We start from the raw sequence: 57,017 nt of genomic DNA on the forward strand, positions 1-57,017 counted from the left end.
GGAGTGACGCGCAGTATTGTTCATATTGAGTCGTTTTTCGACCCGGATGAATTGGTCTCGTACGCCAGGGAAATCGATATGTTGCTCGGTTTTGCTGTTAGCCCAGAAACTGACCTGGAGTATCTCAGACCCTTTTTAGAACTGAGTAACTACGTTCAAGTAATGGGTATTGAACCAGGCAAGACGGGGCAGACCATGTTGCCTCAGACGCCAACGGCCGTAAGTTACCTTCATCGATTACCCAACCGCCGACTGGTGATAAGTGTCGATGGCGGTGTACACGAGAACACTATCCTACAGCTACGTAAAAATGGGGCGAGTTATTTTGTCGCCTCTTCGGCAATTTTCGATAGCACCGATTGGCAAGCTAGCTACTCGCGACTTTTAGAACTAGCGGAGATGTCATGAACAGCAAGCAGCTTGCACTTAAAGCCAACGAAATTCGTCAAGAAATAATCGCTATGTTACTTGAGGCTGGTTCAGGTCATTCGGCGGGGCCGCTTGGTATGGCCGACGTCTTCACGGCGCTATATTTTGAAATTCTTAAAATTAAAAACGAAGATCCCGATTGGTCAGAGCGCGACCGTTTAGTTCTGTCTTGTGGCCACATTTGTCCAGTGCTTTACGCGACGCTGGCGTTGCGCGGCTTTTTCCCACGAGCCGAGTTAAAGACGTTGCGACAAATTGGTAGTCGCCTGCAAGGACACCCGCATAATCTATCACTCCCAGGCGTAGAGACGTCCTCAGGACCGCTAGGCCAGGGCGTTAGCCAAGCTATTGGCATGGCCTTAGCGGCTAAATTAAAGGACGAGGATTGGCGGACCTACCTTGTGATGAGTGACGGCGAGCACAACGAAGGGCAGAGTTGGGAAGGAATTATGTATGCGGGTGCAAGGCGCCTTCATAATCTAACGGCAATTGTTGACCGCAATAATATCCAGATCGACGGCCATACCGAAGACGTTTTGCCGCTAGAGCCACTACTCGAAAAATACCAAGCTTTTAACTGGCACGTGATCGAGGCTGACGGCCACAATTTTGACGACATTATTAGCTCTTTCCGTCACGCCCGAGCAGTTTTTGAAAAGCCGACCGCGATAATTTTTCATACTATCCCCGGTAAGGGCGTTGACTTCATGGAACAAGATTATAAATGGCACGGTACGCCACCCGATAAAGAGCAAGCTCACCAGGCATTAAATGAGCTCCGGACACTGCGCGGAAAAATTCAGGGAGAACACGAGTGATGCAACTCTTGAACGGCGTTGGCGTAGGTGAGTTGGAACAAGCGGCGATTCGTGACGGCTTTGGTGAAGCGCTTCTTCAGCTTGGTAAGCACAACGAGAGTATTGTCGCCCTAACGGCCGACTTGACAGAGAGCACTAGGGTTCAGCAATTTGCCAAGAGTTTTCCGGAGCGGTTTTTTGAAATTGGCGTCGCGGAACAAAATTTAATTGGTATCGCTGCCGGACTTTCTCATGAAGGCTTTATTCCGTTCGCCGCGTCTTACGCCGTCTTCTCGCCAGGACGAACTTGGGATCAAATCAGAGTCTCAGTTTGCTATTCCAAAAATAACGTCAAAATCATTGGCTCGCATGCTGGTTTGAGTGTTGGAGCTGATGGCGCGACCCATCAGGCGCTTGAGGATGTGGCGATAATGCGCGTGTTACCAAATATGGTCGTGGTCGTGCCGTGCGATGCGACTGAAGCACATAAAGCCACCCTCGCAATCGCTAAACATAAAGGCCCGTGTTATTTACGACTCGGTCGAGAGAAAGTCCCCACCATCACGAGCGAGGAAACGCCGTTTGAACTTGGTAAAGCGATAACTATAACTAAAGGTAGCGATGTGACGATTGTCGCCAATGGCCCATTAGTATTCAACGCTCTACAGGCAGCTCACCAGCTTGAAGGCACGTACTCCGTCAGGGTCGTTAACCTTCATACCGTTAAACCGTTAGATCATAAGACAATTTTAGACGCGGCAGAGGAGACCGGCGCCATTGTTACTGCCGAGGATCATCAAATTGACGGCGGAATGGGCTCGGCTGTTGCTGAGCTGGTTAGCCAATTTAATCCGGTACCAGTTGTACGTGTCGGGGTTAAGGACAGTTTTGGTGAATCTGGATCGGTTAAGGAGTTAATGGACCACTTCGGGCTAAACGTCGAGGCTATCTGCGACGCGGTCAAAAAAGCCATCACCCTGAAGGGAAAAAATGCTCGTTAACCTAACGAAAATACTCGCCTTGGCGGACGAGGGCCACTACGCGATTGGCGGCTTCAATATGACCACACTCGAATCGGCCATGGCGGTTGTGGAGGCCGGAGAACAAGAAGATTCACCAGTCATCTTACAAATTAGTGAGAAAACGATTGATTATATGGGCCTCGACTTGGCGTTTGCCATCGCCAAAACATTGGCCGATCGGGCAAAAGTGCCAGTTTGCGTCCATTTCGATCACGGACGAAATTTTGAGCTCGTCGAACAATCCCTTCGAACTGGATTCTCCTCGGTCATGCTCGATGTCTCGCAAATGGAAAAGAACAAACGTATCCCGTTCGTCAAAGACTTTACGCTTAAAGCTCACAGGCTTGGGGCAACGGTCGAAGCGGAGGAGGATCAGATCGGAGGTCGAGAAGATTACGTCGAGGGTGACAATAGCCATTTCACCGACCCAAAACGAGCCATGACTTTCGTTAAAGAGACCGGCGTTGATGCTTTTGCGGTTTCAATTGGTTCAACTCACGGCAAGCCACTGCCACACGAGAGGCTCGACGTTGAGCTGCTCGCTGAAATTAATAAAGTTGTGAACGTGCCATTAGTCCTGCATGGCGCCTCATCTACCGACGAGAAACTAGTGCGTGAAGTGATTTCAGCGGGGGTTTGCAAAATTAATATCGATACCGATTTGCGTCTAGCTTTCACACGCGAGTTGCGTCGTACTTTAAAGGATCCGGACATTTACGATCCGCGAGAAGAGCTTAAACCATCTCGTGACGAGATTATCGAAGAAGTTCGCCGACATATTAAGTTGTTTGGCAGTAGTGGGAAAGCCCGCTAAGATGTCCAAGGAGGAAAATGCTTAAAATTGCAATCAACGGTTTCGGCAGAATCGGGCGCACAGCAGCGCGAATCTTGCTTACTCACCATGCGGAACAGGCCGAACTCGTCGCGGTTAATGATTTAACAGACCCCAAAACGCTGGCCCACCTTTTTACGTACGACTCAAATTACCGGACCTTCTCGCCCGCAGCCAAAAGCGATAGCGATCTAATTATTGTTGGTGAAAAACAGATAAAAGTTTTTGCCGAGCAAGACCCAGCGAAATTACCTTGGGACGAGTTAAATGTTGACGTGGTACTTGAATGCACTGGTCATTTCACGGACGGTAAAACCGCCGCAGCTCATCTTAAAGCCGGAGCTCGTCGGGTTGTGATTTCAGCACCTGCTGACAACGCCCCGACGCATGTTCTTGGCGTTAATGACGAAACGGCTCACGAATCTGAAGTTATCAACAATGCCTCATGCACGACTAACTGTATTAGCCCGGTCGCCGCGGTGATGCATGCCAAGTTTGGTGTGGCAAAGGCAATGATGACAACAATTCACTCGTACACTCAGGATCAGAATTTGCAGGACGGACCACACAAGGATTTGCGTCGCGCTCGCGCCGCCGCTCAAAATATTGTCCCAACGACAACCGGCGCCGCTAAAGCAACAACGGAAGTTATTCCCGAGCTTAAAGGCTTATTTGATGGTCTAGCCATCAGGGTTCCAACACCGGTCGGTTCGCTAGCCGATTTCACTTTCTTACTAAAAAGTAAGACGACTGTGGACGAAATTAAGCAGGTACTAATCGATGCCGCAAAAAGCCCGAGGTATCGGGGGATTCTTGAGGTAACAGACGAGCCGCTTGTTTCATCAGATGTTATTGGTAACCCTGCCTCAGCTATTGTCGACTTGTCGCTTACCCAAGTGATCGATGGCGATATGGCAAAAGTAATTGCCTGGTACGACAACGAATACGGCTATTCTTGCCGGCTTGTCGAGATGGCTCTAAAAGTTGGGGCAAAGTAATGCGCAGCGGTACCTACGACGGGGCGACGATTTCAGCGTTGGGCCATGACGGCTTTATTGTCGAATATCCCGAGCAAAAGTTTACTTTTGCCTTTGATCCGTATGACGTCAAAGACGAGTTCGTTACTCCAGTGGACTTTGTTTTTGTGTCTCACCCACATTTCGACCACTGTGACGTTAACTCAATCAGAAAGCTTCTGAAGCCGAGCGGTAAAATATTTGCCCCGCCGGCCGCCGCAAAGGAGCTGGAGTCATTCGGCGCCCAATTAGAAATTTTTGATGGCAAAGATAAGCGCGCCACGAAATTTTTTAAATATTGGACGGTTCCTGCTTACAATATCGATAAATTTCGAACACCAAACGAAGTATTTCACCCTAAGGAAGCAGGTTTTGTTGGCTGGATCATTGAAGTTGGTGCGACGCGCTACTACCACGCTGGTGACAGTGACTTCACCCCTGAAATGGCGGAGTTAAAGAAGATTGACGTTGCCTTTCTACCGATCTCTGGGACGTTTGTAATGACACTCGAGGAGGCGATCAAGGCGGTTGAAGTTTTGGAGCCAGATGTGGTTGTGCCGATGCATTTCGGTAAGTTACTTGGCTCGGTATCTGACGCCCATCGTTTTGCTAATTTACTGAAGGAAAAGTCCAAGATTCTTGTTCTATCAACCGAGAGCTATCCGTGACTTTGGACGGTTTTTAAGGTAGAATTTGGCTCGTCAAATGGTAAGAATTTATGCCGATTACGCTGCGGCCACACCGACCGATAAGAAAGTTGCACTAGCAATGCAGCCTTTTTTTACGAACAATTTCGGTAATCCGTCGAGCAATCATAACTTCGGACGTTTCGCGGCTGACGCGGTAGAGTCCTCACGAGCCGAGATTGCGAAATTTATCAACGCCAAACCCAAAGAAGTATATTTTACTGGTACCGGCACTGAGAGTAATAATTTAGCTATTTTGGGGGCCGCAAGGGCAAATAAAAAAACCGGCAACCACATTGTTACCACTCAAATTGAGCACCCCAGTGTTCTAACCACCTGCCAAGCACTAGAGCGTGATGGATTACAAGTTGCATATGTCGCCCCACATGAGAATGGAACGGTATCACCGAAGCAAATTGCGTCCGCCGTCACGGCCAAGACGTCCCTTATCAGTGTCCATCTGGCAAACTCTGAAATCGGCGTAATCCAGGACGTCGCCGCTATTGTACAAGCGGTGAAGTCGAAAAACCCTCAAACCCTTGTACATGTTGATGCTTGCCAAGCAACGAGTTTTATCGAGTTCGATGTTCAGAAACTTGGGGTGGATCTGTTGGCGTTTAATGGTAGCAAGGCATATGGCCCGAAAGGTATCGCGGTGCTTTACGTACGAGATAAGGTTAGCATTTTCCCGTTAATTTACGGTGGGGGACAGGAACAGAGTTTGCGTAGCGGTACTGAGAATGTGCCGGGGATCGTCGGACTAGCGGAAGCGGTTCGAATTATTAAGAACAACCGCCAAAAAGACTTCATTAAGATAAGTGATTTGCGAGATTTTCTTCAAGCAGAGCTTAAAAGTCTCGGTAATATTTTAGTTAACTGTGAAGACGCCCCACGCTTACCTAACCATCTTTCGGTGACACTCGCGAAGACTAAGTCCACCGATCTCGTCCGCGATTTAGATGCGGCAGGAATCGCTGTGTCGGCAGGAAGCGCCTGCAGCTCAAAGAGTCTAGCCGAGTCACATGTTTTAGCCGCCATCGGGCTCAATTCTCAGCTGGCGAATAAAACGATCCGTATAACGCTTGGGCGGGAAACAACAAGCAGCGATTGTCGAACGATTATCGACACAATTAAAACGTTAGTCTAATGGTCCCGCGCGATTGCTTGGGACCATTGAGAGCCGTCATTGGCTAGACTTGCCACCTGTCGTTACCCTGCTCACGTTCTGCCCGTTCGGCGATGTACCGCTCAATCGGACCGCGCGTGTCATTCTGGGACGACGGCTGGGGTCGTAGCTCGTCAGTTGTTGCTTCACCACGTAGTCGGGCGAAGCAGCAGCTGTTGAGATCAGGGTTAAATAAGGAACACCAATCTGGGTCACTACACATGCTGTCCTCCCGCTCTGTAGAATGAGCAGTTGCCTTTCGGTATGAATATCTTAGTATTAACTTCAACGATAATAAACATTGATAAGGAGGCCGAGATGTACGAAGCCAAAAAATTTAGTTCGATTCGCGAGCTTGATGGTATTAGCGAACGGACTATGACCGAGCACTATAAGCTCTACGAGGGTTATGTTAAGAAGTGGAACGAGATTATCGGCGAATTACGGGAAGTTGACCTGGCTTCGGCGAACCAAATTTCCTCAAAATTTCGTGCCCTGTCGGTCGAGATGACTTTCGCGTTGTCGGGCATAAAAAATCATGAGGTATATTTCGGGCTCCTAGGTGGTAGTGGTGAGCAACCGTCGGGCAAATTGTTAGAACGACTTACCAAAGACTTTGGCTCGTATGAATCATGGAAAGACATTTTCACCGCTGCTGGTATGGCAGCTCGCGGTTGGGCACACCTAGTTTGGGATCGTGACTTAGAGCGCTTGCTGGTGATCGTTGGCGATTCTCAAAATACTTATTTGAACTGGAATTCTGTTCCGCTGGTTGCACTGGACGTCTACGAGCATGCTTATTTTATCGACTACGGCGTAAAACGCGCTGACTACGTTACAGCGTTCTTTAAGAACATCGACTGGTCGGTCGTCGAAAAACAATTCGCAGCGGTAAGTGTCAGATGATTATCGGTGCTCACGTACCGACTGCGGGTGGCTTGGAGACCGCTCTTAAAAAGGGTCGCGAGATCGGCGCGGAAGCGCTACAAATCTTCCCCTCAGCTCCCTTGCAGTGGAAAATTCGTGGTTGGAGCGACGAGGCATGTGCGGCTTTTCTAGAGGCATGGCCGAAACAATTTAAACAAGTTATCTTTCATGGCATATATCTAACTAACCTTGCAGGCGCTTCAGCGGATAACGTCGTCAAAACAATTACTGCCTTAACCGAGACGCTAAAATTAGCCCCGAAAGTTGGCGTCGTGGGAACGGTTTTCCACCCAGGCACTTATAACGGCGGAATCGAAAGCAACGCCAAACAAATTAAGCAAATTATTAAGACGGTACTCGACGCAACACCACCCGAGGCTAAATTAATTTATGAGAACTCAGCTGGCTCAACAATCGGCGGTAAACTCGAAGATTTGGCTTGGTTGTTAGAAAATTCAAGCGACCGAAAACGTGCCGGTGTTTGTTTGGATACTTGCCACGCTTTCGCGGCTGGGTACGACATCTCCAATGCCGAAGGTTACGAAAAGTATGTTAACGAAGTCTCTCGGCTTATTGGCCTGGAGAACGTGTTCTGCTGGCATCTCAATGACTCAAAATTTGATCTTGGTGCCAAACGCGACCGGCACGAGAATATCGGCGAAGGGAAGATGGGATCACTGCCGTTTGAGCTCATCGTCAATGACGAACGTTGGGCAAACTTGGCCGGATATCTTGAAGTACCGGGCTACGACAACCTCGGGCCAGACGCGAGAAACGTTGCCACACTCACGAAATTGCGTCCATAGTACCAACTCGCCAATTTTCCATACCCGCCGGGATCGAAGAACCCTAGGGAAAGCAGTTGGCATACAATTTCTTCCTGCCAACTTCTATTGTAACTGGCTCGGGCCTTTGTTTAACTGTACAAGAAGTAAGAATTAGGAGGAAAAAATGAAAACGTTAATATGGGTAGTAGTAATTTTGGTTCTGATCATCGCGGCTTGGTTCTTGTTTGGTAATAAGAATAACGACAGCAGTAGTAATGACGATGTGTCCAACCAGCAATCCGGCACCGCTAGCCAAGACGATGGTAGCGTCGCTGTTGAGCGAACAATCGCTTATACCGACAACGGTTTTTCGCCTGATTCTGCAACTGTCAAAGCTGGCACCAAAGTAATCTTTCGCAACGATAGCAGCAATCCACTTTGGGTTGCATCTGATCCTCACCCAACGCATACAGGAATGCCGGGACTTGATGCTGGCAAGAACTTAGCCAAAGGCGAGAGCTTTTCCTTCACTTTCAACGAGGTCGGCGCCTGGGGTTATCACAACCATTCCGACACGTCTGACACCGGCAAGATAACCGTCGAGAAATAGCGCTATTTCTTAGTCAATAAATCGTTCGTATAACCTGGGAAGAAATCCTGGCGGATGTTCGATCTTGGCACGCCCATCTCGCCTAAAAGTTGCGACAAAGCTTCGACCATCGGCTCTGGTCCAGAGACATAGAACAGTTGGCTAAGCAGGTCAGGTACTTCCTCCTTTATCACAGCAGGGCTTATCTGACCTTTATAGCCGCTCCAGTTTTCTGGTGGGTTGCTGACAACGGTTACTATCTTCAGGCCAAATGCCTCGCTGGCTTCGTGGAAAAGATCCATGAAAACCAAATCCTCGGCGGTTTTAGTAGCATAAATGAGAATAATATCGCGTCGTTCGCCGCTATCGACGAGATATTTAATCATGCTGCGGAACGGGGTGATGCCGATGCCACCGGCAATAAAAACCAATGGCTTGGTTTTATCGCTTGGCATGACGAAGTCGCCTTCAAGGCCGCGTGCAAAGACTTGTTGATGCGGTTTTAAGGCTCGCAAGGCTGTCTTAAAACTGCTCGACTTATCAGCAAAACGGGTGGTTAGAAGCAGGAGTTTTTCGGTAGGCGATGAGGAGATAGTAAACCAGCGCCTTACCCCACGACTATCTGGACTAGAGTGTGGTAACGTCCATTCCAAAAACTGTCCGGGCACAAAATTAACTTTCGGCTGCGGCTCAAAAGTGAAAAGTTCAATTGTCGGCGCTAATTTATCTTGTTTAACGAGCGTCATAGTAAAGTAGTCAATCTTCTCCACAACTCGGGCGAGAATGTTTCCGAGTAAGAGTGATAATTCGAGCGAGTAGGGGATACTTGGTAAAAAGCGCTGAATAGCCACGCCGCCAAAAGCAATTAACACCGCGTAGGCGTAACCAAGACGGTGATTAGCTGGGGAGGTTGCCGGCTCTGGCAGCATCACTAACGCAAAGAAAAATAGCGGCGAGTTTAGTAACAAGCCTTCGATGAGCTTGGCGTTGTCCGATAGCGGCAGCCCAGTTCCGTTCAGAGTAAAGAATAGGAGAAGAAAGGCCACTATATATACCACGGCCATTTTTAACCGGCGAATCTTGTATCCGATTAGAATAGCGCCAGCCACCACTAAAACGGTTAGTGGCATAACTCCTATCCACCAGCTCGCCCCCGTTCCGGTAGTTAAATACATCGTAACGACACCAACTGCTGCTGGGTTGAAGATATGGCGGGATTTAAACCGCAGAAGGTATTTCGATGCCATTGCTGCTGCAGCGGCAATTAGCAGCGGCAGCCACGAGGCGCTTAACGAGGCTGGACCAACAATAAGGGCGAGGATAAGCGAAGAGATCAGCCACGATTCTGGATTAGGTCTGACTTTGAAAAATCGTGCCAGTAACAAATTGAAGACGTAGCAGCTAACGACAGAAACAAGCGTGGTTGTGGCTATCGCACTCGCTTCAAACGGTACTTTATCCGCCAGTGCCAAAACGAAAGCAATCGCCAGCATCCCAGCGAGAAACCGCACCATTAGCGCATACATCGTCATTGATCCCAAAAACTTTGTTAATGCGGGCCTCATCTCTTAATTGTTAGCATACGAAGGGCGCAAAATCTTGTACTTCAGGTCAGACGTTACGTATAGTGAGGACAACATAGGAAGGAGGTGAAAATGAATTACGATATCTCTGTAAATTATTGGGCAGTGTTTGTGGCAGCAATCGCATATATGGTGGTTGGTTATATATGGTACAGTTTGCCAGTGTTTGGTCGGATGTGGATTGCTGCTATAGGTAAAACCGAACAGGAGATTAAGGAAGGTTATAAACCGGTCACGATGTTGTGGACCTATATTTTGGCCGCAATCGGGGCTTATGTTTTGGCTCACTTTATTCGGCTTGTGGGCACCACAACGATGACTGAGGCTCTCCAGACTGCTGCTTGGGCTTGGGTCGGCTTCATTGCTGTGACAATGGCTACGAATGCTTTTTATGAAGGTCGGAGCGCTAGACTCTTCTGGATTAACGCGCTTTACCAACTAGTTTCAATCCTAATTGCCGCGGCAATTTTATTTGCCTGGCAGTAGTCTTCGAAGCAAAAACAGCCTAATCTTAAGGCTGTTTTTGCTTGTCTTCTAAAAGTTCCTTGATAGCGCCGAGGTAAAAGCTCTTCCAGCCGTCTATAAGGTCTTTCGTCTCTTCTTCGGGGTGGCCAGTCTGTGTTAACTCGACACGAGTCACGTCGCCCTCTTCAAACAATTCAAAAACAACTGTCGAGGGGCTTGGCCAGTCACCGTACTCCCAGTCTTGAACTAACTTCTTCTTCGGCACTACGATTGTATTTGTGCCGTGAATCTCTCCTCCCCAAAACTCGAATCTACTACCGACTTTTTCGTCCATTATCGCTGGACCGCCTTCCCATTTGTCGATTTCTGCTGGGTCAGTCAGAGCTTTCCAAACGGCTGTTATCGGGGCGTTGATTGTTACTGTCAGGTGAATTTCGTCCATGATTCATTTAATATACCTTTTATGCGTTATGAAAAAAGCCGCTATACCTACGATCCAAAATCTAAAGGTCCGTTCAAACTGTCACGCACCAAGATTGATAACTTCCTAAAGTGTCCACGTTGCTTTTACCTTGATCGGCGTTACGGCGTCGGCCAACCGCCAGGATTTCCGTTCACCCTCAATTCGGCGGTGGACTTTTTGCTCAAAAAAGAGTTCGACGCCCATCGCGCGGTAGGTACTAAGCACCCTTTAATGGAAAATTACGGAGTCGACGCAACACCGTTCGATCACACGAAATTGAGCCAGTGGCGAGAAAACTTTGAGGGCATCCGTTACCATCATCAACCGACAAATTTTATAGTCTTCGGCGCTATAGACGATGTTTGGATTAATTCACAAAAAGAACTACATATAGTTGATTACAAAGCGACCTCAAAAGAAGGGGCAATAAGTTTGGACGCCGAGTGGCAAATTGGCTATAAGCGACAAGCTGAAGTTTATCAATGGTTATTTCGTCGCAACGATTTCAAGGTGTCTGACACTGCCTACTTTGTTTACGTCAACGGGCGTAAGGATCGCGAAGCGTTCGACGCTAGATTAGAGTTTGATGTCCATTTACTCCCGTATAGTGGTGATGATTCGTGGGTAGAGCCGACACTTGTTGATATCAAAAAAACTCTCGATAATGCAGCTATTCCTGAGGCCAATCCAGACTGTGAATACTGCCAATACTCGCGCGAACGAAACACGGTAGAAACGTCCTCGTAAGAACTGCCATAAAAGTCTCCTTAAGGCCGAGCTATAATTGGCGGGTCATGGTTGACGACGCGAAAAAAGAAGATCCAGTCGAAGAAACTATTCACCGAGGTTGTGGGCTGCCGGTGTTATTTTTGTCGATGTTTCTATTAGGTTGGCTGATTATCACTCTTACAACCTAATTTTTTGGGGTAAGCGAAAGCCCTGTTACATGAACAGGGCTTCGGGTGACCCACTCGGGGTCAAGTTGGCCTTGCGGCCGCCTCGACTCAGTCGTCGAGGTTGAGAAGCTTCTTCAGGCCCTCAAGGTCGTTTGCAGCGAGCAACTGCTTGGCTGCAGCGGCTGCCTCTGGATTGGCTCGGAAAGCCTCACCGACGACCTTAGTTTGCATGAGCTTCTGCTTTTTGCGCACGAGCGCCGCCATTGCCTCGTCTTGCGCCGCCATTTCCGCTTCGAGCTCGGCCAACGAATCGTCGATGGTCTTCTCGATCCTAGGAGTGGACGGCTGAACGTTCGGTATGGCCCCGACCGGTTTTTTAGCCGGAGTTTGCTTTCTCACTGCGGAGGCAGCCGGCGCCGTAGTGGTGCCATTTGTCGCTTTGAGATCTGCAATCACCTTGCTAGCCGAATCGACCTTCTGAAGGTCAAGTTCGCGCTGTCGTGTCGTGCTTGCGTCAAACTCGGCTTCGCGTTCCTTCCAGATCGGTTGCCAAGCTTCAACGAGAGAGACTAGCTTCTCGTTGATCGTGTAGCCTACACCGTACGGGTTGCGTCGCTCCCCGGTGATGTAGCGAGCGTTTGATAACGCTCGGTGGGAGGCCTCAATGACTTTCTCGTTTGTCGTCCAGACATCCAGGGCTTTGCGAAGCGCCGCCCAGTATGAGTCCGCTATGAGGAAGTTTGTGCCCTCAGAAGCCGCGATCAGCGTCTCGCCGACCGTGGCAATGCCCTCGTCTGAAGCGACGCGCTCCAGCAAGTTGTTCAGTCGAGTCTCCGTTAGCTGGTCGCCTTGGGGGCGACTTTTCTTGGCGAGTTCAATTGCTTCTCGCTGCTTGACCACGACGTAGCCTTTGTGTTCGTACGGCTCTCCGCACTGCTCGAGCACCTTGCGACGCACGAGCTGGCTTAGGCCGCCACCGATCCGACGATCGGCGATTTCATTTGAGTCGATGCCGATTCTTTGTAAGTACCGACAGAAGACGGCAAGCGTAGCCACGTAGGATAGAGATCCTGACAATGGGTCGGCCTCTGCCATCAGCTCCGCTTCCAGAGCGGCTAGCTTCTGTTCGTTCTGAAAGAGGTCGCCAAAGGTGCCCTTCTGTTCAGTCTGAGGAGTCGGCGACGCGGCAGGATCCGCTGCGTCATGAGTGTCGAGTTTTCCCGGTGCGGCCGGTTTCGTGTCTCCCTCGTTGGTAACGGGGGGAGTATCAGCGGGCGGCTGTGGAACGACGACCGTAGTGACGGCCTGCTGGGCAGGCGGTTCAGGCGTCGTTTGCTGGGTAAAACCAGCTGCAGCTGTTACAACAGCGGCAATAGAGGCGTCTTTCGTCAGCGTGAAGTGGCTAATCGTCTTGCCGTTCTGAGCGAACGGGAAGAGGTGACTGCCACGCACGAGGCGAAGAAACGCGTCTTGAACGAGCTCTTCACTCGGGTTCTTAACGCCACTGCTGTCTTCGATAACGCAGACAACTGCAGTTGCAACCTCTGTGATCGGGATCAAGCCGCGATCCGTCTTCGGGTCGACAACAAGTTGAACGACCAGATTCAGGTGGCTTTCGTTCCAGAACACGTCGGGGTTGATGCTTGCCTGTCGCTCGCTTATGTTGACGACGACGCTCGACGGCGCCGACTTCTCCTCAGCAGCGCTGACCTTAGCGTGAACCACGCTGGGGTCGAGTGGGCTGTGAACCTGGGCCCGGAAATGATAACAAGTGTCGTTATCACCCGGTTGGCAAACGCCTTCGATCAAGCGGCCATTACGGCGGCTGATCTTGACGCCCTTCCGGTGATGCGTACCCTTGATCTTCTCTCCGATCCAGAGCTCGATTTTGCCTGCGCATTGCAGGCGGTCGCTGAAACGTCGTTCGATTGACTCGAAGAAGTCCTTGGGGGCTTCTTTCCGCCGATCGTGACGCTCGAATGTTAACGAACGAGTTTTCGTTTCTATCACGTCATACCTCCATTGGTGCTGCGACGATGGACCTGGAAACGATTTCCAGATCCGGTTACTGACGGGCAGTAACCGTAGTGACGAAATTCTACTCTACACTGAGCAAAAATCAAGGCTTTTGCAAGTCATTTTGAGCTGCTGATATGGAAACGCCTCCCGGTTAGGGGAGGCGTCTTCGGGTTGCGTCCAAGTGTTACTTCCACAAGGACGCGATTTGGGTCTCGTCGAGATGCTGCAAGAGTGAGTTGCTTGACGGGTCAACGTCAGCAGCTTTCGCTGCCTCGATTTTGCCGGCAAGCTCCGCTTGCTGCTGCTGGCAGGTCTGCACTTCCTGCTCGGATCGCACCACGTTCCTGCGTGCCTGTTCGAGTCGTGACTGCGCTCGGGTGAGCTCAGTTTCGAGTTGTTCCTCCTCCTTCTTCAAGGACAAGAGCGTTTTTCGCGTTTCGATCAAGGTGCGCAGTGCCTCGACTTTCTCGCGAGCCCCAGGCGCCATGCCCTGAACGCTACCCGACAGAAGCTGCCGAATGGCGCTGAGGGCGAGCTTCTTACCACGCCGGTCCAGGAGGTAGTTGTTTTGCTCGTCTTGCATGACGACGTTCGTCTCCAAGAGAACCCTCTTGGCAACGTAACGGCAACCTTGGCGCATCTTGCCCTCGCCGGTAGCTAGCTCGTGAGTCAACTCGATCACAACATCGAACTCTTCTTCGGTGCACGAAGCGTTGTCGAGGCACCAGATGTAGTTCAACACTACGTCGTTCTGCAGGAAGTCGCGACGCCAGGCCTGCTCGCAATCGGCGCAGATCTGGGCCAAGGGTATTCCTGAGTCGGCCTCGGCATCGTTCCATCGCTTCGGCTCCCGGATCCCGAGCCGCTGACAGACCACGTCTACACCGATATTGAGTGGGTTAATCAGCGTGTAGAAAGCTTGGAGCGAGTCGCCGTGCTGTACCAAGACCTTGATAGAGTCTCGGTTCGGCACGCATTCGATCGGTTCGAAGGCAAAGGTGACTTCTTTTCTGCCTGCCGCCGCCGAAATCACCTCGATCTCGACGTCGCCAGTGATGCCACGCTTCTGAAGCTCGCTGATGACGTAGTCGATAAACTCTTGAGGCCTATCGACATTCTTGAGAATTGAAGCGGCTTTGACGGACTTATCGGCCGCCGCACGCGCTTCTTGCTCGGTGAGGCCTAGGGCAGTGCCCACGACCGCACTGAGGTGCCGCAGATTTTTAATTTTCAATTCCGATAATCCTCCACGAAATGCCCAGGCATTGTAAAGCAAATAAACGGATAAATCTAGCCTAGAGGCAGACGTTTTATTGAGTGCTTAAAGATTTCTTCGACTGTCTTTTACGCTGAAAACCGATAGCGAAGCGGTGGACTTCGTCGCGGATTCGACTTAGCAGTAGCAGCCCTTTGTGGCCACGAGTAACGGCTATTGGCAATTTGCGGCCGGGCAAAAAGACTCGATCAGGTTTTTTTGCTAGCGCTATTATTGTCTTAGGTTGAATAGGGGCGTCTTTTATCCCTTCAAGGGCGGATTTCAGTTGCTCAACGCCACCGTCGATCACCATTATGTCCGGCGCAGTCCGGGTTGTATCACTGAAGCGGCGATGCATTACCTCCCGGATCATCGCAAAGTCATTCTGGCCCTCAACGGTTTTTATTTTATAGCGACGGTACTCGTTTTTATCTGGTTTGCCGTTAACGTAACAGACAGTTGCCCCAACCGGTTCCGAACTACCCAGATTAGAAATATCAACAGCTTCAATACGAGTTGGTAGAGCCGGGAGCTTAAGTAGTTCCTGAACAGCGACAACGCTTTTAAATGATTGGTCGGTCCTGAGGAGTCTCGTTTCGAGTTTGGCAGCGGCGTTCCTTGCGGCTAGTTCAACCATTTGCCGTTTCTCGCCGCGCTCGGCAGTCCGCAGTTCGACCTTTTTGCCGGCGACGGTACCGAGAAACTTGGCAATTACATCCTGGTCGCTGATTTCTTCGCTTAACGCTACAAGACCAGGAATTTCAGAAAAATTTTGGTAAGCACTAATTATAAAACTCCTCACTACTTCATTCTGATTCTCACTGCCGGTTAATTGAAAATAAAAGGTTTTCTGTCCAGTTACTCGACCTTCTCTTACCATCAGGACGCTGACAGCAGCACTCATTTGGGTTTGAGCGGCGGCAATCACGTCGTAATCATCCTGAATTGTAGAGATAACCTTTTGCCGGCTGAGTATTTGCTCAACTGATTGCAGTCGGTCGCGTAACTTGGCTGCTAATTCGTACTGCTCATTCTTCGCAGCCAGTCGCATCCGATCATCAAGGTCATCAACGAGATGCTTCCTTTTGCCTTGCAAAAATTCAATGGCGCGATCAACTCGCTCCTGATAGGACTCCTCGTCAACCTCGCCGCTCAGTGGGCAGGTGAACTCGCCGAGCTGACAACTCAAACACGCTCGGTCACGGTTGGGTCGAAGAGGTGTGCTACTGATGTGGATCCCGTAGATTTTACGAAGAAACTCCAAAGTGTTTATGGCGTCTCGGCCAGAAAGATATGGTCCAAAGTATATGGCCTTGTCTTTGTTTCGCTTTCGAGTAACTGTAAAACGCGGGATCGCCTCGTTTAAGACGACTTTAAGAAACGGGTAAGCCTTGTCGTCGGTAAGCTTAATATTGAAACGGGGCAAGTGTTGCTTGATTAGTGTCGCTTCGAGCATTAACGCCTCAACCTCGTTGGTTACAACGATAGTTTCCACGTTATGGACAAAACCCATCATCACTTGAATCCAGGGGCGGTCGTTATTTTTACCAGAGAAATAACTCCCGACCCGGCTTTTAAGGTTTAAAGCCTTACCGACATAAAGAATCTGTCCTGAGACGTCCTTAAATAGGTAAACACCTGGTTTATCTGGGAGTCCCTGCCACAAATTCTTCTGGGCACTAATCATGATCGGGGAAATGGTATCACAGATAAGACTTCAAGTCAGGGGACGAATATGGTTCAAAAAATTCGCGCCAGGCCGTTGGCGCTTCCTTGCGCTACCCCAATGGCGATCATCGCTACTATATATACCTGTAATAGTATATTCTTCGTAGGGGCAAGGGGCTTCATTGCGAAGTCAGCCCCTTACCCCTACAACCCCATCCCCAACACGCTCCCTACGGGGTTAAGGTGAAAACTTTCGGTTCGTTCCGGAAGGATCGCGGTAACAGCCCCTCAGTTTCGACTATTAACTAATCGAAAAACAAGCAAATCTAACCCTCAAGCAGGTTATTTACTTGTTTTTCTCCAGACGCCTGTTCGAATGTGCCGGGGGTTGGTCGTTAGGATAGGGGGCGGGCTTCTAAACTCTGAGCCCCCTGTCCTAACATGTAGCCTCGCTTCGTGCGACGAAAAACAATAAACAATTAGCATATGCTTCGTAACATAAAAAACATCCTAAACTCATTGACAAATAGATGAGTTTAGAGTATCATCTTGCACAACAAGTTAGGAAAGAATATTTTCTACTTGAGCACGTCCAACTAAATAAAGATCGAATGCGTCGGTAGCGCCTTCATCAGTGATTATTGATGACTTTGCGCGCGAATCGGCAAGGTCTTTTTTGTTGCCCGTGAGGCGGTAGGCCCGTCCTCGGCTTGAGCGATTATGCCTAACGAGGTAGTTGCAACAATAGCCACTCTTTAACAACTTGTTTCCTCATTGCCCACGAGCCTAAGTTCGTGAGTAGCGAGGAGCGGTTGAAGCAATTCGACCGCTGGTAATCCAGTCATGATAAAAAACCACAAAGATCCGCGGGCCGAGAAGGCTCGCTCTCGTCGAAGTCCGGACTATTCACGCGACCCTGCTGGCTGTTTTGCCAGACATGCCCACAAGGCAGATCGCCGACTTCGCCATATGGGTGTGAAGGGAAAGCGTCCGAAAATCTACTGGGTGACGACGCTCGGTTGGCGAGCAAGCATTTAGCAGTACAGCGATACGGGCGAGACCAGATCTTCGAATTTGGTCTCGCCCTCTCATGACACGTTCGATGACTCGAACGTGGCTAGGAGGATAGTAAAAACCATGATTGAATTCGGTCGACTACCGTTTAGCGGAGCCGAGGATTTAAAGAGACATCGGGAACGCCTACTTCAGTACATGACTGGACAACACGCCGAGGCCTGCCTGGACAGACTACTTGATGCTGACGCAAAGATCGTCGCTATCAGCTACACACACGGTCGGGAGTTCGGTAAGGGCGAGGCAATTTACTTCGTCATGTCGGCAGACGAGTCGTCGGTGATGGTCATGAACACAGACGAGAACAAGCTGACGGGAACCCGACGCGGGAGCTTGCGGGGTGCAGGTGAGAATCTTCTCACGAGATACTTGCTCGACGACAACCTCAGTTCACTTCGCGTGGCTGCACAGTGAATACGACACGGTGAGGCGGCAACTTCGGTTGCTCGCCTCACCCTCAATTAAGTTCACAACCACATGTTGCGAACTTTGAGAGAACAAAATGAAGACTTTACTCGGCCTTTTCTTCGTCACCGTTTGCTGTTTCTTTCTCGGTTCTGGCGGCTTTGTGGCCGTCGAACTCGTCAAGATGATCCAAGCAAACCAGATTACATCAACGCAAAGTGCGATCATAACGCTCGTGGTCGTTACCTCACTCGCGTTCGCGGTCGGCTCGTACCGGGCGAGCAAGTACGCGTTCAAAGGTCAGTTCCGACGGTTCTGGAAGCTGATCAACGGCGGCTGGCTTCCGGTCTGACAACACTTCGAAAACAAGGGCGAAACGGAGCTTCAGCTCCGTATCGCCCGACCCGCAAAGCTCGTAATAGCGTATGAGTTGTGCGGGTTCTTGGAGGGCCCTCAGTCAATGAAGAAACTCGTCACTCGAGCCTTTACGCTCGTTGAGATTATGATCATAGTTGTGATCGCAATCGTCCTCTTGCTCGCGATTGCGCTTCCCACCTTTCGCCACGCCAGCGAGACCAGCCGTAAGACCAGATGCATCGGTGGGCTCGGGCTGATCAGCGCGGCCAAAGAGCAGTGGGTGAAGGACCACAAGAATGGCGGTGGTACGGTTGTGCTTCTGGCTGACCTGTCGCCGCTATACATCAGGGATTTCCCTTCATGTCCCTCGGGTGGCGAGATCACGATCGGCAAGATTGGGGAGGCCCCGACCTGCTCGATTCCTGGTCATGCCTTGCCGTAACCAACCCACCCAGTTCGCTCCGGAAGGCGAGACGTAGCTTTGGCTCCGTCTCGCCTCTTCCTTTCAGCCCACACTTTGTTAATTTGAACCTTTCAGTGGGCTGAAAGGAGGAAACTCCCCGTGATCCCGCGGTTAAGGGTGGAGGAACAAAATGCTAACTTTGCGTAATCAGAACAATGCTCGTACCCTTACCGAATTGCTAGGATCCCTCACTGGATCGAAGGCGCAGGCGGTGTGCGAGAAGATTCGTCATATGAACGGCATCGTTGAAGCGATCAACGACGCGCCGCGTGGTAATGCGGGTGTCGAAATCGTTTACTTCGCCGAGCCAGTTCACAACGCACCTGGTGGTGGGCTGTCCCACTATGCCGTCTACTCGGTTTCCACCAACGATATCTGTGTCTCGCACTGCTATCGAGGCTTGTACAGCTTCTCGTTACAGCGCGAGGAACTCCTGCAAAGGGTCCTCCTCGAAGACGACCGAGAGGCATGGGAAGCCCTGGCTGGCAAGTGCTAGCTCGTTATCAACTTTGTCGCGAGTCCGACCCTTCGGGGTTCGGGCTCGCGGCTCCGACCTTTACTTCGTGATATTCCCATCCGTCTTTGACTTCCCAGTCGAGACGGGTGGTGAACAGCATGAAAGTCGTTATATTAGTAATCGTCGCTTGCTTTGTGCTTGGCTGCCAAACTGTGCCGAAAGAAGATGTTGCCAAAGCTAAAGCTGACTTTTTGCAGCGAACAAGAGGTGTAGTCAACGAAGAGTCCGTTTCTTGTCACGCCTGGGACAAGCTGAACCCCTACGTGAGATGTAGTGGTGTAACTGCCCAAGGCAAGGTGATAAGTGCGGTATACCAATGGAATCAAGAGTGGTGCGTGACATTCTACTCCGACTAAATGGGGTGGATAAGTCATGAGGCTACCCGATACATCAACCTTTGGCGTCCCGAGGGGACGCTCACTCGTAAGCGACAAGAAAACGTCGCCGACAACCGTTCCTACCGGAGGTGGGATGAAGCAAGTACTGTCTGCCGTATGGTCGTGGCTCCTAGCCTTGGGCGCTTGGTGCTTCGAAAACCCTCGCCGTGGTCTAATCACGATCGCTGCGATTCTGATCCTCGTCTACCCGCCGATTCTCGGTAAGGTAGTTGGTCGGATATTTGAGGCGCTCGCTCCGTTCATTGGCTTATTGCTGATGTTCGGGATGATCTACCTCATTATCAAGCCACTCCTGCCGAAGCGGCCCAAACCCCAGCAGCGGAGGTCGGACCGATGACCGCCTGCTGCGACTCTCGGGCGAAACGGATCTCGTATCCGTCTTCGCCCTTCAATGAAGCTGCTGAACGCGTGACGTTCGACAGTTTCTAGAAATCTCACGGAGGAAACACACACTTGGGACAATCACCTACCATAGGACAGAGTCTGGAATTTCCGGACTTCTTCTACTTCTTGCGGTTCGGTCAAGAAAGCTCGCATTTTGCCGTCACGACCCACCTGGGCGAGTCGGCGATGTTGTGTTTTCGCTCGATCCGCGACATGGACGTTTACGCTAAGCCCTTCGAGGACACTCCGGGCATGTCGCGTTACGATTCCGACGCTCAGTCGATTGACTCGGCGCGGGATTTTCTTCGGGAACACTTCCCGAGCTTCCGTGCACTTGTCCTATTCGAGCCGGGCTATGTGCCCGGGCGAGATGAGGCGCGGCTGTCGGTGCATATCCCGCCGCCGCAACCCGTGATCGGGTGACCACTTACGCCTAACTTGGCGAGGTGGTCGCCCACCTTTCCGTCACCAGGAATTCGCTATGGCGATATTCGTGGTGGGGGATAAGCGTATGAAACAGTATTCTTCTGAGTCCGATCAGCGCCGCCAGGAACGTTATGAGTTTTGGCGACTGCTTGGACTTGGGGCTTTGTGCCTCGTCATCACTACCGCCGTTGTGGTTATCGCAACCCAATGGTGGAACAACCCGATCACCGTCAGGTGAAGGAGCGCAATGCGCAATGGAAGAGCTTTTGGCTAGTTTTGACTTTCCGGAAGAGTTCTACATCGTCAGGCTTCTAGATTCCGAGGGCTACGGCCGTACCAATTACTGGGGACTACCAGCCATTCTTTGTTTTCAGTTGAAAGATGATGCAGAGAACTTCGCCCGAAGGATGAACCGGGGCAACGAGATCTTGGTGGTCTCGCTCGATTTTGCCAGGGATCTGGCACTGTCAAGTCACGTGTACCGCTACCTCGTTCTCTACCAGCCTGAGACGCCGGAAGAAGAGTATCCGGCGATCTATGTTCCCGTTTCCAAAACAGGGTGACCAATGGCAAACCAGCCAAACGTCACCCACCTTTCCTCCAGCATGAAGCAATTCGTGCTTGGGGATGAGGGAAACCTCGAGACCTGTAAGTCCTGACCGCAAGGCAGGCTGGGTAAGGAAAGAAATGGCAGACGAATGGGATGACATCCGCGGCGACATTCGCCAAGGACACGGTATCTTCTTTCGGTACTTCTGGCTGTGGCTGATCATCTTGATCGGCTTGAGCTGGGGCGGGACCCTCGCCTACAAGGCTTGGATTCGTCCGACCGAAATCAACTTGGAGACGAAGGCGATTCGCCAGTCGATCCAGTATCAGGACACGGGCATCACCGCGATGCTCGAGAACGTCAAGGGTTACAAACGGCTCGAAACGGATATCCTGAAGTACGAAAGCGACCCGGCCAACGCCAAGCTCGTCGAGGGCATGCGCTCACAGCAGCGCTCGCTCTTGGACGACATCGAGACCACTGCCGATCGTATCGGCCGCGACCGCGTGCCGGATTCGGTGCGCAGCTTCCTGGCAGCTCACGAGGGAGGGTAACGAGACAATGAAAAACCTTTGCACGATCCTTTTGGTCACGGGCATTTTCTTCGTCTCGGGCTGTGGCTCGGATAACAAGGCAACCGCTGACACCCGTGAGCAGGTGGCTGTGAATAGGCAGCAGGAGATCTACGTGAAGAACCAGCCGATCCCGGTCTTCGATTGGAGCCGGACGCGTGATCTTCTGATCCAATTCTACGTTGCCCAAAACGGGGCAGCGGCGACCTGGAGCTACATAACGCCCCAAATGGGCGCGACTGTGCTGTTCGAAACACCGAGCCAGGGCTACCCGATCCCGATGGATACTCAGCTCACCAACCCGCTCCAAGCGGTTTGGGAAAGCAATAGCTATGGGTTGGGTGGACTTACACTCGCACAAGCGGAGCCTAACGGGGTCTTCACCTCGCCGAATACCGACGCGACAATCGTCATGGCGGTAAACGGCGACGGCACGCTCTCGCCGATCTACACCGAGCTCAAGGTGACCACGTTCCCATTCCCTGTCCGCTGGGATAAGGAGAAGGGGCAGTGGGTTCGGATCGAGGGCAAGGAGCCTTCTATCAAACTCATCCCCAAAGCGGGGAAGGGTGGATAGCGGTTCTTGCCTCTCACCCCTTCGGGTCAGTCCGGCGCAAGCCGGGTCTGGCCCACCTTTCCCCGTTCACAATCAATTGTGGGCGGAGAGGAGGTTTGATGTGTACTTCTTACTGTTCGCCGGGCTTTTCGTTGCCTTCTTCTCAGGCTTAGCACTGCTGGTCACCCTTATCGTGTACAACTGGGGCATGTTTGGTGCGCGCAAGCGGTTTGGCCGGGAAGAGTTTTGGTCGACACTCGCCAGCGGAAACGATGATTTCGACGATGTACGCGAAAATGCGATATGCATACCCGCAATCGCCGTTATCGCTGTCCTAGACCTCATACCCTGGCTCACGAGCAAGCTATTTCGCCGTCCCAACCAAAAGACGGCGTGAGCTTCTCATTCGGCTGAAGCGTGTGCATACGCAAACGTTTCAGCCCCCAACTGGATTCTTGACCAGCAGGTCGAGGGTTCTGAGGGAAACCTTAAGGAGAGAAGAAATGGAAACCCTAAGCAACCTGCTAGGAGTTTTGTTGTTTTGGACTGTCATATCCTTCGGCTTTGCGTCCTTCGCCCGAGCATCCATGCCGGAGCGTGGGGACAACATGTTCGAGTGGTTTCGACGTATGTGCTTCGGACTTGAGCCAAATGACGGACCGATTTGGCTGGTAGTTGTCGCTCTGACGCTGCCAACCACTATACTGATCGGGATTTGGGAGTGGGTAGTTTATCCACCTGTTTCCCGAGCAAGTCGCAAGTTTCTTGAACGCATCCAAGCCACAGGCAATGCGTCGTGACCCGGCTGACGGTACTCGTACCGTCAGCCATCGCTCCTTGACCGTCAGGTAACTGATGATCGGGGATACGAACATGTATAACAACATCGACTCACTAACTTGGTGGTGGACTGTAATACTGCCTAGTTGGGTAGTGGCGAATCTGGTGGTGTGGTTCCTCTTCTGTTTGCTCCACGCCACAGCTGGTGGACCGGCTGACGGACTCATCCTGTTCTTGAAAAAGCCCTTTGAGAGCCTAGACGAGAACACAGACCGACTTCCTGAACGACTACTCATCGTAGGATTCGTTCTATTTTTCCTACCGCTCTTCGTTGCCGTTCAGCTTTGTGTTCTGATTGCACGGCTTGCACGCTTTCTTTGGATTGTCGCTACCATAAAACGTGCATAAACGCTCGCTTTGACTGACGGACACTCTCCGTCAGTCCCCGACTGAATTCTTGACCAGATGGTCGAGGGTTCTGAGGGAGGAACTAATTGAAAGTGTTTGAATCGTTCATTTCTTGGCTTCTTCAAGCTTGGCTGACCGCCGCGTTTGAGCTCCACACCTTCAAGTGCGAGCAGTGTTTGAACGTTGAAATGGGGTTAACCGCTCCCGACAGCTTATGCCAGCGAGGCAAAGAGCTCAAAGCCGCGATCGGCGCGGAAGAAACCAACTGTGGGCAACCAAACTAGGATTGCCCACCCAACTGAGTTTTCAAATCTTTGAAGACTTTGAGGGTTTGTCTGGCCGGATCCGCTCCGGACGCAACGGTATCAGATGAAGTAATTCATTTTGAAATTTGCCGTTGCACTACCGCCGGAGCGGTTTTGGCTGGACAACGGTTCAGCAGGAGTGAACGTATGTTACAAGTCTGGGTGAATGCTCAACTTGTCCGCCGAGGCGCTGTAGAAAGCGATTCGGAGGGCATCGCCTACTGCCGTTTCCGCTCTAAAGACGGAGACGTGGTGGCCACTTTCAACGAACGCAAGATTCAGGAAGAGGGCGGCAACGTCCTCATACCAGGAGCTTGCGACGACCTGATCGGCGAAAATGGCTTCATCGCCGTTAAGCCTGACTACGAGCCGTTTCTTTGGGGGGTTCACGGCCGCCCGAGAGAAACCGTATTGGTTCCGACAGCTGAGGTGATCTCAAGGTGAAAAGCCTGACGATCGCCGTATCGCTTATCGTTGCTGCAACGGGTTTGATCTTGGCGCTTATGCCGCTGATCTACCCAGGGCAACTTTACCTGATCGAAATCGGCGGCAGCATGGCCGTTGTCGCCGCAGCGTTGCTAATTTGGGCAACACTTGTTCTGCGGGAGACTTGCTACTACGAGCTGAGGCTTGTTCGCGAGTCTGGCGGTGACATAGAGGGTTGCCTGGATGTCATGAGCCACGACGGGCGAACATTCGTCAGTATCGGGGACATCTACCACCTGATCGATCAGTTCAACGACTCAGCGAACGGCAGCACTCACCTTAAGGTTGAGCGCCGGCAGATCTCAGCAGACAAGGCTAGTTCGCTTTGCGAACTGTCCTTTGAGGAAGTCTGGGGGATTGAGCCGCTCGAAGCCGAGCTGCTCCTCTTTGCCACGACGCAAAGCCAAGGCGCTACGCTTCGTTACGAGGAGATGCCTGAGTTCAAGCTGGCTCTGGTTCACTACCGCTCGGAAATCCTGGCGATGGAAACCACGGAGTTCGACGGACTTCTGGCTGTCGTCAAGGGTTTGGCCGACAACCACAAGTTCATACGGCTACAAACTAGCCTGCGAACAACGGCGGCCAGTTATGAGGTGTTCGATGGAATACGCTCATAATCACGACCACAACCTGGAGGCGCACGAATGAGAGTAATCTCACCCGTGCGCCCACCAACTGCCCGACAAGCTACCGCTTGAAAGGCTGAGGTTAAACGTGAATAGACCCACATTAGTGCCACTCGTACTCGGGTTTATTTTCGGGTACCTACTTTTCAACACTGGTTTCTTCGGAGGTCCGTGTGTATTGCCACTGCTCTTGTTGATCGCACTCTACTCGCGAGGTATAGCCAGGATGCGTGAAGCTCATCGCTGGGCTGACATGCAGGCTATTCCCGCGGGCGACTGGTTGGTGCAGCTAAACATCTTCACCAACATTGGTTGCCAGAAGCATGAGCATCAAGTCCGTGGTGAGTTCAGGAGGCTCATACCCTTCATCGGCATTCGTTCGCCCGAAGAGGTAGAGCGGATTCGTCAGATGGTGGCGGATGCTTCGGAGGGTGGCTACGACTGGGTCACACTCTACAACCCTCCGGGATTACCAAAACAGTTCGAACATCAGGCAACCTCGACGATTACTATCAGGTATTCGCCGTTGGAGGCCCCATCATAAGGCGCACGGAACATCTTGTGCGCCCACTTCCCCACCGCCTGCGTACAATGCGGACGGTGAGGAGAGTGAAGAATGTATCGCAACATAAGGGGATCATCAGAATTCAAAGTTGGGTGCGTAGTACTGTTCGCCATGATCGTGCTCGCGATAATGATGATTCCCATAAAGAAACAACGTGACTGGCTAATGCTGTCCTGGATGGTAGCCGCTTGGGCGACCCTCTTTTTTATTCCCTGGCTCAGATATATTCGCCGGGAAAGAGAGCTTGAAGCACAGAAAAGGTTGAAAGAAAATCAAGCGCCTTGACCTTTCGCAAAAGCGCCGAGTGAAACATCTCGGCGCACCCCCTCTCGTTTCGAACTTCGGTTCAAACGTGGAGGTAGGTGAATATGAACCGGCTCACAGTAATACTTCATGCCGGTTTAGTTCGGCTACTGAAGATCGTCGTTTGGCCAGTACTTCGGTACTTTGGCCCCGTCACGTGTGTTAAAGGGGCTACGCTTCCAAAAAAGGGAGGAGTCCTGATTGTTGCCAACCACGAAAGCGTCGCCGATCCAGTCGTCGTGCAGTACACCTGCGCGCGACCGATCTGCTTCATGGCAAAAGCGGAGCTTTTCAAGCGCCCAGTGCTAAGTTTCGTGATTCGGCTGTTTCGCACGTTCATCGTCGAACCCAACACCTCAGATATCAGAGCAATTAGGCAAGCCATCGACTTACTGAAAGCTGGTGAGGTGGTGTTGGTCTTTCCGGAAGGTAAGATTAACGGCGAAAGTGGGGCTTTGCTTGGATTTCGCAAGGGCGTCGGGCTCATCGCCCGAAAGTCTGGGGCGACGGTGATTCCATGTGCCATTAGGCACTCCCGCCGCGTCTGGGCAAAGCCATCTTGGATACCAACTGGCCGTCACCAGATGACGGTCATCTGGGGCAAGGCGTATCGGTTCCGAGTCAGTGATGACAACGAAACAATTGCCACCGAACTTCGACAAGAAGTTTCTGCCCTCCTTGGGCGATAGGCCTCGAGCCTCTCGCCCCGCTTCCTCTCGTCTTTGCGACCACTACGGTCGTAGGCGGGGAGGAGAGTGAATGTTTATCGGTGATCGAATCGACAAGATCTGCCAACTTGTCGCCCTTCTAGGGGTTCTTTTCTGCGTCGGCTCTATGTGGGTCTTCGCTCGTCTGGATAAACCGGTTACTTGGGCTTATTACTCAATGTTAGGCCTTGTTGTAACATTGGTTGCCCTCACGGTTATTCTCTTTCGGGGAAAACGCTATCAGAAGATGTGGCAGAAAGCCCGATGCATGTTCCTGAAGGAGTGGCCCGATGACTAACATGTCCGTTATCCGGCGCAGCGACTTGCACCCGCTGCGCCCGCTTCCTGACCGCCCGTGAAGAACACGGACGGCGAGGTAGGTGATTAATGTCGACAAGTGGAAAATGCCTCATGCTGGGATCGATTGTCCTTGGTTCGATTGCCGGCACCCAGCTACACAGTTTCTGGGTAGGTTTGGGCGTCTGGTTCGGGCTGGCGATATACGGCTCGGCATTCTTGGTCGCTCAGAACAAAGGGGAAACAAGTTGAGAATCCGCGAAGCGCCGGGCTTAAAAACCCCGGCGCTTTTTGCGTTTTAAAAAGGTGTAAAATACTTTCATCTGAAACGAGCAGGAGGTGAAAGATGAGCTCGGGCAGTGTTCCTCAAAGCGGCCAGTCCAAAAGTAACCGGCCGAATGACTATCAAAGTCTTGGTGGGGCAGGGAACTTCTTCCTTGAGCCCGACGAGGTTTATGGAACTGCACCGGACTATGCCAGTTATCTCAAGGTCATTGGTCTGATCTTGGGCGAATCGGGCATCGTTTACGGTCTCTACCGGTTCGGCAGTCCGTTGGCGTTAGTGGTTCTCGTCGCCATAATCTTTTTGGCGATCTTAGCCTACGGCGTTAATAGGGTGCTGTTTGAATAGCGGCTGGACGATTTCCAAAGATGTCGGGTCAAACTCGGCAAAGGAGGTGGGTCTAATGGTGATCCAAGAGAAACCTCGAAACGACGAGTGGCGTGAGCGTTACGCTCACCCGCATCAGACGCGCTTGAGCCGTGTGGCTGAGGAAATACGGTTAATACCCGTGGTTCTCGGTCTGGCGATTGGTGGACTGGTGCTTGTTGGTCTGTCGGTTGGCTTCTCCGCGCCAATATATGCCGGAATTATTCTGTTCTCATTCGGAATACTGGCGGAATGGCTGCTGGGCAGACACTATGACTACACGTCTTGAAACTAGGACGTGGCTCGGGGCGGCTTCGGCCGCCCCAATTCTATATAAAAATGTTGCGCTGACTTGACGCATAGGCATACACTATTACTGAGTTGATCTCGGCAACCGTCGAGGTGGCTTGCATCGGAGGGAAAACATGAAGAAACTCTATCGTTTCCGGTCGCACGCGACGCACAAGCAGCACAGACGTCTACTGCATATGCTCGCCGCGAGCTTCATCGGCCGGGTGGCCTGGGGGTAGGCCGACGCAATCCTTCGACATCAAGTACGGCCCGGGTTTCTAACCCGGGCCGCTTGCTTAATATAAATATCGAAAATGGTGCGAATCTAACCCAAAGCAGGTTATTCGCCCATTTTCATCCGTAACCCCGTAGGGAGCGTGTCGGGGATGGGGTTGTAGGGGTAAGGGGGTGACTTCGCAATGAACCCCTTTACCCCTACTCACTTTTTTCTACAGACGGAGAATGTTTTGCTTTCTTGCCAAAAATAACGGGCTCTAAAACTTTCCCGGTTAACGAGGCTTTGGTTAACGCCACCTCTTCTGGCGTTCCTTTGGCAACAATCGTGCCGCCTGCTTCGCCACCTCCGGGTCCTAAATCAATCAGCCAGTCAGCACTTTTGATAACGTCTAGGTTGTGTTCGATAACAACGATTGTGTTACCACGGTCAACCAGCTTCTGAAGAACGAGCAGTAGGCGTTCGACGTCGGAAAAATGAAGGCCGGTCGTCGGTTCATCTAAAACATAGAGAGTTTTGCCGGTATCGCGCCGTGAGAGCTCGGAAGCGAGCTTGATTCGTTGCGCTTCACCGCCGGACAACGTTGTTGCCGGTTGTCCGAGGCGAATATAGCCCAAGCCAACTTGCTGCAAAGTGCGCAGTTTGTCAGCGAGAACGCCGATATTTTCAAAAAATTCCAACGCTTCATCGACGGTCATATTGAGAACCTGGGAGATATTCTTCCCTTTCCAGGTAACTTCAAGCGTCTCGCGGCTATAGCGTGTGCCCTTACAAACGTCGCAGGTGATATAAACATCGGGCAGGAAGTTCATTTCGATCTTAATTACCCCGTCGCCCTGACAGTTTTCGCAACGTCCACCGACAACGTTAAAAGAAAACCGACCTGGTTTATAACCGCGACTTCGGGCGGAAGGCGTAGCGGCGAAAAGCTGGCGAATCGGGTCAAAAGCCTTGGTGTAGGTGGCCGGGTTGCTGCGCGGAGTACGGCCGATAGGGGACTGATCGATTTCGATTATCTTGTCGATATGTTCGGTCCCGGTGATCGACTCGTGACTGCCCGGCACGTCGCTTTTTAAGCCGAGTTTCATACTAATTCCTTTACTAAGAATCTCAGTGACTAGGGTTGATTTACCCGATCCAGAAACTCCCGTCACGGCGACAAAACGCTTTAGCGGAATGTTGGCGGTGATGTTCTTGAGATTATTCTCTTTAGCTCCGTGAATGGTGATGTTTGTGTGCCCTTTCTCGATCGTGCGTCGTTCTGGCAGGGCAATTTTCTTATCGCCGCTTAGGTACGGCGCGGTGATTGATTTGGGGTTCTTTAAGACTTCGTCTAAAGTTCCGGCGGCAACGATTGTCCCGCCGTGTTCACCAGCTCCCGGGCCGATATCGACGACGTAGTCCGCTTCGCGAATAGTTGCCTCGTCGTGCTCAACAACAATTACCGAGTTGCCTAAATCTCGCAGACGTTTCAGGGTTTCAATGAGTCGGTCGTTGTCGGTTGGGTGAAGGCCGATTGTCGGCTCGTCCAAAACATACAGGATACCGACAAGCGCCGAACCAATCTGTGAGGCAAGGCGGATGCGTTGGCTTTCACCGCCGGCCAGAGTTGTAGCGGTGCGATCAAGCGTCAAATAGTTGAGCCCGACTTTTCCCAGGAATTCGAGTCGGCTAGCAATTTCGAGCAATACCTTGCCGGCGATATTGGCTTCGCGGGCGTTTAATTTTAATTCATCAAAGAATGCTCGTGCCTTGTCGATTGTGAGTTGCGACACTTCAGCGATATTTTTGCCGCCAACTTTTACGATTAGTGCGTCTTCCTTCAGACGAGCGCCTTTGCAGGTTTTGCACTCGCTGGAGAGCATATAGCGCTCGATTTGCTCGCGCACCATGTCTGACTCGGTTTCATGGTAGCGAGATTCAAGGTGCGGAATGAGTCCACGAAAACCAACCATAAAATGATGGGCAACACCGGCGGAGTAGTACTTTAGTTTTAGCTTTAACGGCGCTCCGACGCCGTAAAGAAGCTTATTTAAGTCTTGTTTCTCAAGTTTTTTGATCGGCACGTCAACGCTCATCCCAAAATGCTCGGCAGCGTTTTTAAGCAAAATTCCGTAATAGTTTGTTGGCGAGTACGTCCAGGGCATAATACCGCCCTCGGCAATTGATTTATTGTCGTCGGGAATGATTAAAACCTCGGAAACCTCTTTTTTGAAGCCTAAGCCGTGACAGTCTTCGCAAGCGCCATAAGGGCTATTGAATGAAAACGACCGGGGCGAAATTTCACCCAAAGAAAAACCGTCGTATGGGCAGGCTAAATCCTCGCTCAGCATCAATTCGTCGTCTTTGCCTTCCTGAGCAATAATAACCAAGCCTTTAGAAAGCTTAATTGCTGTTTCCATCGCTTCGTTCAAGCGGGTGCGACTTGATTGGCCCATAATTAGTCGGTCAACTACCACTTCAATGTTGTGGGCTTTATAGCGGTCCAGCTGGATTGAATCAGTCAGGGCGTACATCTCGTCGTTGACTCGAACGCGGGCAAAACCACCCTTATATAGGTCGTAGAGTAATTGGTGATATTCGCCTTTGCGGCCACGGACGACCGGCGCAAGGACGATTACGCGGGTGTCTTGCGGCAACGACTCGACCAGGTCAACCATCTGGTCGGTCGTTTGGCGCGAGATTGGCCGGCCGCATTTAGGACAAAACGGGGTCCCAACCCTGGCAAAAAGTAGTCTCAGGTAGTCGTAAATTTCTGTCACCGTGCCAACCGTCGAGCGTGGATTATGGGAGACGGTTTTTTGGTCGATTGAAATCGCTGGCGAGAGCCCTTCGATATAATCTACGTCGGGTTTCTCCATTTGACCCAAAAATTGCCGGGCGTAGCTTGAGAGCGATTCCATGTAACGGCGCTGTCCTTCGGCGTAAATCGTGTCGAAGGCCAGGCTGGACTTGCCAGAACCTGACAGGCCAGTGAAAACAATTAGTTTTTCGCGCGGCAACTCAAGGTCAATGTTTTTGAGATTATGTTCGCGGGCGCCTTTAATAACTATAGTTCCTGCGGAACTTTCGAGGGCTTTGCTTGAGATCTTTTCTTCCGTTGCCATAGCAATCTATTGTACCAAACAATTCCCGAAACATTTCTAGCCATTGTGACGCTGGTGCGGGACGGTTAGAGTTAAACAATGCCAGAGACAGAAACTTCTTCACCGACTGAAGTATTGGGACTTGAACGCGATCCGTACGAGCGTCTCGAGTCAGACGAGCGAGAGTACCTTTATGCCGAAACCGGCGAACTGGCTAAATATTGGGAGGGCGCGTATTCCGACGCACTGGAGAAAACTTCCACCTGGGACGAATTCCGCCAGGAAATTTATGATAATCATCAGGCTCAACAAGCCTTGAGGGGAAACTACGAAGATAATCCAGCGGTTTTGAGGGCGTTTGATAAGGTTAATTATATTTTCGGCTCTATGCCGTCGGCGCTTGTCGATCCTCAGGCCAATTTGTTACTCGCAAGTTATAGAAACGAACGCGGCAACGTGGCCAAGCTTTACTCCGAGGAGGATATGCAGGCAATCAAAGCTGGCAACCACGAATTGAATACTCACCAAAGCGCGATGCGCGAAGCCGAGTGGATTAACGAAACTATTTGGTCATTACTACGATTTCGGGCAAACGAGCTGACCGAGCCAAAGAGCTTTACTAATGGTAAGGGGCGAAAAGAAGTTATAGAGGCAGGGCAAACCTTGCCGGAGATGCTTATCCCCCTGATGGCCAAAACATTCGAGAAGGGCATGCCAGCCCGCATGGCTAGACAAGAGTTTTCCTGGATGTTGAGTGGGGTATACGGCCCGGTCAAATTGGCGCGGGCTGCTCGGGCTGCGGGTTTTAGGGCGATTTTACCCAATCCGTACTGGGACGTGGTCGGAAAAGTTGATCTTAACCTCGCTACCGAAGACCGCAGGACGTTATATCCGGTACAGATAAAATCAACACGGCAGTCAGCAGAGTTTGCCAGATATTTCAGCGATGCGCCTTCGATGGATTTCGGAGGCCGTGAAGTGGCGCCGCGTGATGAATGGACTGCGCTCGACAACTTCTGCGCCAAAGTTCAACAGACCTCAAATTGGCGCTCTTCAGGTATTGATATTATCCCCAAATGGGCTAGAATGTATGACGCTCAAGCAGATATTGCTGGGTTCAAGGCTGTTCTGGCTGACAAGCCCGATCCTAAAGAGGTCGAGTTGCTAGCTGCTTTGAAAGGAAACCGCCCATGAATCAATTGGACCAACCGCCGCCGGTGACGCCAAAGCCAGAATCTCTACCAACGGACAACGTAGAGGCTGAGCTTGAGGCGATCACCCCCGAAGACGTCATGTCTCGGGATCTTGAAGAGGTGCTCCAAGAGGACGCGCCTAGCAAATAACGGCAATCACAGTTCATACGCCGGCACCAAGGATGGTTGCCGGCTTTGATTTTATACCGACGTTAACTTCTCCCGCTCTTTCTGCATCTTTTTTAGTTTTATCACTTCGTCACGCAGGATAGCGGCTAGCTCGAATTGAAGCTCGTTTGAAGCGGCTTTCATCTGACGCTCTTTTTCGCGTACCATAGCGTCGATATTGCCACGAGCCAGCTCTTTCTCGATCTTATCCAGCCCCACAGATTCCACAATTTCCCGCTCGATAATTGAAGTAATTTCTTTGGAGATAGATTGGGGCGTAATACCATTGTCCTTATTGTGCTGCTCCTGAATCTTACGGCGCCGGTTCGTCTCGTCGATGGCTTTTTTCAGGCTGTCGGTGATGTTATTGGCGTATAAAATAACTTGCCCTTGAACGTTTCTGGCGGCGCGGCCAATTGTTTGAATCAGGCTTCGTTCGCTGCGCAAGAAACCTTCTTTATCAGCATCAAGAATCGCCACAAGCGAAACTTCTGGTAGATCCAAACCTTCGCGGAGCAAGTTAACGCCGATCAAAACGTCGAATATGCCCTTTCGTAGATCGCGCAGTATCTCTACCCGCTCCAGCGTTTCGATGCCCGAATGTAAATATCTAACCTTGAGCCCTTGCTCTTGCATGTAATCGCTGAGTTCTTCGGCCATCTTTTTCGTCAGTGTCGTCACGAGGACTCGCTCCTGTTTTTCGACGCGGTCTTTCACACGTTCCATTAGATCAGCCACTTGGTTGTCACACGGCTGTATTATTAATTCTGGATCGAGCAGGCCGGTCGGGCGGATAATCTGTGAGACTGTATTCTGGGTTTTTTGCAGCTCGTACTGGCCTGGGGTTGCTGAGGTGTATATAACCTGATTAATGCGCTGCTCAAATTCAGGGAATTTTAACGGCCTGTTGTCGCGCGCCGAGGGGAGGCGGAAGCCGTGCTCGACCAGGATGTCTTTGCGAGCTTTGTCGCCGTTGTACATCCCGTTTAGTTGTGGCACAGTCACGTGCGACTCATCTATTACTAGCAAGAAATCTTTAGGAAAATAGCCAAGCAAGGTATTTGGGGCGTCGCCGGGCTGGCGCCCGTCGAAGTGACGGGAATAGTTTTCGATCCCGTTGCAGTAACCAATCTCGCGGATCATTTCGAGGTCGTAACGTGTTCGTCGGCGCAACCGCTCGGCCTCGAGGAATTTGTCGCTCGCTTCCATTCTTTTAAGCTGTTCATCCAATTCATGCTCGATAGATTTTGTGGCCTGCTCGATTTGCTCTGGCGGTGTGACGAAGTGACGTGACGGATAAATTACCGCAACACGCAAAGTTTGTAGCGGCGAATTTGTCGTTGGGTCGATCTCCTCAATGTTCTCGACGGTATCGCCAAAAAGGTTTAGACGAATTATCCGTTGGGAGTTTGCTGGCATCACTTCAATGACGTCGCCACGAGCTCTAAAATTACCGCGTTCCATCGCCACGTCATTGCGTTGGTACTGCAAGAAAACTAACTTGTCGATAATTTCGTCGCGGTTAATGTTCTCACCGCTACGGATGACGAGCATCGCTTTTTGGTATTCCTCAGCCGAGCCGAGGCCGTAAATACAGGAGACAGAAGCGACGACAATGACGTCTTGGCGTGAGAGGACGGCTTGAGTGGCGGCGTGGCGCAAGCGGTCAATCTCATCGTTAATCTGCGCTTCTTTTTCTATATAGGTATCGGTATTCGGAATGTAGGCCTCTGGTTGGTAGTAATCGTAATAGCTGACGAAGTATTCAACGGCATTTTTTGGGAAAAAATGACGGTACTCGCTGGTTAGCTGGGCGGCTAAAGTTTTGTTGTGAGCAATTACTAGCGTTGGCTTTTGGATCGCTTGAATGACATTTGCGGCGGTGAAAGTTTTACCTGAGCCAGTTACCCCCAAAAGTATCTGGTGTTTCAACCCCTTTTTCACGCCAGCAACCAACGATTCGATGGCTGTTGGCTGGTCACCCTTTGGCTCAACGGACTTAATTAATTCAAATCCCATAACGTGGACATTCTACCTGAAAATGGGTTGGTAGTCCCTTGTCTTGGAGATAGTTAACCGGTACAATTCCCCGGTCAGATTGATCTTTAAACGCTTCGACGGCGTTAGGAGGATGTAGTATGCCGATTGCCATAGGCTTAGGGGAGATCGGCTGGACGTCCAATCTCTTTCCCTGGTGCCACGACCAAGAACACACCGGGATCTACTTGCGCCCGAACGACCCAAGAGACATTGCCCATCAAGTACAGACGCCCTCAGCGTACTTTCTTGATTCATCCGGCATGGATAGGTCACGAAGAGCCTTAAACAAGCTGATTGAAGTCAATTTCAATTACTTCGCGCTGGAACCGGACACTCGTTTGGTTGATATTCGTGGTCGCAAGTACGACTTCGTCATCAACCGCGACACCGAACAGGTCCTGCAGTACGACGAATCATGGCTGCTTGAGGACGCCGGGCGCGAAGGGATTGAAAAGTGCTTCACTTGTGAGGCAGTTGATCTGTTCTGGCGGCTCGACCGCTATCGTGAGATCCGCACCCTTGATTGGAAAGAGCCGAACTTGATCGTCAGCTTCGATGGGATGATGAACACCGTCAATCCGAACGAGTTTATCTTTACTCTGACGCGACGGATGTCAGAGTGGTGGCGACTGATCAACCAGCTCAGATCGTGAGGGACCGAGCCCCGAGCCACATTAGAGTGGTTCGGGGCTTTTGCTATCCTAATAGATATAAAAAGAGTCAGCGGCCGGAGATTCCGGCCGCTGATGCGGGTTGTTCCAGACGCGCTAGCCCGTTTGACTAGCTTCGCCCCAGGGTGAAGGGTGGCCGCCGAGCTTAGCAAGCCCGATTGCCACGTAGCCGATCATTCGTGAGATCGCCTCATCGAGCTCGGCCTGTCCGCCGCTCGTGCCGACTGCGAGGTGGAAACCGTCGCAGCAGATGTAGACGCCGCCGGGGTAAAAAGCCCCATTGACCTTGATCTCTTCACTGACGAGTTCCGGCTTTTGGCTTAACGCCCAACCGCCATTGACCCGGTGCTCGGCGGAGAACTTAGCCTTGTTGACGCCGTAGAGCTGGTAAGGATGCTCGTAGTCCTTAACGCTCCCAAGCATCTCGGAGTGCAGCAGGTCGCCGCTCTCTGGATCGACGAGAAAGATGGCGATGTCGTGACGTTTGAACGTGCCGTCGTTCATCATGCTGCGAATCGCGGGCAAAGCGTGATGAACTGCTTCGCGGGCGACTTCGGGCGTGATGCTTCTTAAAGTTACAGGTGCGCTTGATTCCAACTAGTGCCTCCTCAACTTCCAGGGAAGTTGTTGGGGTTATTTTGGCTAAAATCTACAGGTAAGTCAACGTGTTGAACCTGTAAAAATCGTTAAAGCCTTGACAGGTTTATCAGGTGTCTTTAGTAATGTAAGAGTTAACCAGAACAACTGGTTAAAGACTCTTGAGCTTGGGAGTCGCAATAGAATCGCAACATAACCACAGGGGAAGGAGGTGAGAAGTTTATGGCATTTAGTACACAGTCCAAGAAGTCAGGTAAGACTTACTACTTGCACTCGAAGTCGGTTACGCTACGCGGCGGCCGCCAGCAGACCATCTACTACTTCGCGCAAGATGTTCGTGACGGCGCAATGGATTCCGTCCCTTCTGGTTACATGGTGATGGAGAACCCACGCACGGGTCTACCGATGTTAAAGAAGAGTATGTAAGACGTTCGACAATATGTTGGATGTTTACCAAAGATCCGTCCTAACAGACGGGTTTTTGGTTGAAAATACCTGTTGAACAGTCGTACAATGGAATCCCGCCATGAGGAAATTCAATCTTCAGTTCGCTTTAGTGACGGTCATCATCGATTTACTGATGTTATGGCTAGCTATGGCTGTGGCTTATCAAATTAGAAGTAACGGCGAGGAGCTTTACCTTTGGTCGCTTAGTTACTACTCGTTGTTTGTTTTGAAATTCCTGCCGGTTTGGCTGGTTCTATTTATATATCAAGGGCTCTATCGTTTGCGTACACCGATTAAAGGTTGGACAGCGATTGCCCGCACGACAACGGCGATTCTCTCTGGGTGGGGCGTGATCTTAATTTATCTTTACTTATCAAGATCACCTGAAGCGCTAGTCTTCCCCCGGCTAATTATTGCCTACGGACTCGGACTGACTTTGCTATTTGTCTTCATTGGCCGTTTTTTGCTAGATGGCTTCAGGCGCTTGCTTAACTCCCAGGGCTACGGGCTGATCAGAGCAGCTGTTATTGCAAAAGACGAACAAGTAGATTTTATTAAGACACTTTCGCAGCCAACCCATGGACGCGTGATCCAAGGAGTTATAACCGCTGATTATCTAGAAGCGCTGAGAGGTCTCGTCCAAAATAAGAAAATTGACGAGCTTATTGTGGCGCTGCCCGGATTAGACGAAAAAACAATTTTGTCGTTAGTCGACTGGGCCGAGACCAACTACGTTAATTTCGTTCAAGTACAGACTTTACTGTCCGTGAAAGCGACGAACATTGAGACTGGTTCTTTGGCAGGAACGCCGGTAATCTTCTACAAACAATCGCCGCTTGATGGTTGGGGGCGAATTTTCAAACGAGCCTTTGATCTTGTCTTGGTGATACCGCTGCTCATCATTATTTCCCCGCTGTATTTCCTGTTGGCGTTACTAGTCAAATTATCTAGTCCCGGACCGGTTTACTATAAAGAGAAGCGAGTTGGCCAAGACGGTCAGGAATTTGTTGTCGGTAAGTTTCGCAGTATGTACGCCGACTGGCGCGAGCGTTTTCCGAATGTCCAAGATTGGTCAGCCGATGAGGCCACCGACGTTCGTATCACGCCGCTCGGGAGAGTGCTAAGAAAAACTAATCTCGACGAGTTGCCCCAGCTCTGGGACGTTTTGACTGGGCGGATGAGTATTGTTGGGCCACGGCCTGAACAGCCAAAATACGTCGAAAAATTCGCTCAAGAAATTCCCGCCTACGTCAAACGTCATCACGTTAAGTCTGGCTTAACAGGATGGGCACAAATTAACGGCTTGCGTGGTAATACGCCAATTCCTGACAGGGTTAAATACGACCTCTACTATATAGAGAACTGGTCTATATGGTTCGACCTCCGTATTATTCTTGGCACGGTCGTTTATATCTTCCGTCAGTTCGTTACCAGCTCATGAGAATTGCCCTCGTTCATGACTTTCTGAACACCTGGGGTGGGGGAGAGTACGTCTTAAAAGTTTTCACCGAGCTTTATCCTGAGGCGCCGATCTATTCGCTCACTTATAAGCAGGCGATTGTCGACGAATTTTTTCCAGGGAGAAAAATAATTCCGAGCTTCTTGCAAAACTATCCAGGGATGCCGGATAAGTTCAAATACTATCTATCGTTTATGCCGAAAGCGATCGAATCGTTTGATTTTAGTGATTATGACGTCGTGCTGTCCGATTCGTCAGCTTACGCAAAGGGCGCCATTACAAAAGGGGCAACAAAGCACGTTTGCTACCTGCATACGCCAACGCGTTATCTGTGGAGTGATCGAGAAGAATATATTAAAAACGCGCCCATTCCGCTGCCGATTATTGGACGAAGCGTAGTTAAGGGTATCGTCAAAAAATTACAAAAATGGGATTTAGAGGCCGCTAAACGGCCTGATGTAATAATCGCTAATTCAAAATACATCGCCGAACGTACCCGAACCTACTATCACCGGGACCCAGAGTATGTGGTTTTTCCTCCGGTGAACGTGAAGCAGTTTAAGATCGGCACGCCAGGCGATTACTTCCTGGTTCTAGCGCGTGCTGAGCCGTACAAGCGAACAGACCTCGCGATTCAAGCAGCCAACAAGCTCGGGCTTAAGCTCAAAGTGGTTGGAGGAGGAACTAAAATTAAGTACCTACAGGAAATGGCCGGACCGAATGTTGAATTTTTGGGCCGTGTCAGTGAGGAAGAGAAAGTAAGGTTGTTCTCTGGTTGTTTAGCCTTCATATTCCCGCCAAAGGAGGACGCTGGTATTACGCCACTTGAAGCGATGGCTTCAGGACGGCCGGTGATTGCGTACAGCGAGGGCGGAGCGTTAGAGTCGGTAGTTGAGGGCGAGACGGGCGAGTTTTTTTCCGACCAGACTGTCGACTCACTTGTTGAGGTACTAAAAGTTTTCGATCCATCAAATTACAATCCGCAGAAAATCAGGCAGCACGCGGATAAATTCGACAAGGAGATTTTCAAAAATAGAATCCAACAAATCGTTAACGACGCATTGAGTTCAGACAAGCGCTGAGTTAGTATTCATCCACGGTTTTCGTTCTTGAGGTGAAACAATGAAAATGTTGGCGCTAACGTATCGCTATATCGGTCCTGACGCCGCGCATCAGCTGCTTTTGGAGCCGATTGAAAGGGGCGACAACGTCGTTATCCCGATCAGTGGCGAACAGTACATGAAGATGTTTCCGCACGTTGGTCGAACGGAGCTGGAGGATCAGACTTACGTTCTGGAAAACATCTACGACCCGAAACTGGCAGTACACGAGCCGGATATCCTGCTCGTTTATATCGGCCACCATGCCGTAGACAAGACGGCCGAGTTTCTGACCCATTTTGGGGGCTCTGAAGTTCATGTCGTCACTTGCCAATGCGACTTGGAGGCGCGCAAGAAGGCGTTGTCAACGTACGCGTTTCGCCGGGCGATAATGCATCCCCAAAGCGAATGCGGCGGCAACAAAACTATGCATCGGTTGGTCATGGAGTTCCTCGAAACGGGCGCTCTTCACTATCCACGTCCTAGCTAGACGAACGACCACTTTGGGCGCGATTCAACACGGATCGCGCCCCGTCATATTTGGCTTGTTTTATCCTTATAACTGGTTATAATTAGGTCAATGGGCGATCAATATTCTGCTGCGCAAATTACGGTTCTCGAGGGGTTAGAGCCTGTTCGTAAACGCCCGGGAATGTACATTGGAGGAACCGGAATTGAGGGGCTCCACCATTTGATTTGGGAGGTATTGGACAACGCTATCGACGAAGCAATGGCCGGTCACGCCGACCTGGCTGTTATTGAGCTTAACGCCGATGGGTCTGTATCGGTCGAGGATAACGGTCGCGGTATTCCCGTCGATATTCACCCAACTACTAAAGTCAGCGCTTTAGAAACGGTCCTAACCAAACTTCACGCCGGCGGTAAATTCGGCGGCGGCGGCTATAAAGTTTCCGGTGGTTTACACGGCGTCGGTGTCTCGGTCGTTAACGCTTTAAGCGAGTGGGTTCGCGCCGAAGTTTTCAAAGACGGCAAAGCTTATCTGCAAGAGTATGATCGCGGCAAGCCGCGCAAGGCTGCGGCCCAAGTTGGAGAATCCTCCAAGAATGGCACGAAAATTACTTTCATGGCCGATTCGCAGATATTCCCCCAAACGAATTTTTCTCGTCGGACGGTGATTGAGCACGTTCGCCAGCAAGCTTATTTAACTAAAGGCATCCGAATTAAAATTATTGATCGCCGCGAGCCTGACGACGTGCCTGTCGAAGACAAGGCTTACCCCGATAATTACACTTTCTTTTTCAAAGGCGGCATCGCGGCGTACGTCGGACACTTAACACGCAGCAAGAAGTCGTTAATTCCCGAACCGATTTATGTTTCAAAAACAATCGGCGACAACCAGATTGAAATCGCTCTGACGTATGTGGATGACTACAATGAGCATGTTTTTACTTTCGCTAACAATATTCACACTATTGAAGGCGGTACGCACCTAACCGGTTTTCGTGCTGCCATCACCCGTGTCATTACAGATTACGCCAAAAAACTTGCCGCCAAGGACGGCGATGTTTTGCTAATCGGCGAAGATATCCGCGAAGGTTTGACGGCAGTAATTTCTGTCAAACTCCCCGATCCTGAGTTCGAAGGGCAAACCAAAGCTAAGCTTGGCACGCCGGCAATTAGAGGACACGTCGAATCTGCTGTCAATGAAGGTTTGGGACGATGGTTCGAGGAACATCCGAACGAAGCCCGGATCGTCGTTGAGAAAATCGCTCTCTCCGCCAAGGCGCGTTTAGCGGCTAAGGCTGCTCGCGAGGCCGTTGTCCGCAAAGGCGCCCTGGAAGGCATGACGCTGCCGGGTAAACTTGCCGACTGTTCGGAGAAGGACCCGGCTAAAAGCGAGCTGTATATAGTTGAGGGTGATTCTGCCGGCGGTTCAGCCAAGCAAGGGCGCGATCGTAAGTTTCAAGCAATCTTGCCGCTTAAAGGTAAAATTTTAAACGTTGAGCGTGCTCGCCTCGATCGCATGTTGTCGAGCGACGAGATTAAGGCCTTAATTGTTGCACTTGGCGTTGGCATCGGCGAAGACACTAATTACGAAAAACTGCGCTATCACCGGGTGATTATTATGACCGACGCCGATGTTGACGGGGCGCATATTCGTACCCTACTGCTAACCTTCTTTTTCCGCCATTACCCACGAATCATTGAAGAAGGCTATCTCTATATCGCTCAGCCGCCGCTATTTGGGATTCATTACAAAAGCAAGGTTGTTTACGTCCACTCTGAGGAGGAACGTGATACAGAGATTGAACAACTTAAGAAAGACAATAAAGGCACCCTGCCCGGACTTAATGTCCAGCGGTACAAGGGCTTGGGTGAGATGAATCCGGAGCAGCTATGGGAAACTACCCTAAACCCTGAGCATCGTGTATTGCTCCGTGTTGACGTTAAGGATGCGGAAAAAGCCGACGAAATTTTCTCGGCGTTGATGGGCGAGGACGTTCTGCCGCGTAAGCGATTTATCCAGAACAGAGCGGCTTCAGTTCAAAATTTGGATATCTAAACAATGAGCGACGAAATTAACCCACAAGAAGAAATCGAAGAAACTCCGGAAGAATCAACGGAAGATAGTATTCCCCAAGACGAACCGTCGGCTGAAAGTACTGACGAGAGTAGTGAGGGCGCGCTTCTTGACGATTACATCGAGGAGGACAAACCAAAACAGACGGAATACGGCTTAATTAAGCCACGCTCGATTTATAACGAGATGTCCGACTCTTATCTCGATTACGCTATGAGCGTCATTGTCATGCGCGCTCTGCCAGATGTACGCGACGGCTTAAAACCAGTTCAACGCCGCATTCTTTACGCCATGAGCGAGATCGGACTGACGGCAAACGCCAAGCATCGAAAATCCGCCAAGATCGTCGGTGAAGTTCTAGGTAATTACCACCCGCATGGCGATATGGCTGTCTACGACGCGATGGTCCGTATGGCTCAGTGGTGGAGCCTGCGGATGCCGCTTGTTAATGGCCAAGGAAACTTTGGTTCGATGGACGGCGATTTCCCCGCAGCCCCGCGTTACACCGAAGCACGTTTAGCGACGCCTGCCGAAGCGCTGCTAGCAGATATCGATAAGAACACGGTTGATTTTCGGGAGAACTACGACGGCACTAAAATGGAGCCGAGCGTTCTTCCGACACGGCTGCCAAACCTCCTTATTAACGGTTCGCAAGGTATCGCTGTCGGTATGGCCACCAACATCCCGCCTCACAATCTCGACGAAATCGTCGAAGCACTAGTTTTATTAATTGATAAGCCAGACACGGAAATTGATGAGCTTCTAACGATCGTCAAAGGCCCGGACTTTCCAACATCAGGGATAATCTACAACCAAAAAGACATAAACGAAGCGCTCTCCACAGGACGAGGTCGTATTATAATTCGCGGCCGAGCTGAAATTATAGAAGATAAACGCCGCGACTCAATTGTCGTTACCGAGTTGCCATATCAAGTGAACAAGGCCACCTTCATTACCCATATTGCCGATCTAGTTAAAGCGAAGAAGATCGAAGGTATCAGCGATATTCGCGACGAGTCAGACCGAAAAGACGGTGTACGAGTAGTAATTGAGCTAAAACAGGGTGCTCACGCTAATAAAATCTTAAACCAGCTCTACAGCCTGACCGAGCTGCAGACTGTTGTGCACTACAACATGGTGGCTCTAATCGACGGCATTCAGCCTCGCTTACTCAATCTGAGCGACGCCCTTGAGGAATTTATCGCCCACCGAATAGTTGTTGTCACCCGTCGTACCGAGTACGAGCTCGGCATTGCTAAGGATCGAGCCCATATTTTAGAAGGTCTAAAGATTGCTCTCGACCATCTCGACGAAATTATTGCCCTAATCCGTAAATCAGAAGATCGCGACGCCGCTAAGGCAGCGCTTGTGTCTCAATTTAAACTCAGTGAGCGTCAGGCCAACGCCATTCTGGATATGCGTTTGTCGCAACTTGCGAATCTGGAACGACAACGAGTTTACGATGAGTATGACGCAATCATGAAACTGATCGCCGACTTGGAAGACATCCTTGCTAAGCCCGAGCGCGTTCGTCAGATCGTCAAGGACGAATTGACGGATCTCAAGAAAAAGTACCACCAAGAACGCCTGACCGAAGTACGACCGGAACCACTTGGCGAATTGGCGGCAACTGACTTAATTCCGCAGGAAAATGTTCTTATTAGTCTAACGGTCGGTAATTATGTCAAAAGGTTGACTACCGATACTTATAAATCGCAATTACGTGGCGGTAAGGGTGTAATAGGTATGACGACCCGGGAAGATGACGCTGTTAAAGAAATTGTTTATGCCACAACCCATGACGACGTAATCTTCTTTACAGACTGGGGTCGTGCCTTCCGTATTAAAGCGTACGAGATTCCTGCTTCCAGCCGACAAGCCAAGGGCATAGCCTTGCCGAACATTATCCGCATCTCACCGCAAGAAAAAGTTACGACGGTGCTGACTGTCAAACAATCTGACGAAGGGCATTTCTACTTTTTCGCCACCAAGAAAGGTACCGTCAAACGTGTCCCGGTGGAAGCGTTCACAAACGTTCGCAAAAGCGGCATTGCAGCCATTAATTTAAATAAAGGCGACCAGCTACTTTGGGTAAAACAGACCTCCGGCTCCGATGAAATTGCTCAAATTACGCGTGACGGTCAAGTTATCGTTTATAACGAATCCGAAGTTCGCCAGATGGGCCGTGGCGCAGCCGGTGTGCGCGGCATTAAACTTAAAGGTGACGACGAAGTGATCGAGATGACTGTCCTAAATAGCGACTCACGCTCTGTAGTAGTTATTTCCGAACGTGGCATTGGTAAACAAGTCGATCTCAAAGAGTTCCGCAACCAGCACCGTGGCGGTAGTGGCGTACGCATAGCCAAGTTGAATGACAAAACGGGTCGTCTAGCCGACGGGGCTGTTGCGACCGCCGAGGCCAAAGATTTAATTATTAGTACTATTACTGGCCAAGTCATTCGAATCGGCGTTTCTTCAGTCAAGAAGCTTTCCCGTCAGGCCTCCGGCGTTATACTAATTCGTCTTAATGAAAACGATCGCGTTAGCTCCCTAACCGTCGTTGGCGAAGAAGCTGAGGAGGGCAACGTCGAGACTGCCGAAGCAGTAAAAACGAGTAACGACGCTTCAGTTCCGACCGAAACCGAGGTAGAATTAGAGCCGACTGCTTCTGAGGGCTCTGTTGAGAGCGAGGAAGCGGAAAAGTAATCGTCAAATGACTGATACAAAATTACTACATTTACCCGAAACAGTTTCGGTCCGGACACTTGCAAGCCAACTTAACGTTGAGCCGACTGCCGTAATCGGCAAATTAATTGCCAACGGCGTGATGGCGCATATTAACCAGAACCTCGATTACGATACCGCCGCACTGTTGGCGGAAGAGTTTGGTTTCACGACTGAACCAGAGGTAAAAACTGCCGCGCAAATTACAAAATCAATTGACACCAAAAATGCCGAAGCCCGCGCGCCAATTGTGACGATCATGGGCCATGTTGATCACGGTAAAACGAGCTTACTTGACTATATCCGCTCAACAAACGTTGCGGCCGGAGAATCCGGTGGAATTACGCAAAATATTTCCGCCTACCAGATAGACTTCACAACCAGCGACAAACAAACAAGAAAAATTACTTTTATCGATACGCCTGGGCATGAGGCTTTCTCGGCCTTACGGGCGCACGGCGCGAGCATCACCGATTTGGTTGTGTTGGTAGTGGCGGCTGATGACGGCGTAAAACCGCAAACCATTGAAGCAATTAATCACGCTAAACTCGCCGGTGTGCCAATTATTGTCGCTATTAACAAAACTGACGTGGGCAAAGCAAACATCGAACGGGTCAAGCAACAGCTCGCGGAGCACGAACTAATTCCTGAAGAATGGGGCGGCAAGACTGTCATGACGCCGCTAAGCGCGAAGACCGGTGACGGCGTAGACAATCTTCTCGAACTCATCATCCTAACTACTGACTTACTTGAATTGAAGGCAGACGCCAGCCTAAATCCTGAGGGAATCGTTTTAGAGGCCAACCTTGATAAGCAAGTTGGACCGATCGCTACGGTCCTCATATATAACGGCACACTCCACACTGGCCAAGTGCTCGTTGTCGGCAAGACCTATGGACGGATTCGCTCATTGGAAGACGACCGCGGCCGCAAACTACCTTCGGCAGGACCGGCTCAACCGGTAGTTATAACGGGCCTTAAAGATGTCCCGACGTTTGGTGACCGAATCGAAGCAGTGCCAAACGAAAAAGTGGCCAAAACCATGACGCAATCGGGCAGTAAAACAGGCTCCAAGACCGCTGGTGACTCGAATAACTCCTTCCGGATCGTTTTGAAAGTTGATGTCGGCGGATCACTGGCCGCGCTCGAGGACTCGATTCACAAATTAAAAATAAAAGACGCAACCGTTGAGATCCTTAGTGCCGGAATCGGGCAGATTAATGAGAATGATATTAACCTTGCCAAGGCCTCTGGTGCTGCGGTAATTTCTTTCCGCTCAGCGCCTCTTAAGCGAGTCTTGGACTTAGCGGAAAAAGACGGCGTGCCAGTCAAGGAATTTTGGATCATTTACGAAGTTATTGATTTTCTTAAAGATAAGCTAACCGAAATTGCTACCCCAACTTACGTCACTATCGAAGTCGGCCGCCTGAAAGTGCTCGAAGTCTTCTCCGCCAAGGGGCCGAACGCCATCGCTGGTGGTGAGGTAACGGAAGGCGAAGTCTCAAAGAACAAAGATGTTGTCATCTTCCGAGAAAAAGAAGAAGTCGGTAAAGGCAAAGTGATTAGCGTTAAAATGGGCAAAGTGGATGTCGATAAAGCCGAAAAAGGTGCGCAGTGCGGTATGAGCCTTGAGCAATTATCAGCTCCAGTTGAAAAGGGTGACGTCTTGGTGTTTTCCGAGACAAAAGAAGAGTAACTCATGCCACACATTCACGATCTGATCGATTTCACGGTCGAGGCGTTTGTGGTTCATAAAAACAAGGTGCTGCTGCGGAAGCACGACAAGTACAATATGTGGCTTTCGGTCGGTGGGCATATTGAGCTAGATGAAGACCCGAACCAAGCCGCGCTCAGAGAAGTCAAAGAAGAGGTTGGGCTCGACGTTAAGATTATTGGTGAAGCGATCAATATTCCAGAGAATGGGCCCGAATATATGGAACTAATCCCGCCGCTATTTCTGAATCGTCACCGAATTAACCCTAATCACGAGCATGTCACGCTTGTTTACTTTGCCACTAGCGACTCTGACAAGCTGAATTTAACTGACGGGGAAGAAAAAAGTGACGACTGTCGGTGGTTTACGCAGAGTGAGCTAAAGGAGCTCGAGGGTCTCCGGCCGTCAGTCAAGGCTCAGGCGTTACTTGCCCTGCAAAGACTAGCGACAAATTAATTGTTAGATCGCCGTTAGTAGTGGTAGGATTTATGAGGAGGGCATTATCGAGACCTTACAGAATATTTGGACAGGTTGGTTGCAGTTTGGTTTAGGGGCGACTAGTCGCCAAGCCTTCTTTGTCGTCGATCTTGTCATAAGCGCGATCATTATTTTCCTCATCCTGCGCTTCTTCAACTTCAAGAGAGGCCTAGCTTATTTTCTGGTAGTTTTTGGCGCTATCGTTGGCCTAGTAATCTCCGCTAATTACACTTTGCCAGCGCTTCACTTGCTCTCTCAGCTAATTTTAACCGTGCTGATTGTCGGTTTGCCGCTTTTCTTTGAGGAGAAATGGTTAGCATTATTCAATCGTGGTACGACCAACGATTTTCCGAGCGCTCCAAAACCGCGATACCTTAATACTTTTTGGATGGCACTTATCTCGCTTGTTGTTGGGCTCTTGTTTGCGGCGATCAGTAACGGCCCCGGTGTTAAAACCGCAGAATTACCACAGGGGGTGGCGGTCTCAGCCACAAACTTGAAGGAAGGCATTAGCGCCAATTTTGGCTCACAGAAACGGATAAGCGTTATAGTTCAAGCGCCCCGCTCGGTTTGGGCGACACTTAAAGACGAGGATTTCTCGGCTTCGGCTGATGTTAAAAATCTTGAAGAAGGAACTCACGAGGTAGCAATTATGGTTACCAGTAAAAAGAGCGACGTCAAAATTGTCCGAACCAAGCCAACGAAGGTCACGGTTACATTAGAGCCGGTGATACGTAAAACAGTTGCCGTCGTGGCGCGCTACGTTGGTAAGGCTGGAAACGACTTGGTTCCGGGTGACCCGGTTTTCGATCCAGACAAAGCCGAGATCACCGGACCCAAATCTGTTGTTGAAGACGTGAGCCAGGCGGTTGTGGAGGTTAAGTTAGACGGATTAGCGCAAAACATTGACCAGAAATTTCGCTTAGTAGCCTTGAACTCTAGCGGCCAGGTTATAGAAGATGTCACGTTTTTGCCCGTAGAAGTCGCTGCTAAGGTGCCGCTTGTTAAGGCTGGCAAGCTTAAAACGGTCGGCATTAAGGTCAAGACGACCGGTGCGCCAACCGCCGGTTATTGGGTTGAACAACTCCTACCAACACCTAGCACCGTTGTCGTTACAGGTTCGGCTGATGCTCTCGATAAACTAACATTTATTGAAACCGATGCTGTTTCTGTTTCTGGGCTGAGCGCTGATAGCGAGGTCCAGATTACTCTGGCTTTTCCAAGTGGTATCGCCGCGGCCGAGCCGATTAACAAAGTCACGGTCAAGATTGACCTCAGTGAAACAAACTCGGTTAAAACAATCGCCCCGACTATCACCTATGACGGCGTTGATGCTTCACTGAAAGTCACCACTATCAACCCGACCTCAGTTAGTGTTGTTGTCAGTGGCACTAACCAAGTGCTAAACGCCCTCAACGGCGGCGACATTAACTTAAAGCTCAATTTATCTGCCTATAAGTCGGCCGGAACCTATGCCGTGACGATTAAAAATGAAAACTTTGTGATGAAAGAGGGGACGGCACTTGTTAGTTTCCTTCCCTCGGTCATCAATGTTACATTAGAGCTGAAGTGATGAGACACGATTCAAAACACCACTCAAAGAAGCACTGGGAGCAATGGCTAAAGCTGAACGGCACCGGTGTTGGAGTAGTGACGATTTCACTGGTCGTCCTCGCCGGAGTTATCGGACTCTATCTGCTCGACATTCGCCTCAGCCCTAGTGATATCCGTACTGAGAATAATGTCACCGTTCGTCTCCAAGTAACTGATCACGACGCAACAAGTTTTTTAATTAACAGCCTCACTGACAACTCTCAATCACCCGTCTATAACGACAGTCAATTGAAACAAATTAATCGCGAGACTTCTGGACGAATCCCGACGATGTTCAGAATTCAAGGAACGCTAACTTACCGATGAATAACAAGTTAAAGGTAGTTGTACTGGGTCTTGCCGGGGTGATTGGCAGCTTTTTGTTCGCAGTCACACCAGTGCTGGCGCAAGCGGAGTTAAAGATAAACTTGCCGCCGAGATTGATTTTTACTCCTAACGAGTTTCTTTTTAATAGAGACAAATATGTTTTCCGTGAAAATCCGCCAAGGCTTGACCCTAACGGTTCCATAAGTGGTACTCAGATAGTACGCGTTGAGACAGTAGACCAAGATCAGGGCACTGGTGGGGATGAACGCGGCGAATACTATCGGATTATTGTCGGCAATATCGAAAAAAACTGGTTTGGTTACAACCCTCTGCAAAAAAGTAAGAAGCTTTTTGCCAATCTTGTGCCAATGGTTGAACGTGTTAAAGCTTACGCGCCTCCACCGGCAACCAATATTTTACTTTTCCGCCGAGCCTACCCGTTTCGTTTGACACTTAAACAGCCTGTTTCAGCCGAGAATATCGATACACTTGCCGCGTATATATCCGAAAAGGGCAGAAAGGATAACGCCTTTTTCGGCTCTACGACGTGTCAAGAGGACGGATCCCGCTCTTTTATATGTTTTAAAGAGACAGTGATTGTCACTAACCCCGATACCTCACAGATCACCTTGACGCTCAGTCAAAAGACAAAACTTAGTGGCATTTACGTACAGGGTAATATTGCGGCACCGCAACAAATTGCTCATCTTCGCCTGGCTCCTAACGCCATTGCTGTTGGTGGCAGTTTTCAAGACGTGACTGGCACTAAGTTGGACCAATATCTGCGGGATACACCCACGTCGCAAATCAAATGGGACGGAGCTGACGGCGCCGCCGCTAAGATTGATCAGCTCTACGAGAAGCGAACCCGCGGTACGACCATTGGTCGAAGTGTTATCAGTGGCGTTTGGTACCTCAACACAGCCAGCGATAATCCGGCTGAGTTCCAAACCCCAACTTCTTTCACTTCGCCGCCCGATGGCCGTTTATGGAACGTTAATCCGGCCAATAACACTTTCACCTTCAATGACGTCGATTTCCGCGGACAGGGAACGGTTGTAATTAACGGTAATGCGATCTTTAACGGCTCCGTAAAATGCTCTGATTCGAAGCGTGTGGGTGTGCTGGTGCGTGGTAATATCGTCTTCAATACTACTCACGTTGAATGTGGTGCCTACGTTGCCTTAGGAAGCGGCGCGGCCGGGTTCATTGATATCGCGGCTGAACCGCCAGCCGACGGCGGGACAGTACGGGGTATATTTGTCGCTAAAGGCAACATTACTATCCCGAATGCAGCTGCTTCGCCGCTCCTAATTGATTATGACGGCGCGTTTGCTCAGCAACCGACAGTTCTATTCAAGGAACTACTGACAATTCTGCTCATAGCCTTGTCGTAAGAATGGGTCTTCTGTCCCTGTACTTCCGCTCCGCCAACCGGTAAACTACCCGGGATGCTAGTTGATCAAGTAGAAGTTGAACTCAAAGCGGGACGTGGTGGTGACGGCGTTGTTTCGTGGCGCCGAGAAAAATTCGTCCCGAAGGGTGGTCCCGACGGCGGCGATGGCGGGCGCGGGGGCGATGTAATACTCCGCTCGTCCGAGAACATGGACACTCTAAGCTCATTTAGATTTAAAAAAGTTTTTCAGGCCGAGAATGGTGAGCGCGGTGCGAGTAAGCGTAAAACCGGCGCCGGCGGTGATGATCTAGAGCTTTTGGTGCCGGTTGGTACAACAGTCACCGACATTGCGACAGGCCAGGTACTCAAGGACTTTACGCAAAACAACGAGCGATTCCGGGTTGCTAAAGGCGGGATCGGCGGCTTAGGTAATATTCACTTTGTTAGCGCTACCCATCAACGGCCAATGGAATCTACTCCGGGCAAGCCAGGCGAGACGCGCCAGGTAAAGCTAGAACTAAAACTTATTGCCGATATTGCCTTAGTCGGAGAGCCAAACGCCGGTAAATCCTCAATTTTGAAGGCGCTAACTGGCGCCGAGGTGCGCATAGGTGATTACGCCTTCTCAACTACCCAACCAGTTTTGGGAGTCATGAAACTCGGTAAGCTAAACTTAACCCTAGTTGATCTGCCCGGACTTCTTTCAGGCGCTCATCAGGGTAGGGGATTGGGTGACAAGTTTTTACAACACGCCACCAGGGTTAAGGCCCTGTTACATGTGGTTGACGCGACGGTTGATATACCGGGATCCCTCCTGATGATTGAACAAGAACTCAATCAATATGCCCAGGCGCTAGTCGATAAACCCCGCTACCTGGTGATTAACAAAACCGATCTTCTGAACGACGCTGATTTAAAAAAGGTAAAAAAGACTTATACGAAGGCGATACTCACCAGTACAGTCACTAACCGCGGTTTGGATACTTTGCGTCATTTACTCTCTGAATTAGACATTAACCCTTGACAAAAAGTTAATCTGGGCTACTATAAGCGTAGCTTAGTAAGAAACCGAAATGCGACAGGCAGCCGCTAGGATACTGCACGTATCCTAGTCGATTTCGCGCATTTAACAATTGAATAAACATGCCGCACGGGTGGGTGGCAAATAAGAGCTTGAGGAGGCTAAACTGCGTAAGTATTTTCGACCGCTGGAGTCGGTGACTAGTTTTTCGAACTTAATCGAAGTGCAGCTAAAGAGCTATCTATGGTTGTTTGAAGAGGGTTTGGGCGAACTATTAAATGAAGTTTCGCCAGTAGAGGACTTTACGGGGAAAGTTTTCTCTTTGGAATTCGGCGAGTATTCGTTAGACAAGCCGAAATACGACGAGAAGACCGCCAAAGACAAGAATCTAACTTTTAAAGCGCCGCTACGGTGCAAGGTTAAGCTTGTTAATAAGTTGACTAATAAATCAAAGACCGGAGAGGTCTTTTTGGGCGACTTCCCATTAATGACCGAACGGGGAACGTTTATTATTAACGGTGTTGAGCGAGTTGTGGTTAGCCAAATTGTCCGTTCGTTCGGAATCTTTTTTGTCTCGGAAGAAATTGGCGCCAGACGCCTATTCGGCGCCAAGGTAATTCCTAACCGCGGTGCTTGGCTTGAGTTTGAGACCAACTCTCGCGACGTAATCTCCGTGAAAGTTGATCGAAAACGACGCATTCCTGCCACCACCTTCCTCCGCGCTCTTGGTAAATACGACGACGCAAAAATTAAGAGTCTATTCAAAGATATCGATACCAACCCGGACCACCATTACATCGACGCTACGCTTGCTCGTGACCCGGCCAAAACTCAAGAAGAGGCTGTGGTAGAAGTTTACAAGCGTATTCGTCCAGGGGATCTGGTAACGCCAGAAACAGCCGAAACGTTTATTCAGACTATTTTCTTCAACTCGAAACGCTACGACCTCGGTCGCGTTGGCCGCTACAAAATTAACCAGCGACTTGAAATGAATCTGCCGAATAACGCGACTAACCGCGTGTTGCGCGTTGAGGATATCGTTTCCACAATTCGTGAAATTATCCGCCTCAACAATACCCCAGGCGCCGAGCAAGATGATGTTGATCACTTGAAGAATCGCCGTGTTAAAGCCGTCGGCGAACTGGTCCAGAACCGCCTTCGTGTCGGCCTACTTCGTATGGAGCGCATTATCAAGGACAGAATGAGTCAGATTGTCGATCCGGAAGAGGTAAACCCGGTCACGCTTGTTAACTCCCGACCGGTAGCGGCAATTTTGCAAGAATTCTTCGCCTCTTCTCAGATGAGCCAATTCATGAACCAAACCAACCCGCTTGCCGAGTTGGAGCACAAACGGACGCTTTCTGCGACCGGCCCAGGTGGTTTATCACGCGAACACGCCGGCTTTGATGTCCGTGACGTTCACCGTTCGCACTACGGTCGTATCTGCCCGATTACCACTCCGGAAGGTCAGAACATTGGTTTAGTTGGCTACCTTGCAACTAGCGCCCGCGTTAACGAATACGGCTTCATTGAAACTCCGTTCCGTAAAATTGAACATAAAGACAACAAGGCACGCGTTACAGAAAAGGTTGAGTACCTCGACGCCTACGAAGAAGAAAAGTACACCCTAGCGCCGTATTCGGCCAAAGTTGACGACAAAGGTTACGTTATCGGCTCACGAATTATCGCCCGCCGAGGCGGTGATCCAGTTGTTGAAGCAACCGGTAAGGTTGACTACATCGATATCTCGCCACAGCAGATCGGCGCTATTGCCGTTGCGCTTATCCCGTTCGTCGAACACGACGACGCCGTCCGCGCCTCCATGGGTTCTAACATGCAACGTCAAGCCGTGCCGCTGGTCCGCAGCGAAGCGCCTATTATCGGTACTGGGCTAGAAGGTTCCGTTAAGGATTCTGGTCAGCTCATTGTCGCCGAAGAAGATGGCGAAGTATCGTACGTTGACGCCGCTAAAATCGTGCTCAAAACTAAGCGTGGCGAAAAAACTTACGACCTCTTGAAGTTCTCCCGCTCAAACCAGTCGACTTGTATTAACCAGCGACCAATCGTGGAGATCGGTCAGAAGGTTAAGATCGGCGACGTGATCGCCGACTCCTCGGCAAGTGATCAGGGCGAACTGGCTATCGGCCAGAACGTGACCGTCGCTTATATGAGCTGGGGCGGCTACAACTATGAAGACGCCATCATCGTTAGCGAACGTCTAGTTAAAGACGATCGCTACACCTCAATTCACATTGAAAAATATTCTGCTGAAGTGCGCGACACTAAACTTGGCCCGGAATTAGTCACGCGCGACATTCCTAATGTCGGCGACGAAGCACTAGCCAACCTTGATGAGCAGGGCATTGTCCGCATCGGCGCCGAGGTCTCAGCCGGCGACATTTTGGTCGGTAAAATTACTCCTAAAGGAGAAACCGAACTAACGGCTGAGGAAAAACTACTCCGAGCCATCTTTGGCGAAAAGGCCAAAGACGTTAAGGACACCTCACTGCGCTTGCCTCACGGTGAGTACGGTAAGGTAGTCGCCGTCAAGATTTTCTCCAAAGAACAAGGCGACGAACTACCAGCCGGCGTTTATCAGCAAATCGAAGTCTCAGTGGCTCAAATGCGCAAAGTCACCGTTGGTGACAAAATGGCCGGCCGACACGGTAACAAGGGTGTCATCTCTAGGGTCGTTCCAGAAGAGGACATGCCGTTCCTACCTGACGGTACGCCAGTTGACATCATCTTGAACCCGCTCGGCGTTATTTCGCGCATGAACCTCGGACAAATTCTTGAAACCCACCTAGGCTGGGCCGCAAAGAAGCTCGGCTACCGGGTTGCTTCGCCGGCTTTTCACGGCGTTCCAGTTGCCGAGATCGAAAAAGAACTCGCCAAAGCTGACTTGCCAGTATCCGGCAAGATCCAACTGCGAAACGGTCGCGACGGTAACGATTACGACCAAGAAACAACCGTCGGCATTAAATACTTACTGAAACTAATTCACCTTGTCGACGACAAGATGCACGCCCGCTCAACCGGCCCGTACTCCATGGTCACTCAGCAGCCGCTCGGTGGTAAAGCCCAATTCGGCGGTCAGCGATTTGGTGAAATGGAAGTGTGGGCATTGGAAGCTTACGGCGCCGCCCATACCTTACAAGAAATGCTGACGATTAAATCTGACGACGTTATCGGCCGAGCCAAAGCTTACGAAGCGATTATTAAGGGCGAAACTATTCAGAAACCACAGATCCCGGCCTCATTTGCCGTTCTCGTGCGTGAGCTTGAATCGCTAGGCTTAAACGTTGAAGTCATCGAAACAGAAGAAAAGATGAATGAGATTACTGAAGAGCAAAGCTTGCTTGAAGACCAGGGCCTGCCAGAAGGCAAGCTGCGAATTACCGACCCGTTGGGCGAAGACGCCGACGAGATGGTTCGTGATACCGCTGCTCGCCAAACCGCAATCGACGAATCACCGGAAGAGCAAGAGGTACTCACCAGAAAATCAGCCTCAAAAGCTTCCAAAGAAAGGAAGGAGGACTAAATGGCCGAACTTAAGTTAAACACCCGAACCGAAAAAGCCGAGTTCAACCTCATGAACTTCGAGGGGCTGCGCATTCGCGTAGCTTCCACGACAGATGTTGAGCGTTGGAGCTACGGCGAGGTCCTAAAACCAGAAACGATCAACTATCGTACCCAGAAACCTGAGCGTGACGGTCTTTTTGACGAGCGAATATTCGGCCCGACTAAAGACTGGGAATGTTACTGCGGCAAGTACAAACGGATTCGTTACAAAGGCGTAATTTGCGATAAATGTGGCGTTGAAGTCACTCGTGCTTCTGTTCGACGCGAACGCATGGGTCACATTGACCTTGCCGTTCCGGTATCACACATCTGGTACGTCCGTGGTGCGCCGTATGTCATGAGCACTCTGCTCGACATCTCCGTCACCGACCTCGAAAAAGTTAACTATTTTGCTGGATTTGTAATCGTTGACGTTAACGAAGAATTGAAAGCCGAAGCGTTCGAGCAGCTGGATGGCGAGTTCAAAGCCGGCAAGCAGTTACTTAAAGACGCGCCTGAGCGCCTCGAGCAGCTCGAAAACAACTATAAAACAACCAAAGCCGAACTAAACGCCCTCCAACCAAAAACCGTTATCGCCGAAGGTAAATTCCATGAGCTTTCATACCGTTTCGGTAACCTTATTAAGGTTGGTACCGGCGCTGAAGCCTTACTCGACCTCTTGAAGAAAGTTGATCTCGATGAAGAAATCGCTGAGATCAGGGCTCTCGCCAAGGGTGCCTTACCAAACGCCTATCGTCGTTTGATGAAGCGTCTACGCTTAGTCACCGACATGAAACTGGCTGGTATTAAGGCCGAAGATCTCATAATCGCTAAATTGCCGGTGCTGCCGCCTGATTTGAGACCAATGGTTCAGCTTGATGGTGGACGTTTCGCCTCTAGCGACTTAAACGATCTATATCGCCGCGTTATCAACCGCAACAACCGTCTAAAGCGGCTTATGAACCAAGGTGCGCCAGATGTTATTGTCCGCAACGAAAAACGCATGCTCCAAGAAGCTGTTGACGCCCTCATTGATAACTCTGCCCGCAAAAGCCAAACGACTACCGGCATCGGCCGGCAGCCAAGATCTCTATCTGATATGTTGCGCGGTAAACAGGGTCGTTTTCGCCAGAACTTACTGGGTAAGCGCGTTGACTACTCTGGCCGTTCAGTTATCGTCGTCGGCCCAAACTTGAAACTTGACCAATGTGGTCTGCCAAAGGTTATGGCACTTGAATTATTCAAGCCGTTTGTCATCTCACGCCTAATTGCTGACGGCTATGTTCACAACGTCAAGAACGCCGCCCGCTTAATTGAGCGTGGCACGCCTGAAGTTTGGGAAATATTGGAACAAATTACTAAACAGGCCGTCGTTATGCTTAACCGCGCCCCGACGCTGCACCGTCTAGGTATCCAAGCTTTCCGACCGCTGCTAATCGAAGGTAAAGCAATCCAGCTACACCCGCTTGTTTGTGCTGCCTACAACGCCGACTTCGACGGTGACCAAATGGCCGTACACGTACCACTCTCGGTTCAGGCACGTTTCGAAGCGGAAAGTTTAATGCTGTCAACGAACAACCTGCTTAAGCCGGCTTCTGGTGAGACACTCGTCGCACCACGTCTCGATATAGTTTTTGGCATCTATTACCTTACCAACTCAGCCAAAGGCGTCAAAGGCGAAGGAAAAGTGTTTGGCTCGATCAGTGATGTGCAGATGGCTCACACGCGTGGTGAAATTCACCCGCACGCCGCCATCCAGTTACGTCACGGTGAAGAGCGGATCGAAACCACCGCCGGCCGCGCAATCTTTAACTCAGTGATGCCAGAGGGCTACATCTTCGTTAACGACGTCTTGGACGCTAAAAAGCTCAAGAAAATCATCCGCGACATCTACAAGAAATTCGGCAAAGAAGCGACGGCTAAACTCGCCGACGACTTGATGGCACTCGGCTTCAGATTTGCTGAACGCTCTGGTATGACCATGGCAATTTCTGACATCCAAGTCCCTGAAATCAAGAACGAATATCTAAAACAGGGCGAAGAGGCAGTCGAGGAAATCACCAAACGCTACCGCCGCGGTCTCTTAAACGAGGATGAACGACGCAAACTAACAATTGAGGAGTGGACCAAAGTTCGTGGCAAAATCGAGAAGGCAGTTTTCGATCAATTTGATCGCAACAGTCCCGTTTGGACGATGGTTGACTCCGGTGCTCGTGGCTCAAAGAACTCCCTTACTCAGCTCTCAGGTATGAAGGGCTTGGTGGTTAACCCGGGTGGTGAGATTATCGATATTCCAATCCGCTCTAACTACAAAGAAGGTCTATCAGTACTTGAATACTTCATCTCCACTCACGGTTCCAGAAAGGGTAAGTCAGACACCTCGCTCAAGACTGCTGACGCAGGCTATCTAACCCGTCGGTTAGTCGACGTTGCCCAAGACCTAGTCGTAACGACTGAAGACTGTGGTGTTAAAGAAGGTGTCTTAGTCTCGGAAAACGAAAGCGAGCAATTCGGCCAGTCATACGCTGATCGTCTACTTGGCCGCGTTCTGATTGAACCGATCAAAGACAAGAGCGGCAAGGTTCTACTCAAGACTGGCGAAGAGATCACTGAGGACAACATCAAACACATTCTTGATAACGACATCAAACAGCTCACTGTTCGTTCAGTTCTCTACTGTAAGTCAGGCTGGGGTGTCTGCCAGAACTGTTACGGTCGCGACCTAGCGACTGGCCGTAAAGTGGAGCTAGGCACCGCTGTTGGTATCATGGCCGCTCAAGCAATTGGTGAGCCAGGTACGCAGCTGACGATGAAAACCTTCCACTCCGGTGGTGTGGCTCATGGCGGCGACGTCACGAGCGGTCTACCGCGCGTTGAGGAAATTTTCGAAGCCCGCCCACCACATAATCCGGCTATTGTCAGCGAAGTCGCCGGTAAAATCTCAATCTACGAAGAGAAAGATCACCAG

The 57,017-nt window shown here is 50.5% G+C and carries 61 protein-coding genes (2 of these 61 only partly in view); 52 read left to right on the plus strand and 9 right to left on the minus strand.

From position 1 onward, the window contains the following. The 7 genes in view from HY845_01660 to HY845_01690 are tightly spaced (at most 37 nt apart) and all read left to right on the plus strand, a layout consistent with a single transcriptional unit that may run on beyond the window. Positions 1-408: the 3' portion of a hypothetical protein gene (locus tag HY845_01660; protein ID QQG52018.1), read on the plus strand. 240 nt of this gene lie to the left of the window's left edge; only the last 408 of its 648 coding nucleotides appear in the window; its start codon lies off the left edge, out of view; it ends in the stop codon at positions 406-408. Then, complete coding sequence (locus HY845_01665; GenBank protein QQG52019.1) at positions 405-1,247, plus strand: transketolase; 843 nt, start codon at positions 405-407, stop codon at positions 1,245-1,247. Before HY845_01660 ends, HY845_01665 begins: the two co-directional genes overlap by 4 nt. Beyond that, on the plus strand, positions 1,247-2,227 hold the full coding sequence (locus HY845_01670; GenBank protein ID QQG52150.1) for a transketolase family protein: 981 nt from the start codon (positions 1,247-1,249) through the stop codon (positions 2,225-2,227). Before HY845_01665 ends, HY845_01670 begins: the two co-directional genes overlap by 1 nt. Next, positions 2,217-3,062, plus strand: a complete 846-nt coding sequence (locus tag HY845_01675; GenBank protein QQG52020.1) for a class II fructose-bisphosphate aldolase — start codon at positions 2,217-2,219, stop codon at positions 3,060-3,062. The genes HY845_01670 and HY845_01675 overlap by 11 nt, the downstream gene beginning before the upstream one ends. A gap of 17 nt (positions 3,063-3,079) precedes the next feature. Next, the gene (gene gap / locus HY845_01680) at positions 3,080-4,078 is read left to right on the plus strand and encodes a type I glyceraldehyde-3-phosphate dehydrogenase (GenBank protein ID QQG52021.1); all 999 of its coding nucleotides are present in this window, start codon (positions 3,080-3,082) and stop codon (positions 4,076-4,078) included. After that, entirely contained in the window at positions 4,078-4,764 is a 687-nt protein-coding gene (locus tag HY845_01685) for an MBL fold metallo-hydrolase (protein QQG52022.1), read from the plus strand. The genes gap and HY845_01685 overlap by 1 nt, the downstream gene beginning before the upstream one ends. 37 nt (positions 4,765-4,801) lie before the next feature. Continuing rightward, entirely contained in the window at positions 4,802-5,929 is a 1,128-nt protein-coding gene (locus tag HY845_01690; GenBank protein ID QQG52023.1) for a cysteine desulfurase, read from the plus strand. Between the two features lie 43 nt (positions 5,930-5,972). On the opposite strand, the gene HY845_01695 is transcribed toward HY845_01690, so the two are convergent. Continuing rightward, positions 5,973-6,170 carry a hypothetical protein gene (locus tag HY845_01695; GenBank protein QQG52024.1) on the minus strand — a complete coding sequence of 66 codons (198 nt, stop codon included), beginning with the start codon at positions 6,168-6,170 and terminating at the stop codon, positions 5,973-5,975. 41 nt (positions 6,171-6,211) lie between these two features. Between HY845_01695 and HY845_01700 the strand changes: the two genes are divergently transcribed. The 3 genes from HY845_01700 to HY845_01710 all read left to right on the plus strand — a co-directional run bounded on the left by HY845_01700 (position 6,212) and on the right by HY845_01710 (position 8,251). Further along, complete coding sequence (locus HY845_01700) at positions 6,212-6,853, plus strand: superoxide dismutase (GenBank protein QQG52025.1); 642 nt, start codon at positions 6,212-6,214, stop codon at positions 6,851-6,853. Continuing rightward, complete coding sequence (locus HY845_01705; protein QQG52026.1) at positions 6,850-7,680, plus strand: deoxyribonuclease IV; 831 nt, start codon at positions 6,850-6,852, stop codon at positions 7,678-7,680. The genes HY845_01700 and HY845_01705 overlap by 4 nt, the downstream gene beginning before the upstream one ends. A gap of 145 nt (positions 7,681-7,825) precedes the next feature. Continuing rightward, entirely contained in the window at positions 7,826-8,251 is a 426-nt protein-coding gene (locus HY845_01710) for a cupredoxin domain-containing protein (protein ID QQG52027.1), read from the plus strand. A 2-nt stretch (positions 8,252-8,253) separates the two neighbouring features. Here the strand turns inward: HY845_01710 and HY845_01715 are convergent, their stop codons facing one another. Further along, complete coding sequence (locus HY845_01715) at positions 8,254-9,795, minus strand: RnfABCDGE type electron transport complex subunit D (protein ID QQG52028.1); 1,542 nt, start codon at positions 9,793-9,795, stop codon at positions 8,254-8,256. Between the two features lie 90 nt (positions 9,796-9,885). Here HY845_01715 and HY845_01720 point away from each other — a divergent pair, with 90 nt between their 5' ends. Further along, positions 9,886-10,299: a DUF1761 domain-containing protein gene (locus HY845_01720; protein ID QQG52029.1), complete on the plus strand. Its 414-nt coding sequence runs from the start codon at positions 9,886-9,888 to the stop codon at positions 10,297-10,299. Positions 10,300-10,324: 25 nt separating this feature from the next. Here the strand turns inward: HY845_01720 and HY845_01725 are convergent, their stop codons facing one another. Further along, the gene (locus tag HY845_01725) at positions 10,325-10,720 is read right to left on the minus strand and encodes an SRPBCC domain-containing protein (protein ID QQG52030.1); all 396 of its coding nucleotides are present in this window, start codon (positions 10,718-10,720) and stop codon (positions 10,325-10,327) included. 21 nt (positions 10,721-10,741) lie between these two features. Between HY845_01725 and HY845_01730 the strand changes: the two genes are divergently transcribed. Further along, positions 10,742-11,488, plus strand: a complete 747-nt coding sequence (locus HY845_01730; protein ID QQG52031.1) for a PD-(D/E)XK nuclease family protein — start codon at positions 10,742-10,744, stop codon at positions 11,486-11,488. A gap of 257 nt (positions 11,489-11,745) precedes the next feature. Here the strand turns inward: HY845_01730 and HY845_01735 are convergent, their stop codons facing one another. The 3 genes from HY845_01735 to uvrC form a co-directional block, all read right to left on the minus strand. Next, on the minus strand, positions 11,746-13,647 hold the full coding sequence (locus HY845_01735) for a hypothetical protein (protein QQG52032.1): 1,902 nt from the start codon (positions 13,645-13,647) through the stop codon (positions 11,746-11,748). Positions 13,648-13,840: 193 nt separating this feature from the next. Further along, the gene (locus tag HY845_01740; protein QQG52033.1) at positions 13,841-14,890 is read right to left on the minus strand and encodes a hypothetical protein; all 1,050 of its coding nucleotides are present in this window, start codon (positions 14,888-14,890) and stop codon (positions 13,841-13,843) included. Positions 14,891-14,966: 76 nt separating this feature from the next. Beyond that, positions 14,967-16,598 (minus strand): excinuclease ABC subunit UvrC, encoded by a 1,632-nt coding sequence (uvrC, locus tag HY845_01745; GenBank protein ID QQG52034.1) that lies wholly within the window; start codon positions 16,596-16,598, stop codon positions 14,967-14,969. A gap of 1,118 nt (positions 16,599-17,716) precedes the next feature. Between uvrC and HY845_01750 the strand changes: the two genes are divergently transcribed. The 23 genes from HY845_01750 to HY845_01860 all read left to right on the plus strand — a co-directional run bounded on the left by HY845_01750 (position 17,717) and on the right by HY845_01860 (position 27,696). Next, the gene (locus HY845_01750) at positions 17,717-18,067 is read left to right on the plus strand and encodes a hypothetical protein (protein ID QQG52035.1); all 351 of its coding nucleotides are present in this window, start codon (positions 17,717-17,719) and stop codon (positions 18,065-18,067) included. 88 nt (positions 18,068-18,155) lie between these two features. Continuing rightward, positions 18,156-18,410, plus strand: a complete 255-nt coding sequence (locus HY845_01755) for a hypothetical protein (protein ID QQG52036.1) — start codon at positions 18,156-18,158, stop codon at positions 18,408-18,410. Between the two features lie 108 nt (positions 18,411-18,518). Then, positions 18,519-18,857, plus strand: coding sequence for a hypothetical protein (locus tag HY845_01760; protein QQG52037.1), 339 nt, complete (start codon positions 18,519-18,521; stop codon positions 18,855-18,857). A gap of 151 nt (positions 18,858-19,008) precedes the next feature. After that, positions 19,009-19,374, plus strand: a complete 366-nt coding sequence (locus HY845_01765) for a hypothetical protein (GenBank protein QQG52038.1) — start codon at positions 19,009-19,011, stop codon at positions 19,372-19,374. A gap of 119 nt (positions 19,375-19,493) precedes the next feature. Continuing rightward, a complete protein-coding gene (locus HY845_01770; protein ID QQG52039.1) occupies positions 19,494-19,751 on the plus strand; it encodes a hypothetical protein in 258 nt (85 codons plus the stop codon). 115 nt (positions 19,752-19,866) lie between these two features. Continuing rightward, positions 19,867-20,130 carry a hypothetical protein gene (locus HY845_01775; GenBank protein QQG52040.1) on the plus strand — a complete coding sequence of 88 codons (264 nt, stop codon included), beginning with the start codon at positions 19,867-19,869 and terminating at the stop codon, positions 20,128-20,130. Between the two features lie 116 nt (positions 20,131-20,246). Continuing rightward, a complete protein-coding gene (locus HY845_01780; GenBank protein ID QQG52041.1) occupies positions 20,247-20,600 on the plus strand; it encodes a hypothetical protein in 354 nt (117 codons plus the stop codon). Positions 20,601-20,658: 58 nt separating this feature from the next. Beyond that, entirely contained in the window at positions 20,659-20,841 is a 183-nt protein-coding gene (locus HY845_01785) for a hypothetical protein (GenBank protein ID QQG52042.1), read from the plus strand. Positions 20,842-20,857: 16 nt separating this feature from the next. Next, positions 20,858-21,166, plus strand: coding sequence for a hypothetical protein (locus HY845_01790; GenBank protein QQG52043.1), 309 nt, complete (start codon positions 20,858-20,860; stop codon positions 21,164-21,166). A gap of 124 nt (positions 21,167-21,290) precedes the next feature. Then, positions 21,291-21,707: a hypothetical protein gene (locus HY845_01795; protein ID QQG52044.1), complete on the plus strand. Its 417-nt coding sequence runs from the start codon at positions 21,291-21,293 to the stop codon at positions 21,705-21,707. Between the two features lie 7 nt (positions 21,708-21,714). Continuing rightward, positions 21,715-22,302: a hypothetical protein gene (locus HY845_01800; protein ID QQG52045.1), complete on the plus strand. Its 588-nt coding sequence runs from the start codon at positions 21,715-21,717 to the stop codon at positions 22,300-22,302. 100 nt (positions 22,303-22,402) lie between these two features. Further along, entirely contained in the window at positions 22,403-22,678 is a 276-nt protein-coding gene (locus tag HY845_01805; protein ID QQG52046.1) for a hypothetical protein, read from the plus strand. A gap of 106 nt (positions 22,679-22,784) precedes the next feature. Beyond that, entirely contained in the window at positions 22,785-23,081 is a 297-nt protein-coding gene (locus HY845_01810) for a hypothetical protein (protein QQG52047.1), read from the plus strand. Between the two features lie 55 nt (positions 23,082-23,136). Further along, positions 23,137-23,469 carry a hypothetical protein gene (locus tag HY845_01815; GenBank protein ID QQG52048.1) on the plus strand — a complete coding sequence of 111 codons (333 nt, stop codon included), beginning with the start codon at positions 23,137-23,139 and terminating at the stop codon, positions 23,467-23,469. 92 nt (positions 23,470-23,561) lie between these two features. Further along, on the plus strand, positions 23,562-23,753 hold the full coding sequence (locus HY845_01820; protein ID QQG52049.1) for a hypothetical protein: 192 nt from the start codon (positions 23,562-23,564) through the stop codon (positions 23,751-23,753). A 168-nt stretch (positions 23,754-23,921) separates the two neighbouring features. Continuing rightward, on the plus strand, positions 23,922-24,218 hold the full coding sequence (locus HY845_01825; protein QQG52050.1) for a hypothetical protein: 297 nt from the start codon (positions 23,922-23,924) through the stop codon (positions 24,216-24,218). Further along, positions 24,215-24,877 carry a hypothetical protein gene (locus tag HY845_01830; GenBank protein QQG52051.1) on the plus strand — a complete coding sequence of 221 codons (663 nt, stop codon included), beginning with the start codon at positions 24,215-24,217 and terminating at the stop codon, positions 24,875-24,877. Before HY845_01825 ends, HY845_01830 begins: the two co-directional genes overlap by 4 nt. A 235-nt stretch (positions 24,878-25,112) precedes the next feature. Then, a complete protein-coding gene (locus tag HY845_01835; GenBank protein ID QQG52052.1) occupies positions 25,113-25,430 on the plus strand; it encodes a hypothetical protein in 318 nt (105 codons plus the stop codon). Between the two features lie 389 nt (positions 25,431-25,819). Continuing rightward, entirely contained in the window at positions 25,820-26,443 is a 624-nt protein-coding gene (locus tag HY845_01840) for a 1-acyl-sn-glycerol-3-phosphate acyltransferase (protein QQG52053.1), read from the plus strand. A gap of 70 nt (positions 26,444-26,513) precedes the next feature. Then, positions 26,514-26,759 carry a hypothetical protein gene (locus HY845_01845; GenBank protein QQG52054.1) on the plus strand — a complete coding sequence of 82 codons (246 nt, stop codon included), beginning with the start codon at positions 26,514-26,516 and terminating at the stop codon, positions 26,757-26,759. A gap of 113 nt (positions 26,760-26,872) precedes the next feature. After that, a complete protein-coding gene (locus tag HY845_01850; protein QQG52055.1) occupies positions 26,873-27,010 on the plus strand; it encodes a hypothetical protein in 138 nt (45 codons plus the stop codon). A 94-nt stretch (positions 27,011-27,104) separates the two neighbouring features. Next, entirely contained in the window at positions 27,105-27,389 is a 285-nt protein-coding gene (locus HY845_01855; GenBank protein QQG52056.1) for a hypothetical protein, read from the plus strand. A gap of 55 nt (positions 27,390-27,444) precedes the next feature. Further along, positions 27,445-27,696 carry a hypothetical protein gene (locus HY845_01860; GenBank protein ID QQG52057.1) on the plus strand — a complete coding sequence of 84 codons (252 nt, stop codon included), beginning with the start codon at positions 27,445-27,447 and terminating at the stop codon, positions 27,694-27,696. A gap of 437 nt (positions 27,697-28,133) precedes the next feature. Here HY845_01860 and uvrA read toward each other — a convergent pair whose 3' ends face one another. After that, entirely contained in the window at positions 28,134-31,040 is a 2,907-nt protein-coding gene (gene uvrA / locus HY845_01865; GenBank protein ID QQG52058.1) for an excinuclease ABC subunit UvrA, read from the minus strand. 78 nt (positions 31,041-31,118) lie between these two features. Here uvrA and HY845_01870 point away from each other — a divergent pair, with 78 nt between their 5' ends. Then, positions 31,119-32,213 carry a hypothetical protein gene (locus HY845_01870; protein QQG52059.1) on the plus strand — a complete coding sequence of 365 codons (1,095 nt, stop codon included), beginning with the start codon at positions 31,119-31,121 and terminating at the stop codon, positions 32,211-32,213. Beyond that, the gene (locus HY845_01875) at positions 32,210-32,362 is read left to right on the plus strand and encodes a hypothetical protein (GenBank protein QQG52060.1); all 153 of its coding nucleotides are present in this window, start codon (positions 32,210-32,212) and stop codon (positions 32,360-32,362) included. Before HY845_01870 ends, HY845_01875 begins: the two co-directional genes overlap by 4 nt. A 51-nt stretch (positions 32,363-32,413) precedes the next feature. Here the strand turns inward: HY845_01875 and uvrB are convergent, their stop codons facing one another. Beyond that, the gene (gene uvrB, locus HY845_01880) at positions 32,414-34,399 is read right to left on the minus strand and encodes an excinuclease ABC subunit UvrB (protein QQG52061.1); all 1,986 of its coding nucleotides are present in this window, start codon (positions 34,397-34,399) and stop codon (positions 32,414-32,416) included. 119 nt (positions 34,400-34,518) lie between these two features. Here uvrB and HY845_01885 point away from each other — a divergent pair, with 119 nt between their 5' ends. Then, on the plus strand, positions 34,519-35,073 hold the full coding sequence (locus tag HY845_01885) for a hypothetical protein (protein ID QQG52062.1): 555 nt from the start codon (positions 34,519-34,521) through the stop codon (positions 35,071-35,073). Between the two features lie 114 nt (positions 35,074-35,187). Here HY845_01885 and HY845_01890 read toward each other — a convergent pair whose 3' ends face one another. Next, a complete protein-coding gene (locus HY845_01890; GenBank protein QQG52063.1) occupies positions 35,188-35,688 on the minus strand; it encodes a hypothetical protein in 501 nt (166 codons plus the stop codon). A gap of 222 nt (positions 35,689-35,910) precedes the next feature. Here HY845_01890 and HY845_01895 point away from each other — a divergent pair, with 222 nt between their 5' ends. The 14 genes from HY845_01895 to rpoC form a co-directional block, all read left to right on the plus strand. Continuing rightward, positions 35,911-36,114: a hypothetical protein gene (locus tag HY845_01895; protein ID QQG52064.1), complete on the plus strand. Its 204-nt coding sequence runs from the start codon at positions 35,911-35,913 to the stop codon at positions 36,112-36,114. Positions 36,115-36,214: 100 nt separating this feature from the next. Next, positions 36,215-37,576: a sugar transferase gene (locus tag HY845_01900; GenBank protein QQG52065.1), complete on the plus strand. Its 1,362-nt coding sequence runs from the start codon at positions 36,215-36,217 to the stop codon at positions 37,574-37,576. Next, positions 37,573-38,676 carry a glycosyltransferase gene (locus HY845_01905; protein QQG52066.1) on the plus strand — a complete coding sequence of 368 codons (1,104 nt, stop codon included), beginning with the start codon at positions 37,573-37,575 and terminating at the stop codon, positions 38,674-38,676. Before HY845_01900 ends, HY845_01905 begins: the two co-directional genes overlap by 4 nt. 40 nt (positions 38,677-38,716) lie before the next feature. Beyond that, positions 38,717-39,184: an ATP-binding protein gene (locus tag HY845_01910; GenBank protein ID QQG52067.1), complete on the plus strand. Its 468-nt coding sequence runs from the start codon at positions 38,717-38,719 to the stop codon at positions 39,182-39,184. 90 nt (positions 39,185-39,274) lie between these two features. Beyond that, positions 39,275-41,218 carry a DNA topoisomerase (ATP-hydrolyzing) subunit B gene (gene gyrB, locus HY845_01915; GenBank protein QQG52068.1) on the plus strand — a complete coding sequence of 648 codons (1,944 nt, stop codon included), beginning with the start codon at positions 39,275-39,277 and terminating at the stop codon, positions 41,216-41,218. Positions 41,219-41,221: 3 nt separating this feature from the next. After that, a complete protein-coding gene (gene gyrA / locus HY845_01920; protein ID QQG52069.1) occupies positions 41,222-43,942 on the plus strand; it encodes a DNA gyrase subunit A in 2,721 nt (906 codons plus the stop codon). 7 nt (positions 43,943-43,949) lie between these two features. After that, positions 43,950-45,656, plus strand: a complete 1,707-nt coding sequence (locus tag HY845_01925; protein QQG52070.1) for a translation initiation factor IF-2 — start codon at positions 43,950-43,952, stop codon at positions 45,654-45,656. A 3-nt stretch (positions 45,657-45,659) separates the two neighbouring features. Next, positions 45,660-46,130, plus strand: a complete 471-nt coding sequence (locus HY845_01930; GenBank protein QQG52071.1) for an NUDIX domain-containing protein — start codon at positions 45,660-45,662, stop codon at positions 46,128-46,130. Positions 46,131-46,209: 79 nt separating this feature from the next. Continuing rightward, positions 46,210-47,724 (plus strand): hypothetical protein, encoded by a 1,515-nt coding sequence (locus tag HY845_01935; protein ID QQG52072.1) that lies wholly within the window; start codon positions 46,210-46,212, stop codon positions 47,722-47,724. Then, positions 47,724-48,071, plus strand: coding sequence for a hypothetical protein (locus tag HY845_01940; GenBank protein ID QQG52073.1), 348 nt, complete (start codon positions 47,724-47,726; stop codon positions 48,069-48,071). Before HY845_01935 ends, HY845_01940 begins: the two co-directional genes overlap by 1 nt. Beyond that, positions 48,068-49,468, plus strand: coding sequence for a hypothetical protein (locus HY845_01945; GenBank protein ID QQG52074.1), 1,401 nt, complete (start codon positions 48,068-48,070; stop codon positions 49,466-49,468). The genes HY845_01940 and HY845_01945 overlap by 4 nt, the downstream gene beginning before the upstream one ends. A 54-nt stretch (positions 49,469-49,522) precedes the next feature. After that, a complete protein-coding gene (obgE, locus tag HY845_01950) occupies positions 49,523-50,491 on the plus strand; it encodes a GTPase ObgE (GenBank protein QQG52075.1) in 969 nt (322 codons plus the stop codon). 163 nt (positions 50,492-50,654) lie between these two features. Further along, positions 50,655-54,029, plus strand: a complete 3,375-nt coding sequence (rpoB, locus tag HY845_01955; protein ID QQG52151.1) for a DNA-directed RNA polymerase subunit beta — start codon at positions 50,655-50,657, stop codon at positions 54,027-54,029. Next, positions 54,030-57,017: the 5' portion of a DNA-directed RNA polymerase subunit beta' gene (gene rpoC / locus HY845_01960; protein ID QQG52076.1), read on the plus strand. 828 nt of this gene lie beyond the right edge of the window; the window shows 2,988 of its 3,816 coding nt (coding positions 1-2,988); the start codon lies at positions 54,030-54,032; its stop codon lies off the right edge, out of view.

It is taken from the genome of Candidatus Berkelbacteria bacterium, assembly GCA_016432625.1.
Lineage (GTDB): Bacteria > Patescibacteriota > UBA1384 > 2-12-FULL-50-11 > 2-12-FULL-50-11.

Excerpts from the sequence above, each read along its gene's own strand:
- HY845_01665 (QQG52019.1), top strand. The coding sequence starts at position 405 with ATGAACAGCAAGCAGCTTGCACTTAAAGCCAACGAAATTCGTCAAGAA.
- HY845_01670 (QQG52150.1), top strand. The coding sequence starts at position 1,247 with ATGCAACTCTTGAACGGCGTTGGCGTAGGTGAGTTGGAACAAGCGGCG.
- HY845_01675 (QQG52020.1), top strand. The coding sequence starts at position 2,217 with ATGCTCGTTAACCTAACGAAAATACTCGCCTTGGCGGACGAGGGCCAC.
- gap (QQG52021.1), top strand. The coding sequence starts at position 3,080 with ATGCTTAAAATTGCAATCAACGGTTTCGGCAGAATCGGGCGCACAGCA.
- HY845_01685 (QQG52022.1), top strand. The coding sequence starts at position 4,078 with ATGCGCAGCGGTACCTACGACGGGGCGACGATTTCAGCGTTGGGCCAT.
- HY845_01690 (QQG52023.1), top strand. The coding sequence starts at position 4,802 with ATGGTAAGAATTTATGCCGATTACGCTGCGGCCACACCGACCGATAAG.
- HY845_01695 (QQG52024.1), bottom strand. The coding sequence starts at position 6,170 with ATGTGTAGTGACCCAGATTGGTGTTCCTTATTTAACCCTGATCTCAAC.
- HY845_01700 (QQG52025.1), top strand. The coding sequence starts at position 6,212 with ATGAATATCTTAGTATTAACTTCAACGATAATAAACATTGATAAGGAG.
- HY845_01705 (QQG52026.1), top strand. The coding sequence starts at position 6,850 with ATGATTATCGGTGCTCACGTACCGACTGCGGGTGGCTTGGAGACCGCT.
- HY845_01710 (QQG52027.1), top strand. The coding sequence starts at position 7,826 with ATGAAAACGTTAATATGGGTAGTAGTAATTTTGGTTCTGATCATCGCG.
- HY845_01715 (QQG52028.1), bottom strand. The coding sequence starts at position 9,795 with ATGAGGCCCGCATTAACAAAGTTTTTGGGATCAATGACGATGTATGCG.
- HY845_01720 (QQG52029.1), top strand. The coding sequence starts at position 9,886 with ATGAATTACGATATCTCTGTAAATTATTGGGCAGTGTTTGTGGCAGCA.
- HY845_01725 (QQG52030.1), bottom strand. The coding sequence starts at position 10,720 with ATGGACGAAATTCACCTGACAGTAACAATCAACGCCCCGATAACAGCC.
- HY845_01730 (QQG52031.1), top strand. The coding sequence starts at position 10,742 with ATGCGTTATGAAAAAAGCCGCTATACCTACGATCCAAAATCTAAAGGT.
- uvrC (QQG52034.1), bottom strand. The coding sequence starts at position 16,598 with ATGATTAGTGCCCAGAAGAATTTGTGGCAGGGACTCCCAGATAAACCA.
- HY845_01750 (QQG52035.1), top strand. The coding sequence starts at position 17,717 with ATGATTGAATTCGGTCGACTACCGTTTAGCGGAGCCGAGGATTTAAAG.
- HY845_01755 (QQG52036.1), top strand. The coding sequence starts at position 18,156 with ATGAAGACTTTACTCGGCCTTTTCTTCGTCACCGTTTGCTGTTTCTTT.
- HY845_01760 (QQG52037.1), top strand. The coding sequence starts at position 18,519 with ATGAAGAAACTCGTCACTCGAGCCTTTACGCTCGTTGAGATTATGATC.
- HY845_01765 (QQG52038.1), top strand. The coding sequence starts at position 19,009 with ATGCTAACTTTGCGTAATCAGAACAATGCTCGTACCCTTACCGAATTG.
- HY845_01770 (QQG52039.1), top strand. The coding sequence starts at position 19,494 with ATGAAAGTCGTTATATTAGTAATCGTCGCTTGCTTTGTGCTTGGCTGC.
- HY845_01775 (QQG52040.1), top strand. The coding sequence starts at position 19,867 with ATGAAGCAAGTACTGTCTGCCGTATGGTCGTGGCTCCTAGCCTTGGGC.
- HY845_01785 (QQG52042.1), top strand. The coding sequence starts at position 20,659 with ATGGCGATATTCGTGGTGGGGGATAAGCGTATGAAACAGTATTCTTCT.
- HY845_01790 (QQG52043.1), top strand. The coding sequence starts at position 20,858 with ATGGAAGAGCTTTTGGCTAGTTTTGACTTTCCGGAAGAGTTCTACATC.
- HY845_01795 (QQG52044.1), top strand. The coding sequence starts at position 21,291 with ATGGCAGACGAATGGGATGACATCCGCGGCGACATTCGCCAAGGACAC.
- HY845_01800 (QQG52045.1), top strand. The coding sequence starts at position 21,715 with ATGAAAAACCTTTGCACGATCCTTTTGGTCACGGGCATTTTCTTCGTC.
- HY845_01810 (QQG52047.1), top strand. The coding sequence starts at position 22,785 with ATGGAAACCCTAAGCAACCTGCTAGGAGTTTTGTTGTTTTGGACTGTC.
- HY845_01815 (QQG52048.1), top strand. The coding sequence starts at position 23,137 with ATGATCGGGGATACGAACATGTATAACAACATCGACTCACTAACTTGG.
- HY845_01825 (QQG52050.1), top strand. The coding sequence starts at position 23,922 with ATGTTACAAGTCTGGGTGAATGCTCAACTTGTCCGCCGAGGCGCTGTA.
- HY845_01835 (QQG52052.1), top strand. The coding sequence starts at position 25,113 with ATGCGTGAAGCTCATCGCTGGGCTGACATGCAGGCTATTCCCGCGGGC.
- HY845_01840 (QQG52053.1), top strand. The coding sequence starts at position 25,820 with ATGAACCGGCTCACAGTAATACTTCATGCCGGTTTAGTTCGGCTACTG.
- HY845_01845 (QQG52054.1), top strand. The coding sequence starts at position 26,514 with ATGTTTATCGGTGATCGAATCGACAAGATCTGCCAACTTGTCGCCCTT.
- HY845_01850 (QQG52055.1), top strand. The coding sequence starts at position 26,873 with ATGCTGGGATCGATTGTCCTTGGTTCGATTGCCGGCACCCAGCTACAC.
- HY845_01855 (QQG52056.1), top strand. The coding sequence starts at position 27,105 with ATGAGCTCGGGCAGTGTTCCTCAAAGCGGCCAGTCCAAAAGTAACCGG.
- HY845_01860 (QQG52057.1), top strand. The coding sequence starts at position 27,445 with ATGGTGATCCAAGAGAAACCTCGAAACGACGAGTGGCGTGAGCGTTAC.
- uvrA (QQG52058.1), bottom strand. The coding sequence starts at position 31,040 with ATGGCAACGGAAGAAAAGATCTCAAGCAAAGCCCTCGAAAGTTCCGCA.
- HY845_01870 (QQG52059.1), top strand. The coding sequence starts at position 31,119 with ATGCCAGAGACAGAAACTTCTTCACCGACTGAAGTATTGGGACTTGAA.
- HY845_01875 (QQG52060.1), top strand. The coding sequence starts at position 32,210 with ATGAATCAATTGGACCAACCGCCGCCGGTGACGCCAAAGCCAGAATCT.
- uvrB (QQG52061.1), bottom strand. The coding sequence starts at position 34,399 with ATGGGATTTGAATTAATTAAGTCCGTTGAGCCAAAGGGTGACCAGCCA.
- HY845_01885 (QQG52062.1), top strand. The coding sequence starts at position 34,519 with ATGCCGATTGCCATAGGCTTAGGGGAGATCGGCTGGACGTCCAATCTC.
- HY845_01895 (QQG52064.1), top strand. The coding sequence starts at position 35,911 with ATGGCATTTAGTACACAGTCCAAGAAGTCAGGTAAGACTTACTACTTG.
- HY845_01900 (QQG52065.1), top strand. The coding sequence starts at position 36,215 with ATGAGGAAATTCAATCTTCAGTTCGCTTTAGTGACGGTCATCATCGAT.
- HY845_01905 (QQG52066.1), top strand. The coding sequence starts at position 37,573 with ATGAGAATTGCCCTCGTTCATGACTTTCTGAACACCTGGGGTGGGGGA.
- HY845_01910 (QQG52067.1), top strand. The coding sequence starts at position 38,717 with ATGAAAATGTTGGCGCTAACGTATCGCTATATCGGTCCTGACGCCGCG.
- gyrB (QQG52068.1), top strand. The coding sequence starts at position 39,275 with ATGGGCGATCAATATTCTGCTGCGCAAATTACGGTTCTCGAGGGGTTA.
- gyrA (QQG52069.1), top strand. The coding sequence starts at position 41,222 with ATGAGCGACGAAATTAACCCACAAGAAGAAATCGAAGAAACTCCGGAA.
- HY845_01925 (QQG52070.1), top strand. The coding sequence starts at position 43,950 with ATGACTGATACAAAATTACTACATTTACCCGAAACAGTTTCGGTCCGG.
- HY845_01930 (QQG52071.1), top strand. The coding sequence starts at position 45,660 with ATGCCACACATTCACGATCTGATCGATTTCACGGTCGAGGCGTTTGTG.
- HY845_01940 (QQG52073.1), top strand. The coding sequence starts at position 47,724 with ATGAGACACGATTCAAAACACCACTCAAAGAAGCACTGGGAGCAATGG.
- HY845_01945 (QQG52074.1), top strand. The coding sequence starts at position 48,068 with ATGAATAACAAGTTAAAGGTAGTTGTACTGGGTCTTGCCGGGGTGATT.
- obgE (QQG52075.1), top strand. The coding sequence starts at position 49,523 with ATGCTAGTTGATCAAGTAGAAGTTGAACTCAAAGCGGGACGTGGTGGT.